Below are 57671 nucleotides of genomic sequence, written 5' to 3'. Positions count from 1 at the left end.
GCTGGATGGACGCCGTCGGGCTGGACGACGACCTGCACCCCTACGTCGCGGAAAACCCGCATTACCGCAAGCTTTTCTACGAGGAACTGCCGCGATCGCTGCGCGCGCTGGAGGACGATCCCAGCCCGCTCAACCAAATCCGCGCGAGCGTGACGTACAACCACGTGATCGAAGGAAGTCTCGCGCTCACCGGGTACTACTCGTGGCAGCTGATCTGCACCCAGCACCAGATCCTGCCGGGGATGCAGGAATTGGTGCGCCACATCGGCGACGACGAACGCCGGCACATGGCGTGGGGCACCTTCACCTGCCGCCGGCACGTCGCCGCGGACGATTCGCTGTGGGACGCGGTGCAGCAACGGATGGGCGAACTGCTGCCGCACGCGCTCGGCATGATCCAGTGGGTGCAGGACCAGTTCGAGGAAGTCCCGTTCGACAACGACCCCGAAGAATTGGTCCAGTACGCCGCCGATCGCGCCCAGCGCCGCCTCGGCGCGATCGAATCCGCGCGGGGCACGCCGGTCGAGCAGATCGACCTCGACTACTCGCCCGAGCAGCTCGAGGACACCTTCGGCGAGGAGGACGAAAAGGCACTCGCCGAAGCCGCCGCGGCCGCTTCCGCCTGACCTCCTCGTGAGTGTTGATGCCGGTTCTAACCGGCATCAACACTCACGATGCTTACGCGTGTTTCTGCGCGGCCGCCTGTTCCAGCCCGAGCAACGTCACCGACTGCTCGCGCATTTCGACCTTGCGCACCTTCCCGGTCACCGTCATCGGGAATTCCTCGACCACGTGGACGTAGCGCGGGATCTTGTAATGCGCCAGTTTGCCCTGGCAGAACTCGCGCACCGATTCCGCGGTCAGCGGCTCCGCGCCTTCGCGCATCCGGATCCAGGCCATCAATTCCTCGCCGTACTTGACGTCCGGCACGCCGATCACCTGCGCGTCCAGCACATCCGGGTGGGTGTAGAGGAATTCCTCGATCTCGCGCGGGTAGATGTTCTCGCCGCCGCGGATCACCATGTCCTTGATCCGGCCGGTGATGTTGAGGTACCCCTCGTCGTCCATGATCGCGAGGTCGCCGGTGTGCATCCAGCGCGCGGCGTCGATCGCCTCGGCGGTCTTTTCCGGCTCCTCCCAATAGCCGAGCATCACCGAATAGCCGCGGGTGCACAGTTCGCCCGGGGTGCCGCGCGGGACGGTCAGCCCGGTTTCCGGATCGACCACTTTGGACTCCAGATGCGGGCCGACCCGGCCGACCGTGGACACCCGGCGCTCCACCGAATCGTCGGCGCGGGTCTGCGTGGACACCGGCGACGTCTCGGTCATGCCGTAGCAAATGGACACCTCGGTCATCCCCATCCGCTCGATGACCTGCTTCATCACCTCGACCGGACACGGGGAACCGGCCATGATGCCGGTGCGCAGCGAGCCGAGGTCGAACGTCTCGAACTCGGGGTGGTTCAGCTCGGCGATGAACATCGTCGGCACGCCGTACAGCGACGTGCAACGTTCGGCGGCGACCGCGGCGAGCGTGGCCTTCGGGTCGAACGCCGGGGCCGGGATGACCATGCACGCCCCGTGGCTCGTGCACGCGAGATTGCCCATCACCATGCCGAAGCAGTGGTAGAAGGGCACCGGAATGCAGACCCGGTCCTGCTCGGTGTAATTGCACAGCTCGCCGACGAAATAGCCGTTGTTGAGGATGTTGTGGTGGCTGAGCGTCGCGCCCTTGGGGAATCCGGTGGTGCCGCTCGTGTACTGGATGTTGATCGGGTCGTCCGCGGACAGCGCGGCCTGCGCCTGCGCGAGCCGCGCCGGGTCGCCGCCGCGGCCGGACTCCATCAGCTCGGTCCACGACGAGGTGCCGAGCAGCACGACCGCTTCCAGCCCGGGACAGTTCGGCCGGACCTCCTCGATCATCGCGGCGTAGTCGGACGTCTTGAACTTGTCCGCGGCCACGAGCATCCGGATGCCCGCCTGGTTGAGCACGTACTGCAGTTCGTGCGACCGGTAGGCCGGGTTGATGTTGACCAGGATCGCGCCGATTTTCGCCGTCGCGTACTGGAGAAACGTCCATTCCGCCCGGTTCGGCGACCAGATGCCGACGCGGTCGCCCTTGCCGATGCCGGCCGCCAGCAGCCCGTGCGCGAGGGTGTCGACCTCGGCGGCGAGTTCGCGGTAAGTCCAGCGGGTGCCCGCCTCGCGGTCGACGAGCGCGTCCCGGTCGCCGAAGGCGGCGACCGTGCGGTCGAAATTGTCCCCGATCGTGTCACCGAGCAGGGGGACGCTGGACGTCCCGGAGGCGTAACTCGGCAGTGCGGGCGCGTCAGGCATCGGTGCCTCCCGTGGCGGTCTTCGTCGACGAACGAGAGTCTAAGCTCGATTTCGGACCTTTCCGCCACCCTAGTTATGGGGTGCGCTCGCACGAGCGGCTGATCGTCGTGCGCGTTCCGCTACCCTCGGTGCGGGTTGTTCGTGCACGAGGGGATTGGGACGTTGCCGGAGGAATTCTCCCTGGGCTGGACCGAGACCGACGTGGCGGTGCGGCGCTCCGGATTGCCCGCGTCGTGGCATCCGTTCGAGATCCGCAGCGCGGGCGCGACGATGACCGAGCACCACCGGCTGGCCGACGAGGCGTGGGCGGCGATGCGTGCCCGCGGCCTCGCCGACGCGGAGAAACTCGACCGGGACGTCGAAGCCACCCTGCGCGCCTGGACCAAGCCGGACGTGCTGATCATCGTGCGCGCGGCCGAGCTGCCGTCCGGGACCGTGCTGTACCGCGCGTGCGTCGGCGAGGGCCTCGGCGTGTTCTCGGAACAGGTCGACGACGGACTCCGCTTCCGCCAGGTCCGGCCGGAGCGGCTGGTGGACCTGGTGCTGAGCATGTTCCCGCCCTATCGCGCGCTGCCCGTTCCCCCGGTCGCGATCACCCAGGGCCCGCCGCCGAAACGCAACGCCGAGGCGCCCGCGCCGTCGCGGCGGGACCGCGACGCACTGGCCGGGTACTCGCAGTGGCCGCTGCACCGGCACGGAACCGTGGAGCTTTCGCTGCGGCCGCGGCAAGGCACGCTCCGCCCGATCTCCACGGCGACGTTCGTGGACACCGACGGCGGGCGGTATCTGACGTTCTCGGAACCGTTGCCCGACGGCGGGTTCCGGCTGCACTTCACGCCTTCGACGGGCACGCACCTGCGGAAATGGCTGGTGGAGACCATCGAAGAGGGCGTGCGCTGAGAATTCAGGGCTAATCCCCGATGCCGCCGCCCGCCCGGCGCGGCAGGATCGGCTTCATGGACCCGAGTGCCCAGAACGAATTCCACCTCGTCGACGCCTTCACCGACCGGGCCTTCGCCGGCAACCCGGCGGGCGTCGTCGTGCTCGATCAGCCCGCGGACGCCGAGTGGATGCAGCAGGTCGCGGCGGAGATGAAGCACTCCGAGACCGCGTTCGTGGTCAACCGCGGCGAGGGAGCGAAATCGCTCCGCTGGTTCACCCCGGCCGCCGAGGTCTCGCTCTGCGGGCACGCCACCATCGCGGTCACGCACGTCCTTGGCGGGCACCAGGTGTACGACACCCTCAGCGGCCGGCTGACCTGCACCAAGGCCGACGGCTGGATCGAGATGGACTTCCCGGCCGACCCGCCCGTCGAAACCGGCGAAGACCTGTCGCACATCCTCAAGGAGCCGACGACGTTCACCGGCCGGGCGCGCGAGAACCTGTTCGCGGTGCTCGACAGCGTCGAAGCGGTCCGCGACGCCGAGCCGGATCTCGACGCTCTCCGCGCCACGTGGACCGGACGGCTGATCATCACCGCCCAAGACGACGACTTCGTCAGCCGGTTCTTCGGCCCCGGTGTAGGCGTCGACGAGGACCCGGTCACCGGCTCCGCGCACTGCTCGCTGGCCCCGTACTGGGCGCGGCGGCTGGGCAAAACCACCCTCGTCGGACAGCAGCTCTCCGCTCGAGGCGGAACCGTCCGCACCGAAGTCCGCGACGACCGCGTGCTGCTGCGCGGCCAGGCCGTCACCGTAGTGAGCGGGGAGTTGTACGTCTGATGCGACTGATCCTCAACGTGATCTGGCTCGTGCTCGCCGGCTTCTGGATGGCGCTGGGCTACCTGCTGGCCGGGGTCGTCTGCTGCGTCCTGATCGTCACGATCCCGTTCGGCATCGCGTCGTTCCGGATCGCGAACTACGCGCTGTGGCCGTTCGGCCGCACGGTCGTCGACCGGCGCGAGGCCGGGGTCGGCTCGTTCGTCGGCAACGTGATCTGGTTCCTCGTGGCCGGACTGTGGCTGAGCATCGGCCACCTGATCACCGGGGCACTGCAGTGCCTCACGATCATCGGCATCCCGCTGGGCCTGGCGAACTTCAAGATGATCCCGATCTCGCTGATGCCGCTGGGCAAGGAGATCGTGGACGCCTGAGGTCCGCCCGCGCTTGACCCGCCTGGGGCGAACCGGCCGTCCGGTTCGCCCCGAGTTCGCGGGTCCAACCGAAAAATAATTTTGTCTTGACAACTAGAGCATTCGGCAGCAGGCTGTGCCGCATGACAAACACCCGAAAGCTGATCCTCGGTTTCTACGTCTCGCTCGACGGCAAGAGCGCCGACGCCGACAACGGCATCCGCGACGTGCTGATGTCGATCGACGACCCCGAGCAGGAGAAATACTTCGTCGACCAGCTCTGGGAGGCCGGGGCCTTCCTCATGGGCCGCACCACCTACGAGGCCATGGCCGGTTTCTGGCCCACCGCCGACCATCCGTCAGCCAAGGCGATGAACGAGATCCCCAAGGTCGTGTTCTCCAGAACCCTCGCCACCGCGGACTGGGCCGAGACCCGGATCGCCAGCGGCGACCTCGCGGAGGAGATCGCCAAGCTCAAGGCCGAGCCAGGCAAGGACCTCGTCGCCGCGGGCGGCACCGAATTCCTGCACTCGCTGATCAAGCTCGGCGTCGTCGACGAGTACCGGCTCTGGGTGCTCCCCGCGGTCACCGGCAAGGGCGCGGCGCTGTTCCCGGAACTCGCCGAGGCCCGGCGGCTGCGGCTGGTCAAGAGCACCGCGTTCCCGTCCGGGATCCTCGAACTGCGGTACGTCCCGGCGAACTAGTCCTCCGGCTCGAAGGGCAGCTTCACCACGAGACACGGCCCGCCGACGAACAGGCCGCCGTCGATGCCCAGCGCTTTGCCGCCGGCGTAGAGGTACGGGCCCTCGATCTGCGTCGGGTGGATGCCCAGCTGGTCGGCGATGACGCTGTGCCCATGGACGATCCGCGACCCGCCGAGCGCGGCGAGCAGCCGGTCGGCGTTCTCCTCGCCGTCCGGGCCGCGGAAGGCGTACCGGGTGGTCATCCGCCGCCACACGTCCCACCAGGCCTCGATGTTGCTGCCGGACAGGATCTCGTGCGCGGTGGCGTTGATCGACTCGAGGTCCTCGCCCCAGTCGAGGTACTCGAGGGTGTCCGAGTGCAGCAGCAGGTGGTCCTCGTCGACCGCGACCAGCGGGCGTTCGGTCAGCCACTCGATGTGCTCGGGAGTGAGCCGGTCCTGGTCCGAGAGCAGGCCGCCGTTGATCTCCCAGCTGCGCGCGAAACTGCGCGGCCCGAAGTCGGACGGCACCGGACGGTCGCCGAAGTGGTACATGCCCAGGAGCAGGATCTCGTGGTTGCCGAGCAGCATCTGCACCGAGCCGCCCGCCTCGGCGGCCTGCGCCTGCAACTGCCGCACGAGGTCGATCACCCCGACGCCGTCCGGGCCGCGGTCGGTGAAGTCGCCGAGGAACCACAACCGGTCGTCGACGCCGGCCCAGTTGCCGTCGCTGTCGACCAGGCCCTCGGCGCGCAGCGCGTCAACCAGGGCGTCGCGGTGCCCGTGGACGTCGCCCACCACATAGACGCTCATCGTTTGACGATATGCCCTGCTCCCGGGCGGTGGGCGGTCAGCCTTCGCCGAACGGGTCGAGCGTTCGCCCGATCAGGTCGGCGACCGAGCCGATCACCTTCGTCGGCCGGTACGGGTAGTTCTCCACCGATTCCTCGTTCGAGATGCCGGTGAGCACCAGGATCGTCTGCAGCCCGGCCTCGATCCCGGAGTGCACGTCGGTGTCCATCCGGTCGCCGATCATGAGCGTCGACTCCGAATGCGCGCCCAGCCGGCGCAGCGCGGACCGCATCATCAGCGGGTTCGGCTTGCCGACGTAGTACGGCGAGCGGCCGGTGGCCCGCTCGATCAGCGCCGCGACGGACCCGGTGGCCGGCATCGAGCCCTCGACGCTCGGCCCGGTCGCGTCCGGGTTGGTCGCGATGAACTTCGCGCCGCCCTCGATCAGCCGGATCGCGCGCGTGATCGCGCTGAAGCTGTACGTGCGGGTCTCGCCGAGCACGACGTAGTCCGGATCGCTTTCGGTCAGCACGTAGCCGACCTCGTGCAGCGCCGTGGTGAGCCCGGCCTCGCCGATCACGAACGCCGAGCCGTTCGGCCGCTGCGACGCGAGGAACTTCGCGGTCGCCAGCGCCGAGGTCCAGATCGACTCCTCGGGGATGTCCAGTCCGGTCCGCAGCAGCCGGGCCCGCAAGTCGCGCGGCGTGTAGATCGAGTTATTGGTGAGCACTAAAAAGTCGATATCGTTGTTCCGCAGTTCGGCGAGGAACTCGTCCGCGCCCGGGACGAGGTGTTCCTCCCTGACCAGCACACCGTCCATGTCGGAGAGATACGTCCACCGGCCTTCGCTCATGCGCGAAAACCTATCACGCGCACGAGACGCCTGCGGCATACGACGAAAAGGGCTACAGTGGAAATTGCCGGTAACGCGCGGGGAGTCGCGCGACCGGCCACCGAGGGGGTTCGGGGGAATCTTTTCCGTAAGCACCGGCGTATTCGCCGTTGCGCAATTCTTCGTGCCCCTTGCCAGTGAAGGGGGAACAACTGATGACGGAAATCGTCGACCGGCCGGCCGCCGCGGGCCCGCTCACCGGGCCGAACTGGGGGCTCACCAAATTCCTTGACCCGCTGCCGGTCCCGCCGGTGCTGCGGCCGCCGCGGCGGGAACAGGACATGATCACCATTCCGATGGTGCCGAAGAGGCAGCGACTGCATTCGCAATTGCCGCCGACTGCGTTGTGGACCTATGCGGGACATTTCCCGGGGCCGACAATCGAAGTGCGCAGCGGCAGACAACTGCGGATTTCGTGGTCGAACGAAATAACCGGCGAGTTTCCGCTGGTCGCCGTCGCCGGCCCGGTGGGCGACGCGCCGACCAGCCGTCCCGGCCGCGAACTCGACCGGCCCGGCTACTCGATCGTCGACGGCGTCGCGGACCTGCCCGCCTGGACCGTGGTGCACCTGCACGGCGCCCGCACCAACGCGGGCAACGACGGCTGGGCGCACAACGCCGGTCTACGCGGCACTTCGCAGCTCGCGGAGTACCCGAACCGGCAGCAGGCGATGCCGCTCTGGTACCACGACCACGCGATGGCGATCACCCGGTTCACCGTGCACACCGGCCTGGCCGGGATGTACCTGATCCGCGACGACGAGGAGGACGAACTCGGCCTGCCGGGCGGCGATCTCGAACTGCCGCTGATCCTGGCCGATCGCAACCTCGACACCGACCCGGAGACCGGAGCGCTCACCGGGCAGCTGCTGTACAAGTTCCCGTATGTGCCGAACGGGCCGATGATCCCGTTCTCCGGCCCGTTCACACTGGTCAACGGCGTGATCTGGCCGCACCTCGACGTCCCCGCACGGTGGTACCGCTTCCGGCTGCTCAACGCGGCCAACGAACGGTTCTTCACGCTGAACCTCGTCGACGAGGACAACGTGCCGCGCAACGACGCCGTCCGGCTGATCGGCACCGACGGCGGGTTGCTGCCCGCTCCCGCTCGGCTGCCGTCCGGCGGGCTGACCGTCGCGCCCGCCGAGCGCTTCGACCTGCTGGTCGACTTCAGCCGGTTCCGGGGACGGAAACTCAAGCTGCGCAACGCCGATCCGCGCCTCGGCGGGGTCGAGCCGGACGTCATGGAGTTCCGGGTGGACAGCCGCGAGAAGCCCGATCCGTTCGAGCTGCCGGAAAAGCTCTCCAGGTCCTACGCCCGGATCAAGCACGGTTCGACGCTGCCGGAGGACCACGACCACGTCTGGGTCGCGCTCCTGCTCAACGCCAGCGGCCACCCGGAGATGTGGGACCTCGAACAGATCGACGCCGATCCGGGCGGCAAGGGGGTCATCCAGCTCAAGGATCCGGCGGGCGGGCTGAAGACGTTCCGCGTGGTCGGGCGGGTCTTCGACGACACGACCGGCGTCTTCCTCGACCACGGCAAGTGGGCGGTGTGGAACATCGTGCACGTCGCGAACGGCGGGCCCGCGCATCCGTTCCACATTCACCTGACCGAATTCCAGGCACTCTTCCGGCGCGGCTTCACCACCACGTTCGACCCGGTCGCCGAGCGCACGACCACGGCGATCGACGGCTTCACCGAGATCCCGCTGGAGAAGTACGAGGAGGGCTGGAAGGACACGATCATCGTGAACCCCGGGCAGTGGGTGGGCGTCGCCGGCCAGTTCAGCGGCGGCACCGGCGAGTTCATGTACCACTGCCACATCCTCGACCACGAGGACGAGGGCATGATGCGGCCGTTCGTCGTGCACCCGCCCGAGGTGGCGAAGTTCCACGTCCACCCGGGCGGCGGCCACCACCACGACGGCTGACCCGGACGTCCGTGAAGGACCGCTGTCGAAGCGGAGCTGCCGAGAAAACCCGAGCGGAACGGCGAGGTTCAGGAGGCCGCGGCCGGGTGCACCGCCACGGTCGCTGCCTTCACCGACAACGCCACCGCCGACCCAGGCTCCAGCGCGAGTTCGGCGACGGCGGCCGGGGTGAGGTCGGCGGTCAGGCCGTGTGCCCAGCCGTCGCCCTCGGTCCGGACGCGGATCACCGGGCCGTGCGGTTCCAGCGCCGCGACGACGGCCTCGGCCGTGTTGCGCGGGCTGCCGTGGTGTTCGCCGTCGTGCGGGTAAATCGCGACCGCGTTCGGCGCGAACACCGCGACCGCTGCCTCGCCCACCACGGCGTCCGGGGTCAGCAGACCCGTCACCACTTCCCCGGACGGCGTGCGCAATCCGTCCGCTACCGCCACGCCGGACACCAGGTTCAGCCCGGCGATCCGCGCGGTGAACGGCGTCCGCGGCGCGGCCAGCACTTCCCGCGTCGGGCCGCGTTCGACGATCCGGCCGGCGTTCATCACCGCGACGTGGTCGGCCAGCGCCAACGCGTCCAGCGGGTCGTGGGTGACCAGCACGGTCGTCGGACCATCGCGCAACACTCGGCGCAGCAGGCCGCGGATCGCCGGTGCCGAGTCCACGTCGAGCGCGGCGAACGGTTCGTCCAGCAACAGCAAATCCGGCGCGGACGCCAGCGCTCGCGCGATCGCCACCCGCTGCTGCTGTCCGCCGGACAGCTGACTCGGCCGCCGATTCGCGAATTCCGCGGCGTCCACTTCGGCCAGCCACCGCGAGGCGATCGCCCGCGCCTCCGCCCGGCCGGTGCCGGTCGAGCGCGGCGAGAACGCGACGTTGTCCATTGCGGACAGATGCGGGAACAGCAACGCATCCTGGGACAACAGCCCGATCCGCCGTTCGTGCGGCGGCAGGTCGACCCCGGTCCCGGCCAGCCGCCGGTCGGCGAGCGTGACGTCGGCCGAGGTCACCGGCAGCAGCCCGGCGAGGCTGCCGAGCACAGTGGACTTTCCGGAGCCGTTGGGGCCGAGCAGCGCGAGCACGGTGCCGCCGGGCACGGTGAACTCCACGTCGAGCGAGAACTCGCCGCGGGTCAGCGCCAGCTTCGCGGAAAGCGTCACCGCAGCCCGCCTTCCCACGATCGCGGCCGCGCGACCGCGATGACCAGGATCGCGACCACGATCAGCAGCAACGCGAGCGCGACGGCACTGTCGATGTCCACTTCGGCCTGCGTGTAGACCTCGAGCGGCAACGTCCGGGTCACGCCTTCCAGGCTGCCCGCGAACGTGATGGTCGCGCCGAACTCCCCCAGCGCACGGGCGAAACTCAGCACGATGCCGGAGCCCAGCGCGGGCAGCAGCAACGGCAGCGTCACCCGGCGGAAGACTGTCCACGGGCGGGCGCCGAGCGTCGAGGCGACCTGCTCGTAGCGGTCGCCGGAGCCACGCAGCGCGCCCTCCAGGCTGACGACGAGGAACGGCATCGCCACGAACGTCTGCGCGATCACCACCGCGGCCGTCGTGAACGGCACCTGCTCGCCGGTCAGCCAGTTGAGGAAGATGCCGAGGAAACCCTTGCGGCCCAGCAGGTACAGCAAGGCCAGACCGCCGACCACCGGGGGCAGCACGAGCGGCAGCAGCACGACCGAGCGCAGCATCCGCACGCCCGGCATCCGGGACCGCGCCAGCACGATCGCCAGCGGAACGCCGAGCACCACACAGGCCACTGTGGACAGTGCGGCGGTCACCAGCGACAACCGGAGCGCGTTCAGCGACGAGGACGTGACCAGCAGGGAAGGCAGCCGGGTCAGATCGGATCGGACGAGGAGGCCGACGACCGGCAGCACCACGAGCGCCAGCGCGGCGACGGCGGGGAACCAGAGGAGCAGCGGCACCCGGGCGTGCGGCGGCCGGGTCTCGGCCGCCGCGCCCGATTTACTTGCCAGGGCCAAAGCCGACCTTGGCCAGTTCGGCCTTGCCCTGCGCCCCGAGGACGAAGTCGGTGAACTGCTTCGCCAGCGCCGCCTGCGGAGCGTTCTTGACCACCGCGATCGGGTACTGGTTCACCGCGCCCGAGGACTCCGGGAAGTCGACCTTGTCCACTTTGCCCGCCGCCGAGGCCGCGTCGGTGACGTACACCAGCCCGGCGTCGGCGTCGCCCGACTGGACCTTGGCCAGCACCTGCTTGACGTTCGTCTCCTCGCTCACCGGCTTGAGCTTGGTCCCGGTGCTCTGCTCGACCTTCTGCGTGGCCGAACCGCACGGCACCTGCTGCGCGCACACGACCACGTTCAGGCCCGGTTTGGCCAGGTCGGCGAAGGTCTTGATGCCCTTCGGGTTCCCCTTGGCCACGGCGATCGCGAGCTTGTTGGTGGCGAACACGGTCGGCTGGCCGTCGATCACGCCGTCCTGCACGGCCTTGTCCATGTTCTTCTGGTCCGCCGAGGCGAAGACGTCGGCCTTGGCCCCGTTGTCCAGCTTCTGCACGAGCGAGGAGGAACCCTCGTAGTCGAAGGTGATCTTGACGCCCGGGTGCGCGGCCTCGAACTGCTTGCCCAGCGCGTTGAACGACTCGGTGAGCGAGGCCGCGGCGAACACGGTCAGCGTGCCGCTCGCGCCGCCGGCCGGGGCGGGCGCGGACGCGGACCCCGCACCCGGGCCGGAGCTGGGCTGGTCGCCGGAACTGCAGGCACTGCCGAACAGCGCGATCGCCGCGGTTCCGGCGACGGCGAGGGCGAGCTTCTTCATCTGGATCCTTCCGGGGTTTCCACCACGACGGTGGTCGCCTTGACCACGGCGACCGCGAGCACGCCCGGGCGCAGCCCGAGTTCGCGAACCGCCTCGGTGCTCATCAGGGACACCACTCGGTGCGCCCCGCACTGCAGTTCGACCTGCGCCATCACCTTGTCGGCGACGACCTCGGTGACGAGCCCGACGAAGCGGTTGCGGGCGGAGCGGCCGACTGCCGACGGATCGTCCGGTTCATTGGCCTGCGCCCGGGCGAACCCGGCCAGCTGGGCGCCGTCGACGACCTTGCGGCCGGCGGCGTCGTCCGTCGCGGTCAGCTGACCCGCGCGCACCCACCGGCGGACGGTGTCGTCGCTTACGCCGAGCAGCCGAGCGGCCTCGGACAACCGAAATTGCGGCATGGCCGGAACATTATCCCCGCAGATGCGGAAAAGCTATGCGGGATGCGCATTTTCGCGTAACGCTTCGAGCATTGCGAACTGATAACGCCCGAGGACTTTCCGTTCTGCGGAACCGAACTCCGCGAGCACCCCGGCAAGCCGCCGCTCGACCCGCGCGGAGACCGCGTCAAGCCGTTCCCGGCCGGCCTCGGTGATCGTCACGAGCACCTTCCGGCGGTCGGTCCGGTCGCGTTCGCGCCGCACCAGACCGGCCTTCTCCAGCCGGTCGAGCACGCCGGTCACCGCACCCGTCGACAAGCCGGTGAGCTGCCCGATTCGGCCTGGCGTAAGGGAATCCGCGGCCTGCCCGGCGAGTTCGAGAGCCTGCAGTTCGGTCGCCGAGAGCCCTTCGCGGGCGGCGTCGCGAGCGTGCTGGAGGACGAGGTGCGTGCGCAGCCGAGCCGCCAGCGCCGCGAGGTGAGTCAGCTCACCATTGGTCTCCGCGCTGCTCACCGAGTGCCTCCACATCGGAACCGAGGGTGGTTTCCAGGATTTTCGCAAGCCTGCCTTTTCCGGCCTCGCCAGCTATCCTGAGCGTAATGACAGCAGTACATCTCGGGTTTCCTCGCGTCCCCGGCAACCGAGGTCCGTCCGGCACGCCCCGGCCCGAGCACCCCGGTCTCGTCGATTCCTTCGGCCGCGTCGCGACCGACCTGCGGGTCTCCCTCACCGACCGGTGCAATCTGCGCTGCACGTACTGCATGCCGGCCGAGGGCCTCGACTGGATGCCCAGCGAGCAGGTGCTCACCGACGACGAGCTGATCCGGCTGATGCGGATCGCGGTGGAGCTGCTCGGCGTCACCGACATCCGGCTGACCGGCGGCGAACCGCTGCTGCGCCCGGGCCTGGAACGCATCGTCGAGCGGATCACCGCGCTCGAACCGCGGCCCCGGGTCTCCATGACCACCAACGGGATCGGGCTGGCCAAACGCGCCCCCGGCCTCGTCGCGGCCGGGCTGGACCGGATCAACGTGTCGCTCGACACCATCGACCGCGAGCGCTTCGCCGAGCTGACCCGCCGCGACCGGCTGCCGCACGTGCTGGCCGGGCTCGCCGCCGCCCGCGACGCCGGGCTGTCGCCGGTCAAGATCAACTCCGTGCTGATGCGCGGGTACAACGAGCACGAGGCGGTGCCGCTGCTGCGGTTCTGCCTCGAAGAGGGCTACCACCTGCGGTTCATCGAGCAGATGCCGCTGGACGCGCAGCACGGCTGGAACCGCCGCGACATGATCACCGCCGAGGAGATCCTCGCGATGCTCGGCGAGGCCTTCACCCTCTCCCCGTTCCCGGCTCCGCGCGGCGGTGCGCCCGCCGAGCGCTGGCTGGTCGACGGCGGACCGGGCGACGTGGGCGTGATCGCGTCGGTGACCAGGCCGTTCTGCTCCGCTTGCGAGCGCACCCGGTTGACCGCCGACGGTGCCGTCCGCTCGTGTCTCTTCTCGAACGAAGAGACAGATCTGCGCTCCCTCGTGCGCGCGGGCGCGCGCGATGAGGAGGTGGCGGACGCGTGGCGGACCACGATGTGGCGCAAGCTCGCGGGCCACGAGATCAACGAGGCCGGGTTCGCGCAGCCGATCCGGCCGATGAGCGCGATCGGCGGTTGAGCCATGACCTCTGCGTCCCTTTCTCCGGTGACGGTCGTCGTCCGGTACTTCGCCTCGGCTCGGGCCGCGGCGGGCACCGAGGAGGAGAAGGTGGAGCTGGCGGCGGGCGCGACGGTGGCCGACGCCGTCCAGGCGCTGCGCGAGCTGCACCCCGGGCAGCTTTCCCGCGTGCTCGACGCGGCGAGCTTCCTGGTCAACGAGGTGGCGGTCCGCGATCGCGGCCGCGCGCTCAGTGACGGGGCCCGCCTCGACGTCCTCCCGCCGTTCGCCGGCGGATGAGCCGGCGGAAAGCCCCCGTTCACCCGGCTGAACGGCGCGCTGACCGGTCGAGCCGTGGTTTCCGGCCGATTGGTCCGAACCACGGTGAATGGCGGCACTGGCGCGCTGAGCGGTCAACGCGCTTTATCCCTACTCTCCGAAGCGTTTCGCTCACGGCGTATTCGCGCAGCTCAAAGAACCACTCGGCGGGCAGTGGCCGACAGTTGACGAGTGGTTTAGAGTGCCCGTCCTTATCTGCCGCGAATGGCCCCTTGACGCCTTATCGACGTGACCCAAGCCTCACGATCCGTGAAATATCTCGGCAAGAAAACGGGCAGATAACGACGCTCTGACCAGCGGAAACAGGGGAATCGAGACAGGTTGCGAGCCGTTACTGTGATGTAGGTCACACCCCGAATGATTTCCGATCACGCCGCGAATTACGTACCGTCGCTTTTCGGTTGGCCCCGACCGACCACGCAACACCGGGAATCCGTAGCGCCCAGCTCTGTCCAACGGATCCCCGGACCCATACCCCGAGCGAAAGCATTTCCGGACAGAGACGAGGGGACGAAGACGGCGCGTCGTGCGACGTCCGCGTCAGCCGGCCGGCAACGGACGGACGGGCTCCCAACCCGACCCGCAGCATTGTGCTCGTAGGCGCAGGAAGCGAGAAGTTTTCAGATGTCTTACCGAGGCAAGCACCGCAAGATGTCCGCCGCCACCCGCACCATTGCCCGTGTCGCAGTCGCGGGTATCGCGGTCGGCGCCCCGTTCGCGATCGCCGCGACCCCCGCGTCGGCGACCAACTGGGACGCGATCGCGCAGTGCGAGAGCGGCGGCAACTGGAACACCAACACCGGCAACGGCTACTACGGTGGTCTCCAGTTCACCCAGAGCACCTGGAAGGCCTACGGCGGCACTGGCAGCCCGCAGAGCGCTTCGCGTGAGCAGCAGATCGCCGTCGCCGAGCGCGTGATGCAGGGCCAGGGCCCGGGCGCGTGGCCGGTGTGCAGCAAGAAGGCCGGCAGCTCGGCCTCCTCGCACAAGGCGACCCCGAAGAGCACCGCCAAGAAGGCGACCCCGAAGAGCGTTGCCCCGAAGAAGGTCACCCAGCCGGTCGCCGCGCTGGTGGCGAACTCGAACCCGGACGGCGACTACACCGTCAAGGCGGGCGACACGCTCTCGAAGATCGCCAAGGAGCACAACATCCAGGGCGGCTACCAGAAGCTGCAGGAGCTGAACAAGAAGTACGTGTCGAACGCGAACTTCATCGTCGTCGGCCAGAAGCTCGCCACCAAGTGAACCCTGGCCTCCTCGTGAGGCTGGTTCCGGCGCAGCAGCTGCTGTGACAGAACGACCGAAGGGCCCCACCGCGGCAAATCCCCTGGCGGTGGGGCCCTTCGTCGTGCCCGGGCTCGGGAGCGGCGGAGCCGGTCCCCTGCTCGCGGCGAGGATCAGGGCGAGTTGACCCACTCGTCGGTGCCGTCGGTGAAGTGCTGGTGCTTCCACACCGGAAGCCGCGCCTTCACCTCGTCCACCAGCTCCGCGCACGCGGTGAACGCCTGGCCGCGATGCTCCGCCGCGACCGCGCAGGCGAGCGCGACGTCGCCGATCGTCAGCGCGCCGACGCGATGGCTCACCGCCACCGCCCGCACGCCCTTCCATCGCGCTGCCAGGTCGTTGACCACCTCGGCGAGCACGTCGCGGGCCGTCGGGTGGCCCTCGTAGGTGAGGTCTCGCACGCCCTTGCCGCCGTCATGGTCGCGTACCACGCCGGAGAACGTCACCACGGCGCCCGCCGCGTCGTCCTCCACCAGCTGTGCGTGTTCCTCGACCGACAGCGGCTGGTCGCTCACCTCGGCCCGCAGGATCCGGACCGCGGGACCGGACGGCGCGGCCTCGCGCGGGTGGTCGCCGCCGGCCAGCTGGTCCACCGCGTGTTCGAGGATGTCCTCCAGCACCCGCAGACCGTCCTTCACGCCGCCGCTCGACCCCGGAAGGTTGACGACGAGGGTCCGGCCCGCCACCCCGGCCACGCCGCGCGACAGCACCGCGGTGGGCACCTTCGGCAGTCCGGCGGCGCGGATCGCGTCCGCGACCCCGGGCAGCTCGTAATCCAGCACCCCGCGGGTGACGTCCGGGGTCCGGTCGGTCGGCGAGATGCCGGTGCCGCCGGTCGTGAGGATCACCTGGACTCCGTCGGACACCGCGGCCCGCAGCGCGACTCCGACCGGGTCGCCGTCCTCCACGACGACCGGCGGCGGGACGTCGTAGCCCCGGCCGGCCAGCCAGGCGACGAGCACCGGCCCGGTCTTGTCCTCGTAAACGCCCCGCGCCGCGCGATTCGACGCGACGATGACACGCGCGGTCTTGGTCATGGCCGCTCCCAGGTCCCGGTCTTGCCGCCGTCCTTGCGGATCAGCCGCACGTTGTCGAGCGTCGCGGCCGGGTCGACGGCCTTGATCATGTCGTGCAGCGTCAGCCCGGCGACCGCGACGGCGGTGAGCGCCTCCATCTCGACCCCGGTGACGTCCTTGGTCTTGGCCGTCGCGCTGATGTGCACGGCGGTTTCGGCCAGTTCGAACTCCACCTTGACCCCGGACAGCGCGATCTGGTGACACAGCGGGATCAGCTCGGGGACGCGTTTCGCGCCCATGATCCCGGCGATCCGCGCGGTCGCCAGCGCGTCGCCCTTGGGCAGGCCGTTGGCGGAAAGCAGGCCGATGACCTCCGCCGTGGTGTGGACGGTCCCGCCGGCCAGCGCGGTGCGCGCGGACGCGGTCTTGCCGGAGACGTCGACCATCCGGGCAGCGCCGGACTCGTCGACATGGCTGAGTTCACTCACGCCCGCGAGGCTACTGCGCAACTACGCCCGAAGTCCGTGAAGGGCTCCTTGCGGGAACCCAATTCCCGCAAGGAGCCCTTCACGGACGGACCGAAGCTGGGTCAGCCGGCGCGTTCGGCGCGGACCGCGTTGCGCACCGCTTCCGCGACCGCCGGGGCCACCGCGCTGTCGAACACGCTCGGCACGATGAACGACGCGTTGAGCTTGCCGTTGTCCACCACGTCGGCGATCGCGTCGGCGGCGGCCAGCAGCATGGTGTCGTCGATGTTGTGCGCGGCGGCGTCGAGCAGCCCGCGGAAGACGCCCGGGAACGCCAGGACGTTGTTGATCTGGTTCGGGAAGTCGCTGCGGCCGGTGGCGACGACCGCGGCGTGCTTCTGCGCCTCCAGCGGGTCGATCTCCGGGTCCGGGTTGGCCAGCGCGAAGACGACCGCGTCGTCGTTCATCGTGGCGACCTGCTCCGCGCCGAAGAGGTTCGGGGCCGAGACGCCGATGAAGACGTCCGCGCCGACCAGCGCGTCGTGCAGCGTGCCGGACTTGCCGTCCTTGTTCGTGTGCTGGGCGATCCAGGTCAGGTTGTCGTCGAGGTTGCCGCGCTCGGGGTAGACGATGCCGTCGATGTCGGCGGCCACGATGTCGCCCGGGTTCTTGCGCAGCAGCAGGCGGATGATCGCGGACCCGGCCGCGCCGACTCCGCTGACCACGATCTTGCAGTCCTCGATGTTCTTCCCGACGACGCGCAGCGCGTTGCGCAGCGCGGCGACGACGACGATCGCGGTGCCGTGCTGATCGTCGTGGAAGACCGGGATGTCCAGCTGCTCGCGCAGCCGCTTCTCGATCTCGAAGCAGCGCGGCGCGGCGATGTCCTCGAGGTTGATGCCCGCGTACACCGGCGCGAGCGCCTTCGCGATCATGATGATCTCTTCGGTGTCCTGGGTGTCCAGGCAGACCGGCCACGCGTCGACGCCGGCGAACTTCTTGAACAGCGCCGCCTTGCCCTCCATCACCGGCAGCGCGGCGGCCGGGCCGATGTTGCCGAGGCCGAGCACGGCGGAGCCGTCGGTGAGCACCGCGACGGTGTTGCGCTTGATGGTCAGCCGGCGCGCGTCCTCGGGGTTCGCGGCGATCGCCTGGCACACCCGGGCGACGCCCGGCGTGTACGCGCGGGAGAGGTCGTCCCGGTTGCGGAGCGCGACCTTGGGGCTGACCTCGATCTTGCCGCCGAGGTGGATCAGGAACGTCCGGTCCGAGACCTTGCGCACCCGCACGCCGGGCAGCGAATCGAGCGCCTGGGTGATGTCCTGCGCGTGGTTTTCCGACAGCGCGTTGGCGCTGATGTCGACCACGATCATGTCCGCGTGCGATTCGACGACGTCGAACGCCGTCAGCACGCCGCCGACGCGGCCGACCGCGGTGGTGAGGTCCCCCGCAGCCGTGGACGAAGCCGGGGCCTCGACCCGGACGGTGATCGAATACCCGGGACCGGGAACCGGCATGACACGTACTCCCCGCAGGTGGTGTGGGTTCGGACGGCTCGAATCTAGTCCGGTGACCCGCGCCACCCCACCCCAACCGGGTGACTGACCGGTAACTTCAGGTCCGGAAGCGCCGCGCTCGCGCCGCTCCCGGACGCGGCCCGCAGGTCAGCGGTTGATCTCGGTCTCCGGGTGCACGTAGGGCACCTGCTCGAGCGGGAAGGTCAGGTCGCCGAACGGCGAAAGCGCCCCCTGCCGGTCCGAGGACAGCTCGGTGACCGGGTGCTCGCCCGGTTCGCCCGGCCACGTCGGGTCGATGCCCTTGCTCTGCTTGTCGCCCTTCGCCACTGCTTCCTCCGAGGCCCTCGTCCGGCAAACTCGCCCATAGTCTGCCCGAACACTCCTCATGCGCGCGCACCCGCCCGGTATCCTGGAGGTCTATGCCCGCGACCTCCTTGGCGGACTGGCTGCGTGCGGAGTCCGACGACGCACTCGCCGAACTGCTGCGCACGCGTCGCGATCTGTCCACCCCTCCTCCGTCCGACACCACCGTGCTCGCCACCCGCGCGGGCACCCCGGGGTCGGTCGCCCGCGCCTGCGAGGACCTCGACACGTTCACCCTCGCGGTGATGGACGCGCTGCTGGTCGCCGGGGCCGACGCCGAGCCGGCGCCGGTGTCCGCGGTGTCCGCGCTGGTCGGCCGCGACGTACGCGAACCGCTCGCCAGGTTGCGCGCCCGGGCGCTGGTCTGGGGCACCGACGACGAGCTGCGAGTGCCGCCCGCGGCCCGCGACGCACTCGGGCCGTTCCCCGCCGGGCTCGGCGCGTCGTCGCCCGCGCTGGCCGCCACGGATCTCGACGCGCGGCTCGCGGAGGTCGGCGACGACGAGCGGGCCGTGCTCACCGCCTTGGCCGCCGGGCCGCCGATCGGCCGCACCCGCGACGCGAGCTTCGACGTCGCGCTGTCCGACGCGGCCACGCCGGTGCAGAAGCTCCTCGCGCGCGGCCTGCTGCTGCGCCGGGACGACCAGACCGTCGAACTGCCCCGCGAACTCGGCCTGCTGCTGCGCGGCGGGCTCGCGTTCGATCCGGAGACCCTGGTCGAGCCGGAGCTGCCGGTCCATCCACATCGGACGGACACGGTAGACGAGACCGCGGCCGGCGAGGCGATGGAGTTGTTGCGGCAGACGGAGTCCCTGCTGCGGATGTGGTCGGATTCGCCGCCGCCGGTGCTCAAGGCCGGCGGGCTCGGAGTGCGCGAGCTGAAGAAGGTGGCCAAGGATCTCGAAGTCGACGAGACGCGCGCGACGCTGCTCGTGGAGTTGGTCGTCGGCGCGGGACTCGTCGCGGACAGCGAGAACACCGCCCCGGAATACGTGCCCACCATGCTCACCGACAGCTGGCTCGCGTCGCCGTCGGTGCAGCGGTGGATGACGCTCGCACAGGCGTGGCTGGAACTTCCGCGATTGCCCGGTCTCGCCGGCGGCCGGGACGCGAAGGACAAGCCGATCGCGCCGTTGTCCGAGGAATTGCGACGGCCGCTCGCGCCGGTTTCGCGGCACCGCGTGCTTTCCGCGCTGGCTGAGCTGAATCCGGGCGCAGGCGTGAAAAGTGTCGACGAGCTGGTGGCCGTGCTGGCTTGGCGCGCGCCTCGGCGAGGCGGTCGGCTGCGCGACGAAACCGTCCGCTGGACGATGGCCGAGGCGACCGCGCTGGGCCTCGTTGGCCTCGGCGCCCTCACGACCGCGACGCGGCTGCTGCTGGAAGACGACCGTTCCGGCGCGGTCGAGGCCATGCACGACGCGCTGCCCGCGCCGGTCGACCACGTGCTGGTGCAGGCAGACCTGACGGTCGTCGCGCCGGGCCCGCTGGAGCCCGAACTCGCGGCGGACATGGCCGCGGTCGCGGACGTCGAATCCGCTGGCCACGCAACGGTTTACCGCGTCACCGAGCCGTCGGTGCGACGCGCGCTCGACACCGGACGGACCGCGGACGAACTGCACGCGATGTTCCGCGACAAGTCGGCGACTCCGGTGCCGCAAGGCCTCACGTACCTGATCGACGACGTCGCCCGCCGCCACGGACGGCTCCGCGGCGGCACCGCGGGATCGTTCCTGCGCTGCGACGACGAGGCTTTGCTCGCCGAGGTGCTCGCGAATCCGGTGGCCGCGGAATACGACCTGCGGATGATCGCGCCGACCGTGCTGATCAGCTCCGCGCCGCTGGCCGAAGTCCTGGAAGCCTTGCGCGGCGCGGGTTTCGCTCCCGCGGCCGAGGGTCCGGACGGCCGGGTAGTCGACCTGCGCCCCACGGGACGCCGCGTTCCCGCCCGCACCCGAGCGGCCCGCGCCCGGCCCGGCGAACAGGCGGTGCTGACCGACGAGCAGGCGGCGCGGATCGTGTCGAACATCCGGGCAGGAGACCAAGCTTCGGCACGGCGCCGGGGTTCGACAGTGCGCGCACCGGGCGGCGGAGGCGCGGACACGACGGCGACGCTCGACCTGCTGTCCCGCGCGACGCTCGAACAACGCGAGGTGTGGATCGGTTTCGTCGACTCCCGCGGCACGGCGAGCCAGCGCGTGGTGCGCCCGCTCCGGGTCGGCGGCGGAGTGCTGGAAGGCGCGAACCACGAGCGGTATCCGTTGCACCGCATCACTTCCGCCGCGCTGGTCGAGGACTAGACCGCCCCGCAGGAGATCCCTCAGCACCGGTTGCCCCGGTTGGCGAGCACCCGATGCGGAGATCCGTGAGGGGCACCCTGAGGGACTCTGATTCCCTTAGGGTTCCCCTCACGGACTTCCAAGGAAGCCCTTCGCCGACCTCGGCCTCCCGCCGCCGGGCCCGGTCTCGGCCGCAGCACGCGCGCTACCGAGAGAACCCCAATGCCACATTGGGTGCGTCGGATGCACCCAATGTGGCGTTCGGTGCGTTCAGCGCACCCAATGTGGCATTCGGTGCGTTCAGCGCACCCAACGCGGCGTTCGGTGCGTTCAGCGCACCCAATGTGGCATTGGGGCGGTCCGGACGGGGCCGAACTGGGCGAAGTCGGAGCTGGCGAGAGTGCAAGGGCGCACGGCGGGGCACGTGGCCGGACGATAGGCGCAACCCGGCTCGGCGGAGCAGAGTCAGCGTGGCGTCAGTGGACGAGCGCAGCATCACCAGAAGCAGCGGGGCGTAAGCGCGCCCAGCACAGCAGAGCGGAGACAACCCGCCAGCGGTCAAAGGTTGCGCAGCCCCTGCAACACCCGTTCCATGAACTCCCGCGACGAGCGGTCGCCGAGCACCAGGTCGGTCTGGTGCAGCATCACGAGCCCGATGTCGGCCATGTCGCCCACCAGCACCTTCACCACGCCGAGCGGCAGGTGCAGGTGCGCGGCGATCTCCGCGACCGACCGGGTGTCCAGGCACAGGTCGCAGATCCGGCGGTGCTCGATCGAGCGCACCCCGCGGTAGCGGCGGCCCTCGTCGCTCGTGGAGACCAACGCTTCGAGCGCGAGGTTGTGGTCCGAATGGGTCCGGCCGCGGGTCCGGGCGTACGGCCGCACGCGCGACTTCGTCGGCTGGACGGGCGGTTCCGGCTGCACGGGTTCCTCGCCGGCCCAGAACCGGTCCAATTCGGACACTCCAGAGGCCGGGCCAGGATCGGAGTACGACGCCGGAGGGTCTTCGGCCAGCGCGTGCCTGCTGCGGGTGGCCTGTTCGACGTGCTGGCGCTGGTACGCCGAGCCTTCCGGCACCACGCGGTCGGCCGGGCCGGGCGAATCGGCGTACTCGTCGAACGAGTACGGGTCGTGCGCCGCGGGCCGGGCCGGCGGCGGTTCTTCCCAGCGGTGGCTGGCCTGGGGTTCTTCCCAGTACCCGGATTCGCCGTCCTCGACCCATTCGTAGCCGTCGTCCCAGCTCTCCTCCGGCGCGGCAGGCACCGGAGCGGGCGCGGGCGGCGGGGCCACCGGACGCGGGGCGACCGCCTGCTGCACCGGACGCGGCGCGGGCGCGGGACGAGGAGCGGGCTGCGGCGCGGGCTGCGCGTGCCGCGAAGAAGGCGGAGGCGTCGACCGGGGCTGCCGATGCGGCAACCGCAGGCTCAGCGAACTCAGCTCGTATCGGCTCGGCGAGTCGAACGACTCCCGCTCCGTGCCTTTGTGGAGGGCGTCCCAGGCGCCCGTGTCCTGGTCTCCGAAACCCGAGATCTTCATCGGCTACCCCAGCACCCCGCCGCCCTGCAGCTGGGCGCGCAGCTCCGGCGTGATCTGCTCGCCGACCCGCTCGACCAGCAGGGTCATCTCGTACGCGATGGTCCCGATGTCGCACGTCGGCGCGGCGAGCACGGCCAGGCAGGATCCGTCGGACACCGACATCAGGAACAGGTACCCGCGCTCCATTTCGACCACGGTCTGGTTCACGCCGCCCGCCTCGAAGCAGCGTGCCGCGCCCTGGGTCAGGCTGATCAGCCCGGACGCCACCGCGGAGAGCTGCTCGGCGCGTTCCTGCGGCAACCCCTCCGACGGCGCGAGCATCAGTCCGTCCGCCGACACCAGCACCGCGTGCGCCGCACCCGGGACCCGGCGCACGAAATCCGAGATCAGCCAGCTGAACGTGCCCTGGTCCGCTGGCCGGTCGGAATCGGTCACTGCCCCTCCAAGCTCCTCGAACGCTGCCGGACGCCCGTCCGCCGCCCTCGGGCCATCCTCGCCCGGCCGCGGTGAAGTCGTCGTTCCAGCGTATTCACGCACCCGGTCGTGTCGAGCGTGTGCCCGGGCACGGTACGTGTCTGCCGGATGTAACGCCGCGCGAACGCATGCACAACCACGCATTCGCGGGTCACTCGGTGGTGGCGGCGGCCACCGTGCGCAGCGGGATGTCCGTGCAGGTCACCGCCGGTCCGACGCCCCGATCGGGGGCTGCCGGCCTCGGCCGCGAGCGAACCGGGCTACTGAGCCCGCCCCGCTCGGAGGCACCACTCCCCGAAGCGGGTGAAGCACGTGGAGTTCACTCCAACGGCCGCACCCGAGCCGGGGTGTCGCGGGAATCTGGGAGTCGGCGGACGCCTCCTTCGCAGACGGCGGCGGGGGACCAGAGGCGGGACTAACCCGCCCGCAAAGCCGTGTCGTGCGCGATCGCGTGCTGCACGACGGAGATCAGCACCTGCTTCGCCGACTCCCGCTCCCGCGCGTCGCACGCCATGATCGGCACCGACGGCGAGATGGTGAGCGCGTGCCGCACGTCCTCGATCTGGTGGTGCAGCAGCCGGTCGAAGCAGTTGATCGCCACGACGTAGGGCAGCTTCCGGTTCTCGAAGAAGTCGATCGACGGGAACGCGTCCGCGAGCCGGCGCGTGTCGACCAGCACGACCGCGCCGATCGCGCCGACGGCGAGGTCGTCCCACATGAACCAGAACCGGTGCTGGCCCGGCGTGCCGAACACGTACAGCACCAGGTCGGAGTCGAGCGAGATCCGGCCGAAGTCCATGGCCACCGTGGTGGTCGACTTGTTCGGCGTGGCCGACACGTCGTCGTGGCCCACGCTGGCCTCGGTCATCATGGCCTCGGTGGTCAGCGGGTCGATCTCGGAGATCGCCCCGACCAGAGTCGTCTTGCCCGAACCGAACCCACCCGCGACCACGATCTTGGCCGACGAGGTCGGACCCGTATGCGGCGTGTTCGCGTCGGAGTCAAATTCTCCGAAGCCCACTGAGCACCCTTTCCATGAACTCGATACTGGGGCGGTCGCCCGAAGTCGTGCTGCTGCTCGTGTGCACGAGCACCAGTCCGAGGCCCGCCACGTCACCAATCAGCACCCGCACCACGCCGAGCGGCAGCCGCAGCAGCGCGGCCACCTCGGCGACCGACCGGGTGTCGAGGCACAGGTCGCAGATCGACCGGTGCTCCGGCACGCGGACGCGGTCGAGCACCCGGCCCTGCTCGCTCGTCGACACCAGCGCCTCGATCGCGAGGTCGTAGGTCGGTTTCGTGCGGCCCCGGGTGCGGAAGTAAGGCCGGACCAGCCCGGAGGTCTCCACCTCGGCGGGCTCGTCCGCGTATTCGCCCGCCGCCTGCGTCGGCAGCGCGGCGGCCAGGTCGTTCGACGGGAAACTCGGGGGCCCGGGCGACCGGTCGCGCTCGGCGCTGAACGCGGCGAACTCGGCCGAGTCGTACAGCGGGCCGCTCGCGCCGCCGAACAGCTCCGATCCCGGCCCGCCGAGCAGCCGCTCGCGGTACCCGGGCACGGCGGTGATGCCCGGCTGCTGCCCGGCGTTGGAATCGGTCAGCCAGTTCGGCGGTTCGCGCACCGGATCGGAATCCGCGGCTTGGACGTCCCTGGAACGCCATTCGCGGTCGACCCGGTCCCGGAAGGACTTCCAGTCCTCCCGGCTGCCGTCCCGATCGCCCCAGCCGCCGGTGTGCTCGTCACCGAGCCGGCCGTCGCCGCGCAAGCGCCCGTCGTCCACGGTTTACTCCTGTAGTCCTAGGCCCGCCTAGCGACGGACCGCAGCGCCCTGCAGTTGTGCCCGCATCTCCGGTGTCAGCTGCTGGCCGACCCGTTCGACCAGCAGAGTCATCTCGTACACCACCAAGCCGATGTCGCTTTCCGGCGAGCCCAGCACCGCGAGGCACGAGCCGTCGGACACCGACATCAGGAAGAGGAATCCGTTCGCCATCTCGACCACGGTCTGCGCGACCGGGCCGCCCTCGAACACCTTCGCCGCCCCGCGCGCGAGGCTGGTCAGCCCCGAGGCGACGGCCGCCAGCTGGTCCGCCCGGTCCTTCGGCAGCCCGCGCGAAGACGCGAGCAGCAGACCGTCGGCCGAGACGACCACCGCGTGCGCCGCACCGGGCACCCGGTGGACGAAGTCCGTGATCAGCCACGCGAAGCTGCTCGCCGCGCTGCCGCCGGCCTGCCTGCCGTTCGGCTGCACCGAGCCGCCTCCCGGCTGCACTCCCGCCCGTGTCACTCTCGCTCCTCACTGCTGTCGCTCACATACCCGGCCCCGGTGACGCGAACCCCGTCGTCGTCGAGCCGGGCTTCCGGCGGCCGCTCCTTCAGCGCGTGCCTGCCGGACTTGTACCCACGCTGGAAGCTTGCCATCCGGCTGCGGGCAGCCGCCGCCGAGCGGGTGATCGCACCCGTTCCGGGCATTCCAGCGGTCGCGTCGGTGAACGAATTCTGCTGCTGCGCCGGTTCCGGCGCGTTGCCGATCGAGCCGGGCACGAGGTACGCGTTGGGCACGCGCTTGGGCAGCCCGGCGGGCGTGATCTCCTCGTTCTTGGATTCGAGCAGCGACTGCGCCGCCTGCCAGCCCTCGTCGGAGACGCTGTGCCAGCTGTCGTCCTCCGGCTCGTCGGAACCGGGGTAGAGCGGCGTCGATTCGAGCGTCTCGCCCGTCCGTTCGGCCGGAGCGTCCTCCTGCTCGGCCGGCGCGGCCTCGGCGTTTTCCGGCTCCGGCGCGGCGGACCCGGCGCCGGGCTCGCTGTCCTCGCCCTCGCTGAACCAGCGCGACAGCACCGACTGGTAGATCGGCAGCCGCCGGGTGGGCACGTCGTCCTCGAGCGCGGCGGAACCGTCCGGTTCGGCGGGCGGCTGCTCCTTCGGCGCTTCCGGCGCGACGTACTTCGGCTCCCGCTTCGGCAGCACCAGCGGCGGGAACTCGGTCTGCGACATGCTCGCGCCGTCGCCGTACGACTCGCGAGTGAGCGGCGCGAGGTCCTCCGCGGTCGGCCACGCCGGGGTTTCCGAGGCGGGCGTCGCCGGGCTGAGGAACGGGCCGGCCGCCCGGTTGCCCGCGACGAGGTCGTCGAGGCTGATCGGCTGGTCGAGCGGGACCAGGCCGCCGTTCTCGGACGCCGCGCCGTTGCCCGGCGCACCCGGCGCCTCGGTCAGTTCGGAGGACGACGGCGGCGGTGCGAGCGGAAGCGAGTTCGACTGCTCCGGTTCGCGGTTGACCGGCGGGAGGCTCGGGTGCGAAACCTCGTTGCGGTTCGCCGGCGGCGGCGTGTTCCGCATCGCCGGCGGGACGGTCCGGACCTGGGTGAGCAGTTCGGCCGGGACCACGACGCGGGCGATCACGCCGCCCTCGATGTCCTCGTTCTCCCGCAGCCGCACCTCGATGCCGTGCCGCTGGGCCAGCCGCGCGACCACGTACAAACCCATTCGCCGGGTCACCGACACGTCCAGGTCCGGCGGGTCGGCGAGCCGCTCGTTGACCTCGGCGAGGCGTTCCTCGCTCATCCCGACGCCGTGGTCGGTGACCTGGATCGCCAGCGCCTTCTTGCGCGTGATGACCGCGCGGACGGTGATCTTGGTTTCCGGTTCGGAGAAGTAGGTCGCGTTGTCGAGCAGTTCCGCGAGCACGTGCACGAGGTCGTGGATCGCCAGGCCCTGCACGGCGACCTCGGGCACGATGCCGATCTCGATGCGGGCGTACTGTTCGATCTCCGACACCGCCGCGCCGATCACGTCGGCCGCGGGCACCGGCTTGGGCACCGACTTCGCGAGTCCCGCGCCGGAAAGCACCAGCAGCGATTCGCCGTTGCGGCGCAACCGGGTGGCCAGGTGGTCGAGTTCGAACAGGCTCGCGAGATGGTCCGGGTCCTGCTCGTCGGCCTCGAGCCGGTCGATCACGCCGAGCTGGCGTTCCACCAGCCGCTGCGACCGCCGGGAGAGGTTCACGAAGATGCCGTTGACGTTCTCGCGCAGCAGGGCCTGCTCGGCGGCCATCTTGACCGCCTGCTCGTGCACCACGTCGAACGAGCGCGCCACTTCGCCGATCTCGTCGCGGGTGAGCACCGGCACCGGGTCGACCGCCTTCTTCGAGGCGTTGACCGGGTCCGGGTCGTCCAGGATGGCCTGCACGGTTTCCGGCAGCCGGGTGTAGGCGACGTCCAGCGCGGTCTTCCGCAGCACCCGCAGCGGGCGCAGCATCAGCCGCGCGATGACGAGCATCAGCATCAGCGCGGCGACCAGCGCGGCGAGGACGATGACCCCGCCGACCCAGGCCGACCGGACCGCGTTGCTGGCCAGTTCGTCGGCCTGGGCGCGCAGCTGGGTCAGCAGGTTGACCTCGACCGCGCGCAGCTTGTCGGCGGCGACGGTGGAGTCCTGGCCGAGCTTGGTGCCGTCGAGGTTGAGCGGCTGGCCCTGCTGGGCGAAGGAGAACGCCTGCGTCTGCAGCCGCCGACGCTCGTCGACCTCGGGGCCGGAGTAGGTGTCGTTGTAGAGCTGGACCTGGTCGCCGGTGGCGTTGGCCAGGAACGCGGTGATCGACGCGTCGCCGCTGGCCTCGGCGGCCCGGGTCTCGTCGATCAGGTTGCCCGGGAAGCCGTCGCGGAACGCGGCGATCTGCAGCGCGGAGTCGCCGCGGAGGATGAACTCCTTCGCCTCGCTGATCGACTGCGTGCTCGTGCCCAGGCGGAGCAGGTCGCGGTCGGTCGTCGCGGTGGAGACCTCGCGGCCGAGCTGGATCAGCGAATCGAGCACCGAGGAGTAGGTGTCGAGCACGGCGCGGTCGGAGTAGGCCGACGTGGTCATCGCCGCGCGCAGCGGGCGCAGCGCGTCGAGGCGCTGGAGGCCGTGCGCGTAGCGGTCGCTGGCGGCCTGGTCCTCGTTGTCGAGGTTGACCGCGGCGTTGCGCAGGTCGTCGACGTCGCGGTCGACCTTGGCCATCTGCGCGTCGAGGCCGGTCTGGCGCAGCGGGTCGCCGGAGGAGATCCGGACGACGGCCAGCGCGCGCTCGCGCTGCAGGTCGTGCACCACCGCGGTGACCTTCTCGGCGAAGGCGACCTGGTTGGCGGTGTGGTTGAGGTCGACCGCCGACCGCACGTCGTCGACCACGCGCAGCACGCCCAGCACCAGCGCGGTGATCGTGGGGATGAGAAGGATAAGCGCGAGCTTGGACCGCAATCGCCAGTTGCCGAGCGCGAGCCAGGACCGCTGCTGCGCGGTCCCCGCGTTCTCCCGAGCGGAGGCCTCCCCTGCCCCCGCGGTGTCTTCGTTCGGCACCGCCGCACCACCGTCCGGGCCCGAAGGGCCCGTTGATTCCGAACCTGCCCTGCTCGTGGCCACTACGCGCACGCTCCCGGCAGGTCATCCGCCACCTGGGTGGTCTGGACCACACCGCGAGCCGTTGCACCCTTTCGAGGGAAAAGATCGACTTCGCGGTGCGGCTGCCCGTCGCCTCGGGCGCGGAATCGGTTCAGGTCTGACATGACGTTCGGTCCCCGCACGTGGTCGATCTCTTAGTCCGTTCGGCCGAGGCCACCCCGCACCGGCACGTCGCCGGCGTGCGCGGAGAGCCTTTTCCCAAGTCCGGGCTCTCACCACATCGGTGGTCCACACCTCGCATTGCAGGAGCAGAGGGTAGCGAACGGCTGGCCCATTTGTAACCCTCCAGAAGTTGCCCGGAGAGCACCCAGGCAGCGGATCAAGGCCCATCGGGCACCCACAGCTCGTCCACATACCCCGCCGCACCAGGGGATTCGATCACCTGATCGAGTGACCAGTGCCACTTCTGAATCGTATATGAACACCCATTGTGAGTGATCGTCCTGGTTCTCTACAGTAGCCGCGTGACTCCGGACAATGAGCCACCTTCCCCCCGCGTCCATCCGAGACGCGGGCCCATTTGCTAGGAGCGACCTTGTTTGATGAAGCGGTGAGCGGCCGGCGCAGCTACGGGAGGCGCGGGTTCCTGTCGCTCGCGATGGCGGGCGGTGTCGCGATGACCGCCAGCGGCTGCGGTCTGCTGGGCGGATCGGACAGTTCAAGCAGTTCGAACGGCGGCTCCGGAGTCGAGAAGACCAAGATCAAGGTCTCGATCATGCCGACGATCGACGTGGCGCCCTTCCACCTCGCGGTCCAGAACGGCTACTTCAAGAACGAGGGGCTCGAGGTCGAAGCCGTCGACGCGGCCAGCGGGGACGCTTCGCTGCAGAAGCTGCAGGCGGGCGAGGTCGACATCGCCTACGCGAGCTACACGCCGTTCTTCATCGCCAAGAGCAAGGGCGCCGCGGACATCAAGCTGGTCTGCGACGCCTCGTCGGCCGGTCCGAAGAGCACCGAAGTCGTCGCGATGCCGAACAGCAACGTCAAGAACGTGCACGACCTGGCGGGCAAGCGGATCGCGATCACCGCCACCAACACGATTTGCGACACCCTGACCAAATCGGTCATGCGCGACAACGGCGTGAGCTTCAACGACGTGCAGTGGGTTTCGATGCGGTTCCCGGACATCGGCCCCGCGGTCAAGCGCGGCAACGTCGACGCGGGCTTCCTGACCGAGCCGTTCATCACGCAGTCGGCGAAGGTCAACGGAACGGTGGAGGTCATCGACACCGCTTCCGGCGGCACCAAGGACTTCCCGACCGCGGGCTACGGCTCGCTCGGCAAGTTCACCGACGCGAACCCGAAGACGGTCGCCGCCTTCCAGCGCGCGATGCTGCGCGCCACCAAGGAATCGGCCGACCGCTCCAAGATCGAGCCGCTGATGATCCAGTACTCGAAGGTGGACGAGGCGACCGCGAAGATCACGAACCTGCTGACGTTCCAGTCCACTTTGGACGCCCGGCGCATCCAGCGCGTGCCGGACCTGCTGCAGCAGTTCGGTTCCATCCAGTCGAAGATCGACGTGCAGTCGATGATCGTCCCGCAGGCGAACGCGTCCTGACGTGCGTCTCGTCCGGAACCTGACCGGCCTGCTCGGCTTCCTCCTGATCTGGGAGGTCGTCGTGCGGGCCGGTCTGATCGACCAGAACGACCTTCCCCCGCCGACCGTCGTCTTCGCCCGCATCGGCGAACTGCTCGGCGACGTCGAGTTCGTCCGCGACGTGATCGCCTCGGTGCTCGCGTGGATGATCGCGCTGCTCATCTCGATCGCCATCGCGGTCCCGGCCGGCCTGCTGCTCGGCAGCATCCGCTGGCTGCGCGACGCGACCAAGGCGATCGTCGAATTCCTCCGGCCGATCCCTTCGGTGGCCTTGATTCCGCTGGTGCTGATCGTCGTCGGCGGCGGCCCGGAAGCGAAGATCACGCTCGCCGTGTACGCGGCGGTCTGGCCGATCCTGTTCAACACCATTTACGCGCTGGCGGAGATCGACCCGCTGCTGCTGGAAACCGCGCGCACGTACGGAACCCCGCGTTCGCGGGTGCTGACGTCGGTCGCGCTGCCGCACGCCGCGCCGTTCGTGTTCACCGGGATCCGGTTGTCCGCGGCGATTTCGCTGATCCTGGTGATCAGCACGGAATTCCTCGCCGGGGCGAAGCTCGGCATCGGGCAGTTCGTGCTCGAAGCCAGTTCCGGGCCGGGCCGGATGGATCTGGTGCTCGCCGGAACGGTGGTCGCCGGGCTGCTCGGCTACCTCGTGAACGAGGGCCTGGAGCGCCTGGGCAACCGGCTGTTCCGCTGGAGCAGCGCTGTCGAAGGAGCCGCCGCGTGAGTGTGGTCGAAAAACCCTCCACCGTCACGCGCCGCGTGAGCCGCGGGATCAGCGGGTTCGCCCGCAAGTGGCTGCTGTTCGCGATTTTGGTGGTGTTGTGGGAGATCGCGACGCAGCTGAGCGAAAGCGTGTTCTTCCCCCCGCCGTCGAAAATCGCGGCCGCGGCGGCGAAACTGTGGTTCTCCGGCCCGGCCTCGCACCTGTTCCTCGGCGACGCGGTGTTCGACCACATCCTGCCGAGCCTCGGCCGGCTGCTCGGCGGCTGGCTGCTGGCGGTGGTGCTCGGCGTCGCGCTCGGCACCGCGCTGGGCCGCTCGCGCACCGGAATGGATTACGTGGGGCCGCTTTTCGCGTTTTTCCGCGCGATTCCGCCGCCCGCGCTCGTGCCGGTGTTCATTATCCTGTTCGGCATCGGGCCGGGCATGCAGACCGCGACGATCATCTTCAGCTCGCTGTGGCCGGTGCTGATGAACACCGTCGACGGCGTCCGCTCGGTCGACCAGGTCAAGGTCGAGACGGCGCGCGCGTTCCGCACGCCGAAGCGGTACTGGATCGGGCTGGTCGTGCTGCCCTCGGCGCTGCCGAAGATCTTCGCCGGGCTCCGGGTGTCGCTGTCGATCGCGCTGATCCTGATGGCGATCTCCGAACTGGTGGGGGCGCTCAACGGCATCGGCTACGCGCTGCTCGCCGCCCAGCGCTCGTACGACTTCGACCAGATGTGGGCGTGGATCGTGCTGCTCGGCATCCTCGGGTACGGGTTCAACGCCGCGCTGCTCGGCATCGAACGCCGGGTGCTCGGCTGGCAGCCCGGCCGGAACTAGGAAGGTTTCCCCTTATGTCGACCATGCTCGAGGTCTCCGGCCTCAGCCACCGCTACGGCAGCGGCGAGTCCGCGCACGTCGCGGTCAACGACCTGTCGTTCACGGTGGAGACCGGGCAGCTGGCGTGCATCGTCGGCCCATCCGGCTGCGGCAAGTCCACCCTGCTGCGCGCGATCGCCGGCCTGATCCCGCCCACCGCGGGCACGGTGAGCCTGCACGGCGACCGCGTCACCTCGGTGCCGGACGATCTCGCCGTGGTGTTCCAGGACTACAGCCGCTCCCTGTTCCCGTGGCTGTCAGTCGCGAAGAACGTGGAATTCCCGCTGCGCTGGAGCAAACTCGACAAGGCGACCCGGCGCGCCCGGGCCACCGAGGCGCTTGAGGCGGTCGGCCTTTCGGCCGCGGTGAACAAGTACCCCTGGCAGCTGTCCGGCGGCATGCAGCAGCGAGTGTCGATCGCCCGCGCGCTGGCGAGCCGTCCGGCGCTGCTGCTGATGGACGAGCCGTTCGCCTCGGTGGACGCCCAGACGCGGTTCGAGCTGGAAGACCTGCTGCGCCGGGTTCAGGTCGAACAGAGCACGACGGTGCTGCTGGTGACGCACGACATCGACGAGAGCGTGTACCTGGGCGACCGGGTGCTGGTGCTGTCGAAGTCGCCGGCGCGGATCGTCGCGGATCTGAAGGTGGACCTGCCCGCCCAGCGGGACCAGATCACTACCCGGGAATCGGCGGAATTCGTTTCGCTGCGCAGTGAAGTGGCCCGGCTGCTGCACGGCCCGGCGGTCCAGGCGGCGGCGGATCTGGCGGAGCAGGAAGCGGCGGATGCGGCCGCGGCGTCCGAGGTGGAATCCGCTGCGGCGGAGAAGAGTTGACTCGTGAGTGGTTAAGCCGGTTCTAACCGGCTTAACCACTCACCAGCTTCTCAGCCCTTGGCCCGCGAATCCGGCCCGGTCTCGTCCGGACCGATCTCCGGCAGCGTCCGCACTCCCAGCACGTTCGCGCCGACCAGCTTCCGCGTCGCCAGGTTCCCCATCGGCATGAACGTGCTCGCCTGCACGTCCCGCCACATGCGCTCGAACGGCAGCGCCTTCGTGTAGGACATGCCGCCCAGCACGTCGACCAGCCGCTGCATCACCTGAACCGCGTTGTTCGCCGCCGTGTACTTCACGATCGCGCTGCGGGCCACGCCGTCCTGGATGTCCCCGGTGAACAGGCGGCGGCTCGTCACCTCGTCGGCCTGGCGGTAGATCAGCGCGCGGGAGCTTTCCAGCAGGATCTGGCATTCGCCGAGCACATCCTGCAGCACCGGGTCCTCGGCCTTGCCGCGCTGGATCAGCGTCCGCACGGTCCAGTCCAGCGCACCCGCCGCGATTCCCGTGTAGACCGCCGAGAACGCGGGCATCGCCCAGGCCCACACGGTTTCCAGCACCCGGGAGTCGAGGTGTTTCACCGGCAGCGAGTGCACGACCGCCGCGTCCTCGACGAACACCTTGTCCAGTTCGACGTCGTTGCTCTGGGTGCCGCGCATGCCCATGGTGTTCCACGTCTGGTGGATCGTGACGCCCGGCTGGTCCAGCGCGATCTGGCACAGCAGCAGCCGCGGGCCGCCGTCGGCTTCCTCATAGCGGGCGGTGGTCGAGCAGTGCGTGGCGACCGCCGAGTTGGTCGCGAAGCTCTTGCGGCCGGTCAGTTCGAAGCCGCCTTCGACGCGGACCGCGCGGGTCTTCGCGTCCGTCATGTCGTTGCGCAGACCCGTTTCGCTGGTGATCGACGCCCAGATCAGTTCGCCGTCCACCGCTTTGCGCAGCAGTTGCGCCAGCCGGGGCGCCTTCGTGCGCCGCCAGACGCTGGCCCACTGTCCCAGCGGCGACAGGTGCATGGTGAACGCCAGCGCGGTCGCGCCGTCGCCCATCGCCAGCCGTTCCAGCACCGGCAGGATTTCCGGCAGCCCGGCTCCGGAGCCGCCGAGTTCTTCCGGGACCGACAGCCGGAGGAAGCCCGCCTCCCGCAGGTCGTCGTAGTTCTGGTGCGGGAAGGTGTTGTCCCGGTCGTGCTCGGCCGCGCGCTCGGCGAAAATGTCCGCGAGCTTGGCGGCGCGGTCGACGAGGGCCTGCTGCTCAGGCGTCAGGAGAGGCTGCACCCGGCCATCAAAACAGCGTCCCGGATCTTGGTCAATCAGCCATTGTCCGTAGCCGCTTCAGTCCACAAGACACCGCGAGTGCCTGCCCCGGGAACTCCGGGACAGGCACTCGCGACAGTCGCGTTCAGCCGATCAGTTTGGACAGTCCGGAGCCGTTGAACGAGCCCCAGCCGGTCGTCTGGTCGTAGCCAGGGCCGGCGGAGAAGCCGGTGGTGCCGTTGAAGGTGTTGTTGCCGGTGGTCACGTCGTGGAAACCGGAACCGTACGAGGAACCGTTGCCAATGCTGTAGAACTTCGCGTTCAGGTTGCCGAGGCCGCCCTTGTGGACCTCGTTCTGCAGCGCGGCGAAGCCCGCCCACAGCGGAGCCGCGCCCGAGGTGCCCCACACGTTCCCGGTCTGGCCGCCGGAAATGATCGTGTAGGCCGAACCCTGCGCGGCGTCCCCGGCGACGTCCGGGACCTTGCGCTTGGTCGTGCTCTGCTTGGACTGCCACGACGGCGCGGCGAAGAGCGTCGAGATGCCACCGCCGCCGGCCCCGCCGGAAGCGCCGTCGTTCCACGTCGTTTCGCTGCTGTAGCCGTTCGACGAGTTCACCGTCAGCTGCGTGCCGCCGACACCGGAGACGTTCGGGCTCGACGCCGGGAAGTCCACGGCCTGCGCCTTGCTGCCGGTCTGGCGGGCGCAGTCGGTGGTGCCGTCGTCGCCCGCGGCGGCGAAGTAGCTGATGCCCTCCGCGGTGCCGGTCGCGAGCGCCTTGTCGACGCTGTTGGCCGCGGCCGAGCCTTCCGCCGCCTCGCAGGAGCCCCACGAGATCGAAACGACGCTGACCTTCTTGTCCGACGCGATCTTCTGGTACATCGCCAGCTCGCCCGCGTTGGAGTTCGGGGCCTCGTACACGTAGTCGTTCGCCGGCGCGGCGAGCGCGTGCACGACCTCGATGTCCAGGTCGACCTCGGTCTCGCCCTGGCCGGGGCTGGAGTCGTAGTTGGCTCCGTTGACCGAAACCGTGCTCACCGTGCCCGCCTTCAGGCCGTACTTCGTGTCGTACGCGGTGATGTCGGACTTCTTGTACCCGTCGAACTCCACGAAGCCGACGTTCACGCCCGCGCCGGTGGCGGACATGCCGCTGGTGCCGTACGCGGTCTTGAGGATGCTCGGGGTCACCGGCTTGACCGTGCGCGGCGCCTGCTGCGGCTTGGCGTGGTGCTTCACCGCGTGGTTGTCGAGGCCGACGACCGAATCGACCACGGCGGACACCGACGCGGGCAGTTCCGGCGCGGAGTCGTTCGCATAGAACTTCCGGCCGGTGACGGTGTCGGTGTAATTGCCAATACGCGTATGGAAGGCAGATTCCAGCTGTCCGGCAGTCGCCGAGAAGGTGATCGCCTGACGGTTTCCGGAAACCTCAATACCCTGCGCGCCGCTGCGCTTGAGGAAATTCACCGCCTGATCGGCTTCGGCCTGAGTTGGGCCGAATGCAGCAGTGAACTGCTCCGGAGAGAGGAAATGCCGGTACTGCGGCGAGGCCGGGTCCTGCACGTCGGCGAGGAAACGGGCCAGAGCCTGCTGGTTGTGCAGTTTGAGCGACAGTGCGGCGGGAATCTGCTGGTCCGCGGCGACGTCGCCGGACCGCGCGCTGGCGGCGAGCGGGGCGGCGTTGCCGGGAAGGGCGACCAGCGGATCGGCGTTCGCGACGCCGGCCACGGAAAGGCACAGCAACGCCGGCAGCGGAACCGCGGCGGCGACGAGCTTGCGCAAGCGCATGAGAATTCCTCTCGAGAGGCGGGGACCGGGGCGGCTAAATCGCGGTACCGACCCGTATCCCGACCCTAAAAAACCCCTCGAAGCGACGAAACCTACTTTTGGCTGACCTTCTCGCGGTTGGTTTGTTTTCCACTTGCGCTATTGATGACTGATTCCCGCCGCGATGTCCCGCCGAATCCGGAAACCATCGGAGGTCGGAAGCCGGAAGCCCCGGACATTCCGGACGGCTTGCGCACACACTCGCACTGTGCTCGTCAAGCAAAGACGGGAACCTTGCCGGAATTGGAATTCCCGGCGAGGTTCCCTTCCTCGATGGACTGGAGCGTCAGCCTTTGACGAGTTCGGCCCACTCGCGCACGGCCGCCGCGTCGACCGGAGCGTCCCACCCGGACGGACGCACCGCGCCGCCGACGTGGAATCCGCGCACGCCGCCGGCGCGCAGCAAATGCACCTGCTGTGCCCGGAGCCCGCCGCCGACCAACAGCGCCGGGCCGTCGGTCCGCCGCGCCAGCTGCTGCAGCACCGACAGTCCACTCGCGACACCGTTCGGGTGCCCCGCCGCCAGCACCGTGTCGCAACCGAGCTCGGCCAGCACGTCGTACGCGGCGATCGGGTCGCGCGAACGGTCGATGGCGCGGTGGAACGTCCACGGCCGCCCGTCGATCTCCTTCAGCAGCGCGCGGCACGCGTCGGCATCGACTTCGCCGTCCTCGGTCAGGAAGCCGAACACGAACTCCTGCGCCCCCGCGGACACCAGGCTCGCCGCGGAAGCGCACAGCTCGTCGATCGCACGAGCGTCGAAGGTGTTCTCCGCGCGCAGCATCACACGCACCGGCAAATCAGTGGCCGCGAGCACCTCGCGCACCGTCGCCTCGCTCGGGGTGAGGCCGTCGCTGGCCATGTCGGAGACCAGTTCGAGCCGGTCCGCTCCGCCCTCTTGCGCCCGCTCCGCGTCCCGCGCGCCCAGCGCGATCACTTCCAGCAGGGCGGTGTTCGAACTCATGCCTCATCCGTTTCGATCCAGTGGCGGGGTGTCTTCCCCCCGGGCGTGCCTGCCGCGCCGGAAGCCGCCTTGCAGGCTCGTCATCCGGGCGCGCACCGCGTCGGGGGAAAGCGAGAGTATCGGCCGCTGCTCCGGCTCCGCGGCGGGGCCGCCCGCCACGTCGGCGACCCGCAGGAACGGCCAGGTGTCCTCGGCCCCGTCCTCTTGTTCCAGGTGCTCGGGGGTCGGCCATTCGGGGGCCTCCGCCGCGTCCGGGTCCTCGGTCGGGAACTCCGGGAGCCCCTCGTAGGCGTGCCGCGGCTCGGCGACCGGGTGCTCCGGCTCGGGCTCGAACGCGGGCACCTCCGGCATCGGCGCGACCACGCGCGGCTCCGGCGCGGCCGGCTCCTCCGCCGGCGCCGAGAGATCGAACCAGCGCGACAGCACGTCCCGGTACGCCGGCATCCGGTCCGTCGGCGCGTCGATCTCCAGATGCGACCGCGACGCTTGGCCCGGCCACGACGGCGTCTCCTCGACCACCGGCGCCCGCCGCAGCGGACCGGCGTCGTCGAGGCTCGGCGCGACCAGCTCGGCGGGTTCCTCGGCTTCCTCGGCCGGGGCCAGCGGCGCGAGCGGGGCCAGCAGCTCCGGTTCCGGCGCGGGTTCCGGTTCGACCGGCGCGGGCGGCTGCGGCAGCGGCGGGGCTTCGGTGATCAACGCCGCCGGGACGACGACCGTCGCGGTGAGCCCGCGTCCCTCAGCGGGGCTCAGCTTCACCGCGATGGCGTGCCGTTCGGCCAGCGTCGCGACCACGAACAGGCCCATCCGGCGCGACACCTCGACGTCGACCTCCGGCGGATGCGCCAGCCGAGCGTTGGTGCGGTCGATCTCCGCCTGCGGCATGCCCGCGCCGCGGTCGGTGATCTCGATCCGCCACGCCCCGTCCGGCATCCGCGCGCTCTCCACGGTGACCGCGGTCTGCGGCCCGGAGTACCGGGTGGCGTTCTCCAGCAGCTCGGACACCACGTGCACCAGGTCGTTGACCGCGTCGCCGCGCACCGCGAGCGCCGGGGCCGGACCGACCTCGATCCGCTGGTAATCCTCCACTTCGGACAGCGCGGCCCCGATGATCTCGTCGGCCACCACCGGCCCGGTGTCCTCGCGCACCAGGTCGGTGCCGGACAGCACCAGCAGGTTCTCGCTGTTGCGCCGCATCCGGGTGGCGAGGTGGTCGAGCTCGAACAGCCCGCCGAGGGTCTCCGGGTCCTGCTCGCCCGCCTCCATCCGGTCGAGCACGGACAGCTGCCGCTCCACCAGGTCCTGGCTGCGCTGCGACAGGTTGACGAACATCGCGTTCACGTTCTCGCGCAGCATCGCCTGCTCGGCGGCCAGCCGGACGGCCTCGCCGTGCACCGCGTCGAACGCCCGCGCGACCTGCCCGACTTCCTCGCGGGTGAAGATCGGCACCGGCGCGACCGCCGCCCGGTGCCGCAGGTTCTCCGGGGCCGGATCGGGTTCGGTGAGCAGCCGCTGCACGGCCTCGGGCAGCCGGTGGTCGGCGACCTCCAGCGCGGTGCGGCGCAGGATCCGCAACGGCCGCAGCAGCGAGCGCGCGATCACCACCGACAGCACCCCGGCGACCAGCAGGACGCCGATGACGATTCCGCCGTCCCAGATCGTCGACGCGCGGGCGCTGGCGGCTCGCGCGTCCGTTTTCTCCTGAAGCTGGACGAGCAGCGCCTGCTGGACCTGGTGGGCGAGATTGACGGTGTAGGTCGACGCGGTGTCCCACTGGTCCGCGTCCAGGCCGGAGAGCGGCTGGTTGTTCTCGGTCCGCGTGAGCGCCGACTCGACCATGTCGTTGCCGATGTCGACGACGATGCCGATCACCGTGTCCGAGTACATCCGCTGCTCGTCCGGAGTGGCGAAGGTGCGGTAGTCGCTGCGCGCGGCGGCCAGCTCGGCTTCCGCGCCGAGCAACGCGCGCGTCCGGTCCCGGTTGAGCGTGCCCTGCGCGATCGCCTCGGCCATGATCGCGCGCTTGACCGACATCTGGTCCTTGATCCGCGCGAGCGCGTTCCCGGCCAGCCGCAGCCGGGCCAGGTCGGGTTCGGTGACGTCGGCGGCGGCGGTGTCGCTGATGTCGAGCAGGCCGGAGATCAGCTCGCTGTACGAACGCAGCACCGCGTCCGGCGGATACGCGGAGTGTTCGGCCGAATACCGCAGGCCGCCCAGCACTCGCAGCCGGTCGTCGCTCTGCTGCAGATCGCCCGCGGCGGAGTCGTCCAGCCGCGGCTTGCTGTCGGCGAGCGACCGCTCGAACGCGCCGATCGCCAGGTCGACCCGGGTGCGCTGGCCGACGAGGATGTCGGTGGGCCCCTTGCGGTCGCCCGCGACGAACCGGACCGTGACGTCGCGTTCCCGCTGCAGCTGGTGCACGACCTCGGCGACGGTCGAGTCGACCCGGCAGCGCGCCGCGAACTCGGCGAGCTGGCGGGCGTCGCGCAGGTCGCTGTTGACCCGCAGGCCGACCAGCACGACCACGGCGAGCGCCGGGATCAGCAGAACGGCGAAGAGCTTGGTGCGCAGCCGCCAGTTCCGCAGCCGCCACCGGCCGCCGACCGGACGCGAGGCAGCCGGATCCGTCGCGTCACCCGAACGGGGACGGTCGTCGCGACGGGTCACCTGTGCTTCCTTTTCCACCGCGGGAACTTCTGCCCACGGACGTCCTCGGGCTCCGGCCGGAAACTACCGCTTGGTAGTTCCCGGCGAAAAGATCGGGAAGCCACCCTGGCGGGGGCACCGCCCTGCGGGCGATCGTATGGGCAGCGGCCCATACGATCCAGCACGAGGCAGAGATTCTCCCGGCAGGGGATGGCGAATGAAAGCGAGCGGTCTGAGGTTTGCGCTGGTGGCGACGTTGTTCGCGCTCACCGGCTGTTCCGTGTTCGGATCCGGGGACGCCGGGCAAGCGCAGCCGCCGGAACGCTCCACGCTGCGGGTCGGCGTCGCGAGCCCGATCGACACCGCCCCACTGCGCATCGCCGTCGCGGCCGGAAAGTTCCGCCAGGCCGGGCTGAACGTCCAACTGGTGGAACTCGGCGACAGCGACGGCGTGGACAAACTGAAGTCCGGACAGGTCGATGTGACGTTCGGCAGCGACGTGTCGCTGTTTCGCGCCGCCGGATCCGGTACCGCGCTGCAATTGCAGGGCGAGGCGTACACGTTCGGCCGCACGACTATCGCGCTCGTCACGTTGCCCGATTCCGACTACCCCGAACCGACCGCGAAGAAGTCGCCGAAAATCGCCGTGGACTCCCCCGACGACATCGGCGCGCTCACTGCACGAGCGGTGCTCGGCACGGCGGGCGTCGACAAATCGAAGATCGAGTTCGTGCCCCGGCCGTACGGGCAGATGCCCGCCGCGCTGCAGTCCGGCGACGCGGACGCGGCGCTGATGGTCGAGCCGTACATCACCCGCGCGGAGAAGGAGCTGGGCGCGCGGATCCTCGCCGACGGTTCGACCGGCGCGACCCTGGACTTCCCGGCCTCGGGCTACGCCGCGACCGGCCAGTTCGCCGCGGCGAACCCGCGCACGCTCGCGCTGTTCCGGAGCGTCCTCACCCAGGCCCAGCTGGCCGCGTCCGACTCGGCGAAGGTGCGCGACGCGCTGCCGACGTTCTCCGACATCGACCAGACCACCGCCGCGCTGATCTCGCTCGGCAGCTATCCGACCACGCTTTCGGCGACGCGGCTGCAGCGCGTCGCCGACCTCATGCACAGCTCCGGGCAGCTCGCCAACCGCCTCGACGTGGCGGCGATGCTGCCGAACGCCTGGTGAGTGCCGATCAGATGCTCGCCCCGGTCGGCTGCAGGCAAATCGTGCGCACCGGCGGCCCGACGTAGACCAGCGACACGTCCTTGTCCCCGCAGTTCGACGCCGACTTCGCGCCGTCGTGGACGACCGCGCGCGCTTCCGCCTTCGGGTCGTCGCAGGCGACCTTGCCGACCTTCGACTCGTCCGAGACATCGCGTACGCACTCGCCGGACACGACGTTCAACGCGAGGCACAGCGTCTCGGACGGCTTGCTGGTGCTGCGGGCCGACGTGTACAGCTCGAACCGCACATAGTCCTCGCCGCGGCAGGAGGACCGGCCGTTGGCCACGGCGTCGACGCGATAGGTGGCGGCCCGGTCGGAGCAGTCCGCTCCGGTGTAGGTCTGCGTCTCCGAGCCCAGCGACGAGAGGTAGAGGCAGCTGCCCGCGACCGGCGGTCCGGCCGAGCGCGCGATCGCGGCGAACCCGAAGGCGCCGAGCGTCCCGAGCCCGACCGCCAGGACGACGAGACCGGCGAAGAGCGCCTTCAGCTTGCCCGACACGCGCTTCGGACCGCTGTGGACCGGGAGCGGCTGGTACGGGTTCGCGGCCGGCGGCAGGCCGAACGGTGGTGTGGTCACTGGGTCCCCTCCCGCGGCTTCGTCCCGCCATCTTGGCATCCCCGGGCCGCGGTCTGGGAGGGAACGTATAAAGGAGAGGTGACTGATGGCCCCCTGATCGTCCAGTCCGACAAAACCGTGCTGCTCGAGGTCGACAATCCGCGCGCCGACGACGCGCGGATCGCGATCGCGCCGTTCGCCGAACTGGAACGAGCGCCCGAACACGTGCACACCTACCGGATCACGCCGCTCGCGTTGTGGAACGCGCGCGCGGCCGGGCACGACGCGGAACAGGTGGTGGACGCGCTCACCACGTACTCGCGCTTCCCGGTGCCGCAGCCGCTGTTGATCGACGTCGTGGACGTGATGGGCCGGTTCGGGCGGCTGCAGATCACCAACCACCCGGCGCACGGCCTGGTCATGACCACGACCGACCGCGCGGTGCTCGAAGAGGTCTCGCGCAACAAGAAGATCAGCCCGATGCTGGGCGCGCGGATCGACGAGGACACGGTGATCGTGCACCCGTCCGAACGGGGGCGGCTCAAGCAGGCGCTGCTGAAGGTCGGCTGGCCGGCCGAGGACCTCGCCGGGTACGTGGACGGCGAAGCGCATCCGATCGACCTCGCCGAGGACGACTGGCACCTGCGCGACTACCAGCGGCAGGCCGCCGAAGCGTTCTGGGCGGGCGGTTCCGGCGTCGTCGTGCTGCCGTGCGGCGCGGGCAAGACGCTGGTCGGCGCGGCCGCGATGGCGCATGCCAAGGCCACCACGCTGATCCTGGTCACCAACACCGTCGCCGGGCGGCAGTGGAAGCGCGAACTGGTGGCGCGGACGTCGCTGACCGAGGACGAGATCGGCGAGTACTCCGGGGAGAAGAAGGAGATCCGGCCGGTCACCATCGCGACGTACCAGGTGGTCACGCGCAAGACCAAGGGCGAGTACCGGCACCTGGAGCTGTTCGATTCGCGCGACTGGGGCCTGGTCGTCTACGACGAGGTGCACCTGCTGCCCGCGCCGGTGTTCCGGATGACCGCGGACCTGCAGTCGCGGCGGCGGCTCGGGCTGACCGCCACGCTGGTGCGCGAGGACGGCCGCGAGGGCGACGTGTTCTCGCTGATCGGCCCGAAGCGGTACGACGTGCCGTGGCGCGACATCGAGGCGCAGGGCTGGATCGCGCCGGCGGAATGCACCGAGGTGCGCGTGACGCTCACGGAAAACGAGCGCCTGCAGTACGCCACCGCGGACTCCGACGAGCGGTACAAGCTCGCCGCCACAGCGATGACGAAGATCCCGGTGATCCGGTCCATTGTGGACAAACACGCCGGCGAGCCGACCCTGGTGATCGGCGCGTACCTCGACCAGCTCGAGATGCTGGGCGCGGAGCTGGAGGCCCCGGTCATCCAGGGCGCGACGAAGAACAAGGAACGCGAGGAACTGTTCTACAAGTTCCGCCGCGGCGAACTGCGCACGCTGGTGGTGTCGAAGGTCGCGAACTTCTCGATCGACCTTCCGGAAGCGTCGGTGGCGATCCAGATTTCGGGCACGTTCGGTTCGCGACAGGAGGAAGCGCAACGCCTCGGCCGGCTGCTGCGCCCGAAGGGCGACGGACGGCAGGCGCACTTCTATTCGATCGTGTCGCGGGACACGGTGGACACGGAGTACGCGGCGCACCGGCAGCGATTCCTTGCCGAGCAGGGTTACGCGTACCACATCGTCGACGCGGAGGACCTGCGGCGACCGCTGTGAATCACGAACCGAGGTAACGGAGAACGGCCAGCACGCGTCGTGCTGCAGCCCTGCGCTCGTCGAGCTTGTCGAAGATCGCGTTCGGGTGCCTCTCCACCGCGCTCTGCGAGATGAACGCAGGGTCGAGATGCTCGCGTTCGGGTGGCCCTGCGCCATTTCTCCAGCACCTCGCGCTCGCGCGGGGTCAGCCGGGCGCGCGCGTCCGCGCCGCGGGCGCGACTAGCAGCGGCGCGGCGAGTGCCACATACGGCAGCTCGACGAGTGCCGTCAGCGCGCCCACTCCGACGCCCGCCGTCAGGCGCAGCACTCGCGATCTGTTCACGTCGCGCAGGCTAGTCAGGCCTCGGTGGGCGGAGCACTGCGGTTTTCCGCACCTCTCCGGGTGGCCGAACGCAATGTGTTGCGCGCCTTGGCTTTCTACGGCGTTGCCGCCGTCAGGAAAGGAATCCCCTTGAAGCGCTTGCTCGCCACTCCCGCCGCCGAACCCCTGGACAACCTGTTCCGCCGATCCCCAGCGAACTCGTACTCCCGCTGGCCGGATTCTCCGCGAGCCGCGGCACCTTCAGCCTGGCCGGTGCCCTCTTCTGGACGACCCTAGGCTCGCTGGTGCCGTGCTCGTCTACTGACTGAGCGCTCCGCTCGGCCGCGACCGCTGCCGGGCGCTGTTGACCGGGCTGCCGCTGATGGACGCCGCCGACTTCCACCGCACCGAGGCGTGGTTCACCCGGCACGGCGGGAAGGCGGTGTTCCTCGGCCGGATGGCGCCGATCTTCCGCATCCTGATCTCACTGCCGGCGGGCGTCGAACGAATGCCGTTCGGCCGCTTCCTGCTGCTGACGACAGCGGGCAGCCTGCTGTGGAACACCGCGTTCGTCGTGGCCGGGTACTTGCTCGGGGAGCTGGTGGACCGGTACGCGTCAGTGTTCCAGTACGCCGCGGTGGCGATCGCCATCGGCCTCTTCGTCGCGGTCCGCGTGTGCCGCGTCTCCCGGCGCTTTTTCGCCCCTCGACCTGGACTTTCGCTAGGTTCACCCGAACGGACGAGCTCGTGGCGCCCTGGAAATTGTCGGTGGTTCGAACTACTGTTCGATAAACAGGCACCGAACACCAGTTCGAGGGGAAGCTCATGACGATCGCACCGTTCCGCCCCGGCGTCGGGGCACCGCCGGTCCAGACCTTGCCGCCCGGGCACTGGCACGGGCGGATCTGGGTGTCGGAGGAGCCGCTCACGCGGCCGCAGCGGTACCTGAGCTGTGTCGCGGAGTTCGAGCGGTCCGGACTGTGGCCCGTCCTGATCCCGCCCGACCAGCGCTTCTCCGCCCGCGGCGAGGACTGGCTGGACGACCGCGGCCGGCTGGCCCCGGCCGGGCACCGCGTCGACAACGCCGACCCAGCCGAAGTCCTGGCCCGCTGGTGGGACGGCTCCTGCTGCGACGGAGCCTGCCTGCGCCCGTTCGGCACCCGCTTCCCCGGGTTGGCGAAACGCTCGCACCGCCGCTCGGACCCGCTGGCCGAAGCAGGCAACACCGGCTCGATCCTGGCCGCCCGCACTCCCCACCGGTTGGGCCTGGTCCAAGCGGACCGCCCGGCCGACGTCCCGGCCCTGATCGGCTGGACGGGAATGATCAAGTCGACAGACCAGGTAGCCGAGCTGTCGGCGGTCCTGCGCAGCTGGGAAGACCGCTTCGGCGCGACCCTGGTGACGTTGGGCTTCGACTCCCTCGAGCTGTCGGTCTCCGCCCCGCCGCGCACCCACGCCAGGGCTCTCACCGTGGCGGCGGAGCACCGCGCGTTCAGCCTCCCGACGTATCTCACGCAGCCGGGAAACCTGCGGGAGTACGCGAGTTCCTTGGTGCAGGCACGCCGGTGGAGGTTCTCGTGGGCTTGAAGGAGTGAAGGATGACTGAGCCGGAGGGCCCGGGCCGGTTCGCGGGTGGTGGGGCAGCGGGCCTGACAGGCACAGGGCTGGAAGCTGGTTCGGCGGGGCCTGACCGGAGGGTGGCCGCAAAACGGCTTAGGCAGCGCAACCGTTCAGGGACGCGGCACGATTGGCTCGCCAACGAGGGTTGCCGCTTGCCGCGTTCCTGCCGCCCTGCCTTCACCCCGGCATGGCCGCCGACGTCGGCGCTGCGGTTCACGGCAGTGCCGTTCGCGATGGTGGTTCCGGCACCGCCGTCCACGTCAGTGCCGCCGTCCACGACAGCGCCGTTCGCGATGGCCCTTCCGGCACCGCCCGCGTCGATGTTGCGGCCCGCCTCTCTGCCTTCCGCTCCTGCCCCCGGCGTCAGTCCCGGTGCGGCCCTCCCCAGCACCGACGCCGCCCACACCACTGCCGCCGCACGCACGGGTGCCAACCTCCGCCGCTTCAGCCCCCTCCGCATTCCGGCTTCGCCCGTCCCCTCACCGACGCTGCCATCCACGACGGCACCGCCGTCCGCGTCGGTGCTGCGGTCCGCCTCCCGGCTCTCCGCGCCCGCCCCCGCCGTCAGTCCCGGCCCTGCTCTCCCTAGCGTCGACACCGCCCACACCACAGCCACCGCACGCACTGGCGCCAACCTCCGCCGCTTCAAACCCCTCCGCGTTCCGGCTTCGCCCGTCCCCTCACTGATGCTGCCGTCCACGACGCCACCGCCGCCCACGCCGGTGCCGCAGTCCGCCTCCCGCCCCTCCGCCCCCGCCGTCAGTCCCGGCGCTGTCCTCCCCAGCGTCGACACCGCTCACACCACTGCCGCCAACCTCCGCAACCCCATCCTCGATCTGGCTTCGCCCGCCCCCTCCTCGCCCCGTCCCCACGCCCAGGCAACGGAGTTCGAGCCATGAGACCCACGTCCCTCCGTTCAGGACACTTGTCCCGATCCTTGGCCCACCTGTCCCGAAAACAGCCGCGCGGACGGGTTTACCGCAACCGTCCGGGAGGGAATCCTCGGCGGCGAAAGGCGGTGAGCAAGATCGGCCAGATCCGAGTGGGCACGTCCGGCTGGCGATACCCGCCGTGGCGCGGCACGTTCTACCCGTCCGGCCTGCCGCAGCGGCGCGAACTCGAGTACCTCTCCAGCCAGCTGAACGCCGTCGAGATCAACGGGTCCTTCTACTCGCTGCAACGCCCGGAGCGATACCGCGCCTGGCACGCCGAAACCCCGGCCGGGTTCCTGTTCGCGATCAAGGGCGGCCGGTTCATCACGCACCTCAAACAACTGCGCGACGTCGAAGCCGCGCTCGCCAACTTCTACGCGTCCGGCGTCCTCGCACTCGCCGACAAACTAGGCCCGTTCCTCTGGCAACTCCCGCCACGACTGACCTTCGACCCAGACCGCGTCTCGACGTTTCTCGGCCAACTACCCCGCACCACCACCGAGGCCGCGGCCCTCGGCGCGAAGCACGACGACAAACTCAAGTTCCCACCGTTCCTGGACCCAGGCCCCGACCGGCCGGTGCGGCACGCGCTCGAAGTGCGCCACCCCAGCTTCACCGCCCCCGAAGCACTGGACTTGCTCCGGAAACACCGCATAGCCCTGGTGACCTCCGACGCCGCCGCGCCGTGGCCGTACCGGGAGGACCAGACCACTAACTTCAGTTACGTCCGGTTGCACGGTTCGGAGGAGCTCTACACCAGCAACTACTCCGATTCCGCCCTCCGCGCCTGGGCCGCGAAGATCACCGAATGGCACGACGCCGGCCGCCGGGACGTGCACGTCTACTTCGACAACGACAGCAAAGTCGCGGCCCCGCACAACGCCGTCACGCTCGCCCGACTGCTAGGCCTGTCCGCCGAGACCGGCCTAGCACAGTGAGCGGACAGTGAGCGCACTTCGATTGGGTGAGAGTACGGGCCGCCGGTGGTCTACGTGCTGCCACTGGGGGTCGGCACGCGGACCACCGCGCCCGGCTGGCCTTAGGTGAACACTGGAGAACGTGCTGCCGAACAGCTGAAGCCCATGCTCGCATCCGGCAGCGTCGGAGTGGCCCAACCAATTTCGCGCCACCGCCTCCCGCTCCGGTCCCTCCCGCGCAGTGCAGTCGCACCTGGCCTCTCGGAGTGGGCCAACGCAGCCACCGCCCAACCCCACGCGGCAGCGCTCCTCCCCGCCGACCGCACCCACGATCGGCACCCGAGTGATCTAGTCGCACCAACACCGAGCCCGGACGCAGTCAGTCCCCCGAGTCGCGGCAATACGCCTCGCTCTCGCATGAGTGCACCCTTGCGGAAGTCCGACGCGGCGACAGTGCGGTGCTGCGGCGGGACGGCACGCGGCGTTGGTTGTCGCAGCATCGTGAAGCCGCAGCCAGTGCGGTTTCACAGCATCGGCCGAACCTACCCCCGCACCAACCCAGCCAACTGCGCCCGCACCCGGTCCGCATCAGGGTGGTCCAGCCGGGTCAGCAACCGGACCGCGCGTAGCCAGCAGTCTCGTGCCGCGGCGGTGCGGCCGTAGCGCAGGTGTGCGGTGCCCAGTTCCGACAGCACATCCGCAGCCTCATACTCCTCGTCCATCGCGAAGAACATGTCGACCGCCTCGGACAGGCACTCGATTCCTTCCACGTGCCGACCCAAACCCAGCAGTGCGCGGGCTCTCGCGGCGAGAGAGAAGCGGCCCTGCGGGAGGTCGTCCGGCGGGACCAGCGCCAGTGCCTCGTCCGCGAGCGACAACGCCTGCGGGTAGTCCCCCATCATCGCGCACAGGTCGCCCAGCGCGCGCAAGACGTTCGCCTCCACCGAGGTGAAACCCAGCTCTCGCGTGATTTCCAGCGAACGCAAGCCATGCCGGTAAGCCTCCGGAAAATCCGAGATGTCCTGGGCGGTCATCGCCAGGTTGTAGCGCGCCCGCGCCTCCCCCGGCAGCGAGCCCAATTCCAGCTGCACGGCCAGCGCCTGCTCCAGATATTCGCGCGCCAGCACGTAGTTCCGGGCGACTCCCTCGATCACCCCGAGTCCATTGAGGATCGCCGCTTCACCGTGCCGTTCCCCGGAATTCCGCGCCGCACGCAGGCCGATTTCGAAAACGTACCGCCATTCGTCGACGCGTGCTCGTCCGGCGAAGTAGGTGAACAGCGACCAGGCCAGCCGCCAGCATTGTGCGTACCTGCCGATCCGGAACGACCATTGGATCACCGAGAGCAAGTTCCCGTGTTCCTCGATGAACCAGGCCAGCGCCTGGTGGAAGTCCGAAAATTCAAGCGCACCGGCCGAAGGGATCGGCCCGATTTCGTCCATCAGCTGGCGCGGGCGCATCGCCAAACCCGCGTTCCGCGCCGACGCGATGCACCAGTCGAGCAAGCGCGCACTGGCGCCAGCGCGCTCGGCGGCGTCGTCTTCCTGCTCCGACAACTCAGTGGCATAAGCGCGAATCAGGTCGTGGAACTGGTATCGGCCCGGTTTCGGCTGGGTGAGCAGATGAGTCGAAACGAGAGTGTCGAGAGCGCCGCGAGTCTCCTTTTCGGACCGTCCGTTGAGCGCGACCGCCATCCCCAGCGACAGGTCCGGGCCGACCGACAGGGCCAGCAACCGCAGCAGCCGCGCGGCCGCTGGGCATAACACCCGGTAAGAATAAGAGAAAACCGTGCGGATATTGGTTTCGTCGCCGTCGCCGAGGTCGAAGGTGCTCAACCGGCCGGCGTCCGAGGGCAACGCGGCCATGAACTCGCTCAGCGGCAGCCGCGGGAACTGCGCGGCGCGCACGGCGAGAACGCGGATCGCCAACGGGAGCCCGCCGCAGTACTCGACAAATCGGCCGGCGGCGATCGGGTCCTCCTGCACCCGTTCGACGCCGATGGCCGAAGCGAGCAGTTCCACCGCCTCTTCACTGTCCAATTCAGACAACGCGATCCGGCGAGCCCCGTGTGTCGCGACCAGTCCGCGCAGCTGCCAGCGGCTCGTCACCACGACCAGACAGCCCGGGCCAGGCAGCAAAGAGCGCACTTGCTCGGTGCTGTTCGCGTTGTCCAGCACGACCAGCAGCCGCCGGCCGGTGGTGTAGGTACGCCAGGTCGCCGCGCGTTCGTCCAAACCGGACGGGATTCGGTCGGCGGGGACGCCCAGCGCGGCGAGCAGGGTTTCCAGCGCGGCGATCGGGGTCACCGGCGCACCCGGACCGTAGCCCCGAAGGTCCAGAAACACTTGCCCGCCGGTGAAACGATCGGCGATCTGATGTGCGAAGTGGACGGACAGGGTGGTTTTCCCTTGCCCGCCCATGCCTTCCACCGAAGCGATCGGCGTGGAGGTGCCGTCGTCGAGAGCTTCCGGCAATAAGGCGCGCAAGGCTTTCAAGTCCGCGGATCGACCGGCGAAAGCACCTAGGTCGGCCGGAAGCTGGTGCGGGATATGGGGTTCCAACGGAGTCCGGAAGCGCGACCCTTCGTCGCCGCCCAAGACGAGCCGGTGCGCGCGTTGCAGTCCGGCACCGGGATCCAAGCCCAGTTCCTCGGCCAGCAACCCGCTGATCCGCCGATACACCTCCAGCGCCTCGGCTTGCCGCCCGGAGCGGAGCAGCGCGTACATCAGCTGCTCGTGCGGGCGTTCGCGCAGCGGATGTTCGCGCGTCAGCTGCTCCAGTTCGGGCACGACCGTGTCGTATTCGCCGACCGTCAACAAGGTCTCGGCCCACTGCTCACGCACCCGCGTGCGTTCCTCGGCGAGCTGCCCGACCTCGTCGCGGTGCAGCGCGTCCGACTCCACGTTCTGCAGCGCCGGTCCCCGCCACTGCCCGAGCGCGTCCTCGAAATAGCCCGCCGCCCGCCGGTGCTCCCCTCGCTCCACCGCGCTGCGGCCGCGTGCCGCGAACCGGCGGAAACGACCGAGGTCCACCGCGTTCTCGTCGACTTCCAGCAGGTAGCCGCCGCGTTCGGTGCGGATTGCCGCGCCGTCGCCGAGCGCCCGGCGCAGCCGCAGGACGTACGTCTGCAGCGCGCCCTTCGACCGACGCTGGTCGTCGCCCCACAGCCAGTGGCTGAGCACGTCGACCGAGACGAGGCGGTTGGCCCGCAGCAGCAGTCCGGCGAGCACGATCAGCGGGCGGCTGCCGCCCAGCGGCACCACCTGGTCCCCGGCGAGCACCTCGGCCGGGCCGAGCACCCGGAAGTCGAGGCCGTCCACACGTTCCATTGTGGCGTTGAGACGGCCCCGACGGCACCTCGGTTCCCGCGCCCGCGACGGTGGCATGATCGGCAGTCATGCAGGTCTACGCGCTCCCACTGCACACCCGGTTCCGGGACATCACCGTCCGTGAAGGACTGTTGCTCCGCGGTGCCGCCGGCTGGGGCGAGTTCTGCCCGTTCGCGGACTATTCGGACACCGAGAGCGTCCCCTGGCTCGCCGCCGCGCTCGAAGCGAGCGAAGAAGGCTGGCCGGAGCCGGTCCGCGACCGCATCGAGGTGAACACGACCGTCCCCATCGTGTCGCCGGAACGCGCGCACGAACTCGTCCGCGCTTCCGGCTGCCGCACGGCGAAGGTCAAGGTCGCCGACAAACGCGCGACCCTCGCCGAGGACTGTGCGCGTATCGAAGCGGTCCGCGACGCGTTGGGGCCCTCCGGGGCGATCCGGGTCGACGCCAACGCCGCGTGGGATGTCGACACCGCTGTGCACGCCCTAGCGGAACTGGACCGCGCGGCCGGCGGACTGGAATACGCCGAACAGCCGTGCCCGACGATCGACGACCTGGCCGCCGTCCGGCGCCGGGTGTCGGTGCGGATCGCGGCCGACGAGTCGATCCGCCGCGCGGAAGATCCGCTGAAGGTCGCCGTCGCCGGAGCCGCGGACATCGCCGTGCTCAAGGTCGCCCCGCTCGGCGGCGTGCGCCGTGCGCTGGAGGTCGCGGAGGCCTGCGGGTTGCCGTGCGTGGTGTCGTCCGCGGTGGAGACGAGTGTCGGGCTGGCTGCCGGGCTGGCGCTCGCCGGGGCCCTGCCGGAACTGGACTTCGCCTGCGGACTCGGCACGATGTCGTTGCTGCGCGGGGATGTCTGCACCAGCACACTGTCCCCTGTGGACGGTTACCTGCCGGTGCCCCGGCAAGCGCCCGAACCCGACGCCTACGCCGAATTCGCCGCCTCGCCCGAGGTGGAAGCGGCGTGGCTGGACCGGTTCGAGCGGGTCCGGAAGATCAGCGGGTAAGGGAGAGTTCAGGGTCGCGGCCCCAGGGCTTTCTCCGGGGCGTTCCCGGATGTGCGGCGGGCCCCCGGCGCGGAGTATTGCTGCCATGACGAACAACACGCAGGCCGCACCGGCCAAGAAGATCTTCCGCAGCCGCTCCGACCGCATGCTCACCGGCGTGTGCGGCGGATGGGCCGACTACCTCAACGTCGACCCCTCGATGGTGCGCATCGCCGCGGTCGCCGGGGCCGTCCTCTCCGCCGGGCTGGTCCTCCCGGTCTACGCCGCCGCCGCGGTGCTGACGCCCGAAGACTGAGCCCGGGCGTGCTGCCCCGGAAACGGGCGAAGCCCGGCCCACCTCGAAGGTGAACCGGGCTTCGCCGGAAAAGCAGCCGAACTCAGAAGTCCATGCCACCCATGCCGCCGGACGGGTCGGCCGGAGCGGCAGCAGCCTTCTCCGGCTTGTCCGCGACGACAGCCTCGGTGGTCAGGAACAGCGCCGCGATGGAAGCGGCGTTCTGCAGCGCGGAGCGGGTGACCTTCGTCGGGTCCGGCACGCCGGCCGCGAGCAGGTCCTCGTACTCGCCGGTGGCGGCGTTCAGGCCGTGGCCCTGCGGCAGGCCCTTGACCTTCTCCGCCACGACGCCGCCCTCGAGACCGGCGTTGATCGCGATCTGCTTGAGCGGAGCCTCGACGGCGACCTTGACGATGTTGGCGCCAGTGGCCTCGTCGCCCTCGAGCTTCAGGCCCGCGAACGCGGCCTCGGCGGCCTGAATCAGGGCCACGCCACCGCCGGCGACGATGCCCTCTTCCACGGCGGCCTTGGCGTTGCGCACCGCGTCCTCGATGCGGTGCTTGCGCTCCTTCAGCTCGACCTCGGTCGCGGCGCCGGCCTTGATGACGGCCACGCCGCCGGCCAGCTTCGCGAGCCGCTCCTGCAGCTTCTCGCGGTCGTAGTCCGAGTCGGAGTTCTCGATCTCCGCACGGATCTGGTTGACGCGGCCCTGGATCTGGTCCGCGTCGCCGGCGCCCTCGACGATGGTGGTCTCGTCGCGGGTGATGACGGCCTTGCGGGCACGGCCCAGCAGCGACAGGTCCGCGTTCTCCAGCTTGAGGCCGACGTCCTCGGAGATGACCTGGCCGCCGGTCAGGATCGCGATGTCCTGCAGGATCGCCTTGCGGCGGTCGCCGAAGCCCGGGGCCTTGACGGCGACGGACTTGAAGGTGCCGCGGATCTTGTTGACGACCAGGGTCGCCAGGGCTTCGCCCTCGACGTCCTCGGCGATGATCAGGAGCGGCTTGCCGGACTGGATGACCTTCTCCAGCAGCGGCAGGACGTCCTTGACGTTGGAGATCTTGGAACCGAAGAGCAGGACGTACGGGTCCTCCAGCTCGGCTTCCTGGCGCTCCGGGTCGGTCACGAAGTAACCGGACACGTAGCCCTTGTCGAAGCGCATGCCCTCGGTGAGCTCCAGCTCGAGCCCGAAGGTGTTGCTCTCCTCGACGGTGACGACGCCTTCCTTGCCGACCTTGTCCAGCGCCTCGGCGATCAGCTCGCCGATGGTGCGGTCAGCGGCCGAGATCGAGGCGGTAGCAGCGATCTGCTCCTTGGTCTCGATCTGGACGGCGGCCTTGTGCAGCTGCTCGGTGATGGCCTCGACGGCCGCCTCGATGCCGCGCTTCAGCGAGATCGGGTCGGCGCCGGCCGCGACGTTGCGCAGGCCCTCGCGCACGAGCGCCTGGGCGAGCACGGTGGCGGTGGTGGTGCCGTCGCCCGCGACGTCGTCGGTCTTCTTGGCAACTTCCTTGACGAGCTCGGCCCCGATCTTCTCCCACGGGTCCTCGAGCTCGATCTCCTTGGCGATGGAGACACCGTCGTTGGTGATCGTCGGCGCGCCCCACTTCTTTTCGAGCACGACGTTCCGGCCCCGCGGGCCGAGGGTCACCTTGACGGCTTCGGCGAGGGTGTTCAAGCCGCGCTCAAGACCGCGGCGGGCGTCCTCGTCGAACGCGATCAGTTTGGCCATTGCGGTGTGGTCCTCCGGTATTGGGCGCCACCGCCGCGCTGTCTCCAGCGGCGGCAGCAGGACACGTCCTCGGCCAGGCTCGGTGCCCGCGACGGACGACTGACCGGTGGGTCAGCCTCACCGTCCCGACCTTCAGGCAAGCGGTCGGTGACCGCTCGCCTAGCACTCGACGGCGTCGAGTGCCAATGCCGTGTTTAGCACTCTCCGGGGTCGAGTGCAAGGAGCGCAGGTCAGCACCGGTGCCTGGGCGGACCAGGTCGACCCGTCAGTGGCTCGGCTGGATGTGGATCGACGACGGCGGCGGGCGCAGCGACGACGGTCCGGCCGGCTTCGAGCCGCCCGGACCGACCGGGATGTTGGGCGCCGAGGACGCCGGAGCGGTGCCGCCGCTGCCGTTGTCGTCCCCGCCGAAGAGGAAGATCGCGCCGACGACCAGACCGGCGACGACGAGCACCCCCAGCGCGATCCACAGCCACTTCAGGCCACCGCTCTTGCCCTGCTTTTCGAACGCGCCCGCACCGCCCGCCGGCGACGGCGGACGCAGCCGCATCGGGTCGCCGAAGGCCTGGGGCCCCTGCTGGTGCGGATGGCCCGGCTGACCGGGGTAGCTGGGGTGGTTCGGGTAGCCGCCGTAGCCGGGCGGGGGGCCTTGCGGCGGCTGCTGGCCGGACTGACCCGGGTAGCCGTAGCCGGGCGGGGGGCCCGCTGGCGGCTGGTTCGCGTAGCCCTGCTGGGGCTGCGGCTGGCCGGGCTGCGGCTGGCCGGGCTGCGGCTGGCCGGGCTGTGCTGGATAACCGGGCGGGGGCTGGTTGCCGTAACCGGCGGGACCGCCGTAGCCGCCCTGGACGGGGTAGCCCGCTTGGCCGGGTTGCGGGGGACCCCAGGCACCGGGAGCGCCCTGGCCGGGTGCGCCCTGTCCGGCAGTCCCGGGGCCGCCCGGCTGCGCGCCCGGTCCGCCGTTGCCGGGTCCGGCTGGTCCGCCAGCTCCGGCCGGACCGCTGCCACCGGGGCCGCCAGTTCCGCCGGGTCCGCCAGTGCCCCCGGGGCCAGAACCGCCAGCGCCGCCGGGTCCTTGCTGCATGCCCGCCTCCGGAAGTCCGTTCGGCCGGGCCGGGCCCGGCGGGGTGTCCGACGTCGCGAGTGGGCCGAGTGCCGCCCTGGCCGCGGCGATCATCGCGACGCAGTTCGGGTAGCGGTCGTTCGGGTTCTTCGCCATGCCCTTGCGGATGACGTCGTCCACCGCGGCCGGAAGCGCGACCACGCTCGACACCGACGGCGGCTCCCCGCCGAGGTGCCCCTTGATGACCGTGGGGACGTCGCCGCGGAACGGCGGGTTGCCGGTCAGGCAGGCGAACAGCACGCACGTGAGGGCGTACTGGTCGGTGCGGCCGTCGAGCGGTTCGCCGCGCAGATGTTCCGGCGCGGCGTAGGTCGGCGAGCCGAGGAAATCGCCACCGCGGGTGCGGTGGCCGGTGGCGCCGCGGCGGGTCAGGCCGAAGTCCGCGACGTAGACGTGCTCGCGGGAGGTCTCGCGGCTGGTGACGAGGACGTTGGCCGGTTTGACGTCGAGGTGCACGAGGCCGTGGTTGTGCAGCGTGTCGAGCGCGTCGGCGACCTGGTCGAGCAGGCTGAGCGCACGCGACGGGCTGATCGGGCCCGCGGACATCAAGCCGGCGAGGTCGCCGCCGTCGACCATCCGCATGGCGATGTAGAGCATGCCGTCGAGCTCGCCGAAGTCGTACAGCGGCACGACGTTGGCGTGGTCGATCGCGGAGGTGTTGCGGGCTTCGTCGACGAAACGTTCGCGGAACTCGGCGTCGGCGCCGAGGTGGTCACCGATGACCTTCAGCGCCACCTTGCGGCCGAGCCGCGTGTCCGTGGCCTGATAGGTCACGCTCATGCCGCCCTTGCCGAGCACCGAGTCGATGCGGTAGTGGCCCAGCTGGCGACCGGTGAGGTCCCCCGACACGTCGCCTGTCACGCAGCGCAGCTTAACGCGCCGGTATCCGCTGCCACTGCCGGTTCGCCCAACCGGTCAGCGGACCTGCCTCGCTAGACCTTGCGGACGTCCGCGGCCTGGCTTCGGCCGTCGCGGCCGGACTGGACTTCGAACTCCACCCGGTCGCCCTCGTCGAGAGTGCGGAATCCGTCGGCCTGGATGGCCGAATAGTGGACGAAGACGTCCGGACCTTCGGCGGATTCGATGAACCCATAGCCCTTTTCCGAGTTGAACCACTTGACGGTGCCGACTGCCACGGCGCCCTCCCTCAGGACAAGAATCCGCTGTCCATCAGCGTGCGAAGTGGAGTTCACGCTACCGGAATCAGCGCTCCCGGCAATGGGTAAATCGGCAGATTCCCCTTTACGCCCGCGACACTCGCCGGTTGCGCGATTGGACGAGCACGGTTCCCGGCCCGGCGAAATCGAGGACGAGTCCTTCGCCGGTGCGCAGCGATTGCGGCCCGCTCGGGTCGAGTGCGCGCAACCGGCACTGCACCGTGTCGGGGTAGGCGAGGAGATAGTCCGGGCGCACGGTGACGATCTCGCCGCGGCCGAGGTCGAACGAGTCGACCGGGCCGGGCGCGGTGAGCAGCAGCGGGCCGCGGCCGCTGTAGTGCTCGAGGAACCCGGAATCGGCGCCGAACAACTGCTGCAGCGGGGCCCAGTTCTGGTCGACGCGGACCGTGCTCGGCCGGGCGAGGACGCCCTCGCGGTGCACCGACCAGCCGGTGGACCCGGTGAGCTCGAGCGGGTAGACGTCGCCCGGGCCGAGCGGGGCCAGGTCGACCCAGCCGCCCTCTTGCGGCGCGGTGAACACCGAACGACCGCCCTTGCGGCCGCGGTTCTGGTTGGCCTCGGCCACGTTGAAGCTGCTGGCCAGCAAGGTTTCCGCGGCGGCCTGCACCGCTTCGCCGGGGGCGAGCAGCACGCGGGCGACGCCGAACCCCGGCGTGTGCCTGGTGTGGACGCGCATGTCAGCGGGGTGTCGCGAGCGCGGCGCGCCCGGGCTGGCTGCGGACCCGAAACTGCATGAGAACTCTCCCCGTACTCCCCGGTTTGTGCCGGGAGAGTGTTGCACGACGGGCAGCAGGAGGGAGGATGGTCCGCGTGATCTCCGTCGACGCCTACCGCGAGACCGTGACCGAACTGCTCGGCCGCGCGCCCGTCCGCACTGTTCCGGTGGCCGAAGCCGCCGGGCTCGTCCTGGCCCGGGACGTGCTCGCCGGGGTGGCGCTGCCGCCGTTCGACAACTCCGCGATGGACGGGTACGCCGTGCGCGCCGCGGACGTCTCCGAGGCGCCGGTGACGCTCCCGGTGGCCGACGACATCCCGGCCGGGCGGGTGGACGTGAAACCGCTCGATCCGGGTACCGCTCAGCGGATCATGACCGGCGCGCCGCTGCCGCCGGGCGCGGACGCGATCGTGATGGTCGAGGACACCGACCGCGGGACCGCGGAAGTCCGGATCTCCCGCGCGGCGGCTGTCGGCAACCACATCCGGCGGACCGGCGAGGACGTCACGAAGGGTGCCGTCGCGCTGCACGCGGCCACCGTGCTGAGCCACGCGCATCTCGGCCTGGCCGCCGCGGTCGGCATGGCGGAGCTGGAGGTGTACCGGCCGCTGTCCGTGCTGGTCGTGTCGACCGGCACGGAACTGGTGGAAGCCCCGAACCCGTTGCAGCACGGGCAAATCTACGAGTCGAACAGCGTGATGCTGGCGGCGGCGCTGCGGGAACTCGGCTGCCAGGTCGAGGTCGTGCGCAGCGTGGTCGACGACGTGGAGGAGTTCCGCAAGATCATCGAACCGCGGCTGGAATCGGCGGACCTGCTGATCACGTCGGGCGGGGTGTCGGCCGGGGCGTACGAGGTGGTCAAGGACGCGCTGACCGGGCAGGGCGTGGAATTCCAGAAAATCGCGATGCAACCGGGCGGGCCACAGGGATGCGGCCGGTGGAACGACGTGCCAGTGGTGACGCTGCCGGGGAACCCGGTGAGTGTGCTGGTGTCGTTCGAGGCATTCCTGCGACCGGCGGTGCTATCGGCGATGGGCCATTCAGACGTCGACCGACGGCGAGTGCGGGCGCGGTTGACGGAGGACCTGCCGTCACCGGCCGGGCGGAGGCAGTTCCGGCGCGGGTTCTTCACGCCGGTGCTGGGCGAGGTGACCGGGGTGGTCGGACCGCGCGGGGGGCCGGGATCGCATTTGCTGGCGGCGTTCACACAGGCGAACTGCTTGATCGTGCTGCCGGAGGAGGTTTCGGAGGCTTCGGAGGGGGATGAGGTGGAGGTTTTGCTGCTCTGACCTCGCAGCCCTCGCTACCTTTCCTCGTGGCTCCTGATCAGGGAGTTCGCGGTCGGCAGACCCGGCATGATTCAGTCCTCCAGCCGAACCGAGGGTCCGGGGGGGGTGTCCCCGGGTTTGGTGGCGTCGAGGGACCGCTGGTCGGGACACGGCCGCTTCGGGCAGGTCTCGTCGCAGGCGTGGCTGCCGGGCGTCGATGGTCGACTGGCGAACCACGGCTACGCCGCTTATCTCAGGCGTGACATTGGCGAAGGTGCGCACCACGGCTGCCTTGAGGTGACCGCGGCGGCCCGACGCGCTGCTGCTCCAACAAAACGACCTCCACCGACGAGGCCCTGGATCAGCAACCGCATCCGCGGTCTGCGCACCGGCATCCACCCCGCCCTCGAACGCGACGCCGACCCCAGGATCGGCCACCCAACGGTGCCTGCAATCCTGTCCTGCTGCGGTGGCCCAACCGTCATCCGCAGAGCGCGCCGGCGGGGACTGGCCTCCATCGCGACCAGTTTCGCGCCCCGCATGGGCGCGAAACTGGTCGAGAACATCATCGCCGCGCTCGACGAGCAGACCGTCGCCCCCTGCACCAGCGCCGCCGTGCTCCTCAGACTCGCTGACAGCCTTAAAGTGTTCTGCTGCAATGGAAAAATTCGCCGATGAGGCAGCGGAGAGCCTCGATGCGCACCCTTTTGCCCAGGTTGCGCCCGCATCCTTCTCGAGATCGGCGGCGCGTCGGCGTCCGCCATGTCATGCCGCAACCGCCGCCCCGAACCCGGCACAGCCCCCGCCGGCACAGCCCCCGCCGGCACAGCCCCCGCCGGCACAGCCCCCGCCG

At 70.0% G+C, this 57671-nt stretch carries 51 protein-coding genes and 1 pseudogene (1 of these 52 running past the window's edge); 23 read left to right on the top strand and 29 right to left on the bottom strand.

The window, feature by feature from the left end; all coding sequences use genetic code 11:
* A protein-coding gene (locus L942_RS17360; protein ID WP_037361545.1) for a R2-like ligand-binding oxidase crosses the window boundary here: on the top strand, nucleotides 1-626 show its 3' portion. Its footprint begins 346 nt before the window's first position; only the last 626 of its 972 coding nucleotides appear in the window; the start codon falls outside the window, past its left edge; the stop codon is at nucleotides 624-626.
* A 52-nt stretch (nucleotides 627-678) separates the two neighbouring features.
* On the opposite strand, the gene L942_RS17355 is transcribed toward L942_RS17360, so the two are convergent.
* Nucleotides 679-2337 carry an AMP-binding protein gene (locus tag L942_RS17355; protein WP_037361543.1) on the bottom strand — a complete coding sequence of 553 codons (1659 nt, stop codon included), beginning with the start codon at nucleotides 2335-2337 and terminating at the stop codon, nucleotides 679-681.
* A 141-nt stretch (nucleotides 2338-2478) separates the two neighbouring features.
* Here L942_RS17355 and L942_RS17350 point away from each other — a divergent pair, with 141 nt between their 5' ends.
* The 4 genes from L942_RS17350 (at nucleotide 2479) to L942_RS17335 (ending at nucleotide 5112) form a co-directional block, all read left to right on the top strand.
* Nucleotides 2479-3237, top strand: coding sequence for an ESX secretion-associated protein EspG (locus tag L942_RS17350; RefSeq protein WP_106964927.1), 759 nt, complete (start codon nucleotides 2479-2481; stop codon nucleotides 3235-3237).
* A 56-nt stretch (nucleotides 3238-3293) separates the two neighbouring features.
* Nucleotides 3294-4058, top strand: coding sequence for a PhzF family phenazine biosynthesis protein (locus L942_RS17345; protein ID WP_037361541.1), 765 nt, complete (start codon nucleotides 3294-3296; stop codon nucleotides 4056-4058).
* Complete coding sequence (locus L942_RS17340; protein WP_037361539.1) at nucleotides 4058-4429, top strand: YccF domain-containing protein; 372 nt, start codon at nucleotides 4058-4060, stop codon at nucleotides 4427-4429. The genes L942_RS17345 and L942_RS17340 overlap by 1 nt, the downstream gene beginning before the upstream one ends.
* 122 nt (nucleotides 4430-4551) lie before the next feature.
* A complete protein-coding gene (locus L942_RS17335; RefSeq protein ID WP_037361537.1) occupies nucleotides 4552-5112 on the top strand; it encodes a dihydrofolate reductase family protein in 561 nt (186 codons plus the stop codon).
* Here L942_RS17335 and L942_RS17330 read toward each other — a convergent pair.
* On the bottom strand, nucleotides 5109-5903 hold the full coding sequence (locus tag L942_RS17330) for a metallophosphoesterase (RefSeq protein WP_037361535.1): 795 nt from the start codon (nucleotides 5901-5903) through the stop codon (nucleotides 5109-5111). The two genes, L942_RS17335 and L942_RS17330, sit on opposite strands and share 4 nt — an antisense overlap.
* A gap of 37 nt (nucleotides 5904-5940) precedes the next feature.
* Complete coding sequence (locus L942_RS17325; protein ID WP_037361533.1) at nucleotides 5941-6735, bottom strand: HAD-IIA family hydrolase; 795 nt, start codon at nucleotides 6733-6735, stop codon at nucleotides 5941-5943.
* Nucleotides 6736-6929: 194 nt separating this feature from the next.
* Between L942_RS17325 and L942_RS17320 the strand changes: the two genes are divergently transcribed.
* The gene (locus tag L942_RS17320) at nucleotides 6930-8708 is read left to right on the top strand and encodes a multicopper oxidase family protein (protein WP_081655105.1); all 1779 of its coding nucleotides are present in this window, start codon (nucleotides 6930-6932) and stop codon (nucleotides 8706-8708) included.
* Nucleotides 8709-8776: 68 nt separating this feature from the next.
* Here L942_RS17320 and L942_RS17315 read toward each other — a convergent pair whose 3' ends face one another.
* From L942_RS17315 to L942_RS17295, 5 genes are read right to left on the bottom strand one after another with little or no spacing between them, the layout of a single operon-like run.
* Nucleotides 8777-9856, bottom strand: a complete 1080-nt coding sequence (locus L942_RS17315) for a sulfate/molybdate ABC transporter ATP-binding protein (RefSeq protein ID WP_037361531.1) — start codon at nucleotides 9854-9856, stop codon at nucleotides 8777-8779.
* Complete coding sequence (locus L942_RS17310) at nucleotides 9853-10629, bottom strand: ABC transporter permease (protein WP_037361529.1); 777 nt, start codon at nucleotides 10627-10629, stop codon at nucleotides 9853-9855. The genes L942_RS17315 and L942_RS17310 overlap by 4 nt, the downstream gene beginning before the upstream one ends.
* A 40-nt stretch (nucleotides 10630-10669) precedes the next feature.
* Nucleotides 10670-11482, bottom strand: coding sequence for a molybdate ABC transporter substrate-binding protein (gene modA / locus L942_RS17305; RefSeq protein WP_037361527.1), 813 nt, complete (start codon nucleotides 11480-11482; stop codon nucleotides 10670-10672).
* On the bottom strand, nucleotides 11479-11883 hold the full coding sequence (locus tag L942_RS17300) for a TOBE domain-containing protein (RefSeq protein ID WP_037361525.1): 405 nt from the start codon (nucleotides 11881-11883) through the stop codon (nucleotides 11479-11481). Before L942_RS17300 ends, modA begins: the two co-directional genes overlap by 4 nt.
* Nucleotides 11884-11916: 33 nt before the next feature.
* Nucleotides 11917-12375 carry a MarR family winged helix-turn-helix transcriptional regulator gene (locus tag L942_RS17295; protein ID WP_235079208.1) on the bottom strand — a complete coding sequence of 153 codons (459 nt, stop codon included), beginning with the start codon at nucleotides 12373-12375 and terminating at the stop codon, nucleotides 11917-11919.
* An 86-nt stretch (nucleotides 12376-12461) separates the two neighbouring features.
* On the opposite strand from L942_RS17295, the gene moaA reads away from it, so the two are divergent.
* From moaA to L942_RS17280, 3 genes are all read left to right on the top strand, one after another.
* Nucleotides 12462-13526, top strand: a complete 1065-nt coding sequence (gene moaA, locus L942_RS17290; RefSeq protein ID WP_037361522.1) for a GTP 3',8-cyclase MoaA — start codon at nucleotides 12462-12464, stop codon at nucleotides 13524-13526.
* Nucleotides 13527-13529: 3 nt separating this feature from the next.
* Nucleotides 13530-13805, top strand: coding sequence for a MoaD/ThiS family protein (locus L942_RS17285; protein WP_037361519.1), 276 nt, complete (start codon nucleotides 13530-13532; stop codon nucleotides 13803-13805).
* Nucleotides 13806-14468: 663 nt separating this feature from the next.
* On the top strand, nucleotides 14469-15089 hold the full coding sequence (locus tag L942_RS17280) for a transglycosylase family protein (protein ID WP_037361517.1): 621 nt from the start codon (nucleotides 14469-14471) through the stop codon (nucleotides 15087-15089).
* Nucleotides 15090-15241: 152 nt separating this feature from the next.
* Here L942_RS17280 and L942_RS17275 read toward each other — a convergent pair whose 3' ends face one another.
* The 4 genes from L942_RS17275 to L942_RS17260 form a co-directional block, all read right to left on the bottom strand.
* A complete protein-coding gene (locus tag L942_RS17275) occupies nucleotides 15242-16165 on the bottom strand; it encodes a molybdenum cofactor biosynthesis protein MoaE (RefSeq protein ID WP_037361516.1) in 924 nt (307 codons plus the stop codon).
* The gene (moaC, locus tag L942_RS17270; protein ID WP_081655104.1) at nucleotides 16162-16632 is read right to left on the bottom strand and encodes a cyclic pyranopterin monophosphate synthase MoaC; all 471 of its coding nucleotides are present in this window, start codon (nucleotides 16630-16632) and stop codon (nucleotides 16162-16164) included. The genes L942_RS17275 and moaC overlap by 4 nt, the downstream gene beginning before the upstream one ends.
* 101 nt (nucleotides 16633-16733) lie before the next feature.
* Nucleotides 16734-18128 carry an NAD-dependent malic enzyme gene (locus L942_RS17265; protein ID WP_037361513.1) on the bottom strand — a complete coding sequence of 465 codons (1395 nt, stop codon included), beginning with the start codon at nucleotides 18126-18128 and terminating at the stop codon, nucleotides 16734-16736.
* Between the two features lie 147 nt (nucleotides 18129-18275).
* On the bottom strand, nucleotides 18276-18455 hold the full coding sequence (locus L942_RS17260; RefSeq protein ID WP_037361511.1) for a hypothetical protein: 180 nt from the start codon (nucleotides 18453-18455) through the stop codon (nucleotides 18276-18278).
* Between the two features lie 92 nt (nucleotides 18456-18547).
* On the opposite strand from L942_RS17260, the gene L942_RS17255 reads away from it, so the two are divergent.
* On the top strand, nucleotides 18548-20788 hold the full coding sequence (locus L942_RS17255) for a helicase-associated domain-containing protein (protein ID WP_037361509.1): 2241 nt from the start codon (nucleotides 18548-18550) through the stop codon (nucleotides 20786-20788).
* Between the two features lie 537 nt (nucleotides 20789-21325).
* Here L942_RS17255 and L942_RS17250 read toward each other — a convergent pair.
* The 6 genes from L942_RS17250 to L942_RS17225 all read right to left on the bottom strand — a co-directional run bounded on the left by L942_RS17250 (nucleotide 21326) and on the right by L942_RS17225 (nucleotide 28103).
* Entirely contained in the window at nucleotides 21326-22303 is a 978-nt protein-coding gene (locus L942_RS17250; RefSeq protein WP_037361508.1) for a DUF742 domain-containing protein, read from the bottom strand.
* Nucleotides 22304-22306: 3 nt separating this feature from the next.
* On the bottom strand, nucleotides 22307-22738 hold the full coding sequence (locus L942_RS17245; protein WP_037361506.1) for a roadblock/LC7 domain-containing protein: 432 nt from the start codon (nucleotides 22736-22738) through the stop codon (nucleotides 22307-22309).
* A 454-nt stretch (nucleotides 22739-23192) separates the two neighbouring features.
* Nucleotides 23193-23798: a GTP-binding protein gene (locus L942_RS17240; protein ID WP_009083957.1), complete on the bottom strand. Its 606-nt coding sequence runs from the start codon at nucleotides 23796-23798 to the stop codon at nucleotides 23193-23195.
* Nucleotides 23779-24555: a DUF742 domain-containing protein gene (locus L942_RS17235; RefSeq protein ID WP_037361503.1), complete on the bottom strand. Its 777-nt coding sequence runs from the start codon at nucleotides 24553-24555 to the stop codon at nucleotides 23779-23781. The genes L942_RS17240 and L942_RS17235 overlap by 20 nt, the downstream gene beginning before the upstream one ends.
* Nucleotides 24556-24582: 27 nt before the next feature.
* Nucleotides 24583-25059 carry a roadblock/LC7 domain-containing protein gene (locus tag L942_RS17230; RefSeq protein WP_369871052.1) on the bottom strand — a complete coding sequence of 159 codons (477 nt, stop codon included), beginning with the start codon at nucleotides 25057-25059 and terminating at the stop codon, nucleotides 24583-24585.
* Entirely contained in the window at nucleotides 25056-28103 is a 3048-nt protein-coding gene (locus L942_RS17225; RefSeq protein ID WP_037361498.1) for a sensor histidine kinase, read from the bottom strand. The genes L942_RS17230 and L942_RS17225 overlap by 4 nt, the downstream gene beginning before the upstream one ends.
* A 700-nt stretch (nucleotides 28104-28803) precedes the next feature.
* Between L942_RS17225 and L942_RS17220 the strand changes: the two genes are divergently transcribed.
* From L942_RS17220 to L942_RS17205, 4 genes are read left to right on the top strand one after another with little or no spacing between them, the layout of a single operon-like run.
* Nucleotides 28804-29766: an ABC transporter substrate-binding protein gene (locus tag L942_RS17220; RefSeq protein ID WP_037361570.1), complete on the top strand. Its 963-nt coding sequence runs from the start codon at nucleotides 28804-28806 to the stop codon at nucleotides 29764-29766.
* Nucleotide 29767: 1 nt separating this feature from the next.
* Complete coding sequence (locus L942_RS17215; protein ID WP_037361496.1) at nucleotides 29768-30535, top strand: ABC transporter permease; 768 nt, start codon at nucleotides 29768-29770, stop codon at nucleotides 30533-30535.
* Nucleotides 30532-31356, top strand: a complete 825-nt coding sequence (locus L942_RS17210) for an ABC transporter permease (RefSeq protein ID WP_037361493.1) — start codon at nucleotides 30532-30534, stop codon at nucleotides 31354-31356. Before L942_RS17215 ends, L942_RS17210 begins: the two co-directional genes overlap by 4 nt.
* 14 nt (nucleotides 31357-31370) lie before the next feature.
* A complete protein-coding gene (locus L942_RS17205; protein ID WP_037361491.1) occupies nucleotides 31371-32228 on the top strand; it encodes an ABC transporter ATP-binding protein in 858 nt (285 codons plus the stop codon).
* Between the two features lie 50 nt (nucleotides 32229-32278).
* Here the strand turns inward: L942_RS17205 and L942_RS17200 are convergent, their stop codons facing one another.
* From L942_RS17200 to L942_RS17185, 4 genes are all read right to left on the bottom strand, one after another.
* Nucleotides 32279-33496, bottom strand: coding sequence for an acyl-CoA dehydrogenase family protein (locus L942_RS17200; protein WP_037361490.1), 1218 nt, complete (start codon nucleotides 33494-33496; stop codon nucleotides 32279-32281).
* Nucleotides 33497-33620: 124 nt separating this feature from the next.
* Entirely contained in the window at nucleotides 33621-35261 is a 1641-nt protein-coding gene (locus L942_RS17195; protein WP_037361488.1) for a S53 family peptidase, read from the bottom strand.
* A gap of 325 nt (nucleotides 35262-35586) precedes the next feature.
* Nucleotides 35587-36264 carry a copper homeostasis protein CutC gene (locus L942_RS17190; protein WP_037361487.1) on the bottom strand — a complete coding sequence of 226 codons (678 nt, stop codon included), beginning with the start codon at nucleotides 36262-36264 and terminating at the stop codon, nucleotides 35587-35589.
* A 3-nt stretch (nucleotides 36265-36267) separates the two neighbouring features.
* Nucleotides 36268-38928, bottom strand: coding sequence for a sensor histidine kinase (locus L942_RS17185; RefSeq protein ID WP_037361568.1), 2661 nt, complete (start codon nucleotides 38926-38928; stop codon nucleotides 36268-36270).
* Between the two features lie 196 nt (nucleotides 38929-39124).
* On the opposite strand from L942_RS17185, the gene L942_RS17180 reads away from it, so the two are divergent.
* A complete protein-coding gene (locus L942_RS17180; RefSeq protein WP_037361486.1) occupies nucleotides 39125-40084 on the top strand; it encodes an ABC transporter substrate-binding protein in 960 nt (319 codons plus the stop codon).
* Nucleotides 40085-40091: 7 nt separating this feature from the next.
* Here the strand turns inward: L942_RS17180 and L942_RS17175 are convergent, their stop codons facing one another.
* Nucleotides 40092-40700, bottom strand: a complete 609-nt coding sequence (locus tag L942_RS17175) for an LppU/SCO3897 family protein (protein ID WP_037361484.1) — start codon at nucleotides 40698-40700, stop codon at nucleotides 40092-40094.
* Nucleotides 40701-40778: 78 nt separating this feature from the next.
* Between L942_RS17175 and L942_RS17170 the strand changes: the two genes are divergently transcribed.
* Entirely contained in the window at nucleotides 40779-42425 is a 1647-nt protein-coding gene (locus tag L942_RS17170) for a DNA repair helicase XPB (protein ID WP_037361483.1), read from the top strand.
* 184 nt (nucleotides 42426-42609) lie between these two features.
* Here the strand turns inward: L942_RS17170 and L942_RS44315 are convergent, their stop codons facing one another.
* Nucleotides 42610-42747 carry a hypothetical protein gene (locus L942_RS44315; RefSeq protein WP_158684482.1) on the bottom strand — a complete coding sequence of 46 codons (138 nt, stop codon included), beginning with the start codon at nucleotides 42745-42747 and terminating at the stop codon, nucleotides 42610-42612.
* Nucleotides 42748-42926: 179 nt separating this feature from the next.
* On the opposite strand from L942_RS44315, the pseudogene L942_RS17165 reads away from it, so the two are divergent.
* The 3 genes and pseudogenes from L942_RS17165 to L942_RS17155 all read left to right on the top strand — a co-directional run.
* A pseudogene (locus L942_RS17165) lies at nucleotides 42927-43417 on the top strand (DedA family protein); the annotation flags it as partial.
* 134 nt (nucleotides 43418-43551) lie between these two features.
* The gene (locus L942_RS17160) at nucleotides 43552-44313 is read left to right on the top strand and encodes a DUF4253 domain-containing protein (RefSeq protein ID WP_037361481.1); all 762 of its coding nucleotides are present in this window, start codon (nucleotides 43552-43554) and stop codon (nucleotides 44311-44313) included.
* Nucleotides 44314-45364: 1051 nt separating this feature from the next.
* On the top strand, nucleotides 45365-46216 hold the full coding sequence (locus tag L942_RS17155) for a DUF72 domain-containing protein (protein WP_037361479.1): 852 nt from the start codon (nucleotides 45365-45367) through the stop codon (nucleotides 46214-46216).
* A gap of 521 nt (nucleotides 46217-46737) precedes the next feature.
* Here L942_RS17155 and L942_RS17150 read toward each other — a convergent pair.
* On the bottom strand, nucleotides 46738-49524 hold the full coding sequence (locus L942_RS17150; protein WP_037361477.1) for an AfsR/SARP family transcriptional regulator: 2787 nt from the start codon (nucleotides 49522-49524) through the stop codon (nucleotides 46738-46740).
* Between the two features lie 68 nt (nucleotides 49525-49592).
* Between L942_RS17150 and L942_RS17145 the strand changes: the two genes are divergently transcribed.
* Entirely contained in the window at nucleotides 49593-50531 is a 939-nt protein-coding gene (locus L942_RS17145; protein ID WP_037361476.1) for an o-succinylbenzoate synthase, read from the top strand.
* Between the two features lie 85 nt (nucleotides 50532-50616).
* Nucleotides 50617-50826 carry a PspC domain-containing protein gene (locus tag L942_RS17140; RefSeq protein ID WP_037361475.1) on the top strand — a complete coding sequence of 70 codons (210 nt, stop codon included), beginning with the start codon at nucleotides 50617-50619 and terminating at the stop codon, nucleotides 50824-50826.
* Nucleotides 50827-50908: 82 nt separating this feature from the next.
* Here the strand turns inward: L942_RS17140 and groL are convergent, their stop codons facing one another.
* The 4 genes from groL to L942_RS17120 form a co-directional block, all read right to left on the bottom strand.
* Nucleotides 50909-52537 (bottom strand): chaperonin GroEL, encoded by a 1629-nt coding sequence (groL, locus tag L942_RS17135; RefSeq protein WP_037361473.1) that lies wholly within the window; start codon nucleotides 52535-52537, stop codon nucleotides 50909-50911.
* Between the two features lie 265 nt (nucleotides 52538-52802).
* On the bottom strand, nucleotides 52803-54518 hold the full coding sequence (locus L942_RS17130) for a serine/threonine-protein kinase (RefSeq protein WP_235079207.1): 1716 nt from the start codon (nucleotides 54516-54518) through the stop codon (nucleotides 52803-52805).
* A 71-nt stretch (nucleotides 54519-54589) separates the two neighbouring features.
* Nucleotides 54590-54793, bottom strand: a complete 204-nt coding sequence (locus L942_RS17125; RefSeq protein WP_037361472.1) for a cold-shock protein — start codon at nucleotides 54791-54793, stop codon at nucleotides 54590-54592.
* 106 nt (nucleotides 54794-54899) lie between these two features.
* Complete coding sequence (locus tag L942_RS17120) at nucleotides 54900-55511, bottom strand: AIM24 family protein (RefSeq protein ID WP_037361469.1); 612 nt, start codon at nucleotides 55509-55511, stop codon at nucleotides 54900-54902.
* A gap of 134 nt (nucleotides 55512-55645) precedes the next feature.
* Here L942_RS17120 and moeA point away from each other — a divergent pair, with 134 nt between their 5' ends.
* Together moeA and L942_RS46335 are read left to right on the top strand one after the other, a co-directional pair.
* The gene (gene moeA / locus L942_RS17115) at nucleotides 55646-56839 is read left to right on the top strand and encodes a molybdopterin molybdotransferase MoeA (RefSeq protein WP_106964926.1); all 1194 of its coding nucleotides are present in this window, start codon (nucleotides 55646-55648) and stop codon (nucleotides 56837-56839) included.
* A gap of 120 nt (nucleotides 56840-56959) precedes the next feature.
* Nucleotides 56960-57496, top strand: coding sequence for a hypothetical protein (locus L942_RS46335; protein WP_158684481.1), 537 nt, complete (start codon nucleotides 56960-56962; stop codon nucleotides 57494-57496).
* Nucleotides 57497-57671: the final 175 nt, after the last annotated feature.

This window comes from Amycolatopsis orientalis DSM 43388 (assembly GCF_000411975.1).
Taxonomy (GTDB): domain Bacteria; phylum Actinomycetota; class Actinomycetes; order Mycobacteriales; family Pseudonocardiaceae; genus Amycolatopsis; species Amycolatopsis orientalis_D.
Note: the sequence above shows the minus strand (reverse complement) of the source record. Positions and strands in the feature narration are given on the sequence as shown.

Bases quoted from the DNA above. Each gene is read 5' to 3' on its own strand.
- moaA (WP_037361522.1), top strand. From the start codon at position 12,462: ATGACAGCAGTACATCTCGGGTTTCCTCGCGTCCCCGGCAACCGAGGT.
- L942_RS17275 (WP_037361516.1), bottom strand. From the start codon at position 16,165: ATGACCAAGACCGCGCGTGTCATCGTCGCGTCGAATCGCGCGGCGCGG.
- L942_RS17220 (WP_037361570.1), top strand. From the start codon at position 28,804: ATGGCGGGCGGTGTCGCGATGACCGCCAGCGGCTGCGGTCTGCTGGGC.
- L942_RS17330 (WP_037361535.1), bottom strand. From the start codon at position 5,903: ATGAGCGTCTATGTGGTGGGCGACGTCCACGGGCACCGCGACGCCCTG.
- L942_RS17140 (WP_037361475.1), top strand. From the start codon at position 50,617: ATGACGAACAACACGCAGGCCGCACCGGCCAAGAAGATCTTCCGCAGC.
- L942_RS17345 (WP_037361541.1), top strand. From the start codon at position 3,294: ATGGACCCGAGTGCCCAGAACGAATTCCACCTCGTCGACGCCTTCACC.
- L942_RS17255 (WP_037361509.1), top strand. From the start codon at position 18,548: ATGCCCGCGACCTCCTTGGCGGACTGGCTGCGTGCGGAGTCCGACGAC.
- L942_RS17145 (WP_037361476.1), top strand. From the start codon at position 49,593: ATGCAGGTCTACGCGCTCCCACTGCACACCCGGTTCCGGGACATCACC.
- L942_RS17285 (WP_037361519.1), top strand. From the start codon at position 13,530: ATGACCTCTGCGTCCCTTTCTCCGGTGACGGTCGTCGTCCGGTACTTC.
- L942_RS17120 (WP_037361469.1), bottom strand. From the start codon at position 55,511: ATGCGCGTCCACACCAGGCACACGCCGGGGTTCGGCGTCGCCCGCGTG.
- L942_RS17280 (WP_037361517.1), top strand. From the start codon at position 14,469: ATGTCTTACCGAGGCAAGCACCGCAAGATGTCCGCCGCCACCCGCACC.
- L942_RS17205 (WP_037361491.1), top strand. From the start codon at position 31,371: ATGTCGACCATGCTCGAGGTCTCCGGCCTCAGCCACCGCTACGGCAGC.
- L942_RS17190 (WP_037361487.1), bottom strand. From the start codon at position 36,264: ATGAGTTCGAACACCGCCCTGCTGGAAGTGATCGCGCTGGGCGCGCGG.
- L942_RS17300 (WP_037361525.1), bottom strand. From the start codon at position 11,883: ATGCCGCAATTTCGGTTGTCCGAGGCCGCTCGGCTGCTCGGCGTAAGC.
- L942_RS17160 (WP_037361481.1), top strand. From the start codon at position 43,552: ATGACGATCGCACCGTTCCGCCCCGGCGTCGGGGCACCGCCGGTCCAG.
- L942_RS17320 (WP_081655105.1), top strand. From the start codon at position 6,930: ATGACGGAAATCGTCGACCGGCCGGCCGCCGCGGGCCCGCTCACCGGG.
- modA (WP_037361527.1), bottom strand. From the start codon at position 11,482: ATGAAGAAGCTCGCCCTCGCCGTCGCCGGAACCGCGGCGATCGCGCTG.
- L942_RS17340 (WP_037361539.1), top strand. From the start codon at position 4,058: ATGCGACTGATCCTCAACGTGATCTGGCTCGTGCTCGCCGGCTTCTGG.
- L942_RS17265 (WP_037361513.1), bottom strand. From the start codon at position 18,128: ATGCCGGTTCCCGGTCCCGGGTATTCGATCACCGTCCGGGTCGAGGCC.
- L942_RS17355 (WP_037361543.1), bottom strand. From the start codon at position 2,337: ATGCCTGACGCGCCCGCACTGCCGAGTTACGCCTCCGGGACGTCCAGC.
- L942_RS17150 (WP_037361477.1), bottom strand. From the start codon at position 49,524: ATGGAACGTGTGGACGGCCTCGACTTCCGGGTGCTCGGCCCGGCCGAG.
- L942_RS17335 (WP_037361537.1), top strand. From the start codon at position 4,552: ATGACAAACACCCGAAAGCTGATCCTCGGTTTCTACGTCTCGCTCGAC.
- L942_RS17325 (WP_037361533.1), bottom strand. From the start codon at position 6,735: ATGAGCGAAGGCCGGTGGACGTATCTCTCCGACATGGACGGTGTGCTG.
- L942_RS17195 (WP_037361488.1), bottom strand. From the start codon at position 35,261: ATGCGCTTGCGCAAGCTCGTCGCCGCCGCGGTTCCGCTGCCGGCGTTG.
- groL (WP_037361473.1), bottom strand. From the start codon at position 52,537: ATGGCCAAACTGATCGCGTTCGACGAGGACGCCCGCCGCGGTCTTGAG.
- L942_RS17180 (WP_037361486.1), top strand. From the start codon at position 39,125: ATGAAAGCGAGCGGTCTGAGGTTTGCGCTGGTGGCGACGTTGTTCGCG.
- L942_RS17250 (WP_037361508.1), bottom strand. From the start codon at position 22,303: ATGAAGATCTCGGGTTTCGGAGACCAGGACACGGGCGCCTGGGACGCC.